Here is a 53,408-nt window from a genome sequence, read left to right as displayed (position 1 = left end):
GTGCGCAATTGCGCACTAGGCCGGGACGACACCCATTATTGTGTCGTCGTTCACATCCGCCTCAATTCCGAAACTGCTCCAGAAACATCCGCAAACTGTCATGCGGGCTCTCCACGTCCATGATCAGCCAACCCTCCGGACCGTTGACCAGGATGAAGTTCAGCGTCACTGGTCGGCCGTGATTGTCGAAATTCGCCGCGACATAGGTCTTGTCGTATTGCTTGCGGAGGACCGCGATCGCGACGGGGCCGAGCTTCCAGCTCGGGCTTTGCACCAGGAAATCATAGGGCTCGGTCCGCGGTGCGGACCACGCCTTGCGTAGGCTCGGGTCGAAGAATTGCCGGGCGGTGGCGTCGTCGCGCGGCAGGCCCTTGGACAGCTCCGGCGCGCCCTCGCCATAATGGGCATAGACGTTGCGAACGAGCGATTCCGGGGTGCGAAAGCCGGCCTCGGCCGCGGCCAGCCAAAGCCCGGCGAACAGGGCCGCAATGCCCGCAAGTTCCCTCATGCCCGCCGCTCGCTTTATCGGCCGCCGCTTTTACCTTAAAAGCCTAGCATTCAGCGACCGGGACCGAAAACTCACATGCGCGAATTGTTCGAAGAAGCTGCGGGGCAACCCCCGCCGGATCCGCGGGAATCGGCGCGCGCCTCCGCGCGGACTCCGCTGCGCAAACGCTTCTACAAGGAGGCCGGCGCGACCGAGGCCGAGGACGGCTTTGCGATCACGCTCGACGGCAAGCCGATCCGCACGCCGTCCGGCCGTCAGGTGGTGATCCCCGCGCGGGCGCTCGCGGATGCCGTCGCGGCGGAATGGGCCGCTCAGGGCGCGGCGATCGATCCCGTGACCATGCCGCTGACGCGGATCGCCAACAGTGTGGTCGAGGGCGTGGTCGACAGCGTCGAGCTCGTCACTGACGACCTCGCAAAATACCTCGAGACCGACCTGCTGTTCTATCGCGCCGGCCACCCCGAGGGGCTGGTCGCGCGCGAGGCCGCGCATTGGGATCCCGTGCTGTTCTGGGCCGCGGAGGCGCTGGGCGCGCATTTCATCCTGTCGGAGGGTATCATGCATGTGAAGCAGCCGGACGAGGCGCTCCGGGCCGCCCGCGCCGCCCTGCCGGAGGATGCCTGGTCGGTTGCCGCCCTCCATATGGTGACGACCCTGACCGGCTCGGCGCTGCTGGCGCTGGCGCTGGCCCATGGGGTGCGAGACGCCGGCCAGGTCTGGGCCGCCGCCCATGTCGACGAGGACTGGAACGCCGATCAATGGGGCGTGGACGAGGAGGCGGCCGCCCGCCGGGCCACCCGGTTGCGGGATTTCGAGGCCGCCGTGGCGGTATTGGCGTTCGTGAATCCGCCCGCGGCCAAAGGTCCTTAACGGGAGGTTTACGACGGGGCCTTAGGGTGGGACCAGCATTCCCCGGACCCTAATATGGCAACGCCGATAAGCTCGATCGTTCCCGTCAGTGCCGCCAGCCCCGTGGCTGATGCGGCGACGCCCGATCTCGTGCTCCAGGCCGGCAGCGTCGTCGATGCCAAGGTCATCAGGGTGCTCGCCGACAATCTGGTGCGGATCGCGATCGCCAATCTGTCGATGGACGTGATGTCCGAGGTGTCGCTGACGCCGGGGCAAAATCTCCAGCTCGCAGTGTCGCAGAACGACGGCACCATCCGGCTCGCCGTCGTCAACGGAGCAGGCGAGGCGAGCGCCGATCAGGTCGCGCTGACGCCGTCTGCGGCCTCGCTGGCCGACAGCCCGTCGCTTGCGCCGTCCGCGACCGCGGCCCGCAATCTCCTGACGCCGGCCGAACAGGTCGCCATCACTGTCGCCTCGGCCGAGGCGGTGACCAAGCAAGGCAGCCAGGCGCCGCTGTTCGCCAATCTGGCGTCGGTCGTGACCGGTAGCGACCTGCCGGCCGGCCTGAAGCAGGCGGTGCTCGACGTGCTCGCGCAACAGACGCCGCTCAACACCGCCCTCGATGGCGGCGATATCGAATCCGCCTTCCAGAAGTCGGGCCTGTTTCTCGAGGCCTCCCTTGCCGCGGGCACGACGCCACCGTCAGGCGCGGTGCCGGACCTGAAGGCGGCGCTGCTGGTGTTGCGCCAGACGTTGGTGGCGACATCAGATACAGTCGAGACCATCGCGCCACAGGCTGCGCAAAGCACAGTGCTTCCGTCCGGCGCTCTGGCCACTCAGCGGACCGCAGGGCCGGCGTTGCAGGTGGCGGGCGAGGCGGCACAGGGAGCGTTGCCATTACCCGAAGCGGGGATTGCCCAGCCTTTGCAATTGCCACGCGACGCCGCGCTTGCGGCCGCCGTACTCGCGGATATGGCTGGCGAAACGCCGCAGGCAGCGCTGCCGCGGACCATGTCCGCAGGTCTTGCGGCGAGCCTGCTGCAAGAGGTCACGCAAAATCTGCCGCGTATGACCGGCAATGTGCCGGGCTCGAACAAGGCCGTGCCCGACGGCCACGTTTTCGAGACGGCCGCGCGGACGAGCACGCCGCCGCCGTTTCGCGGCGCGCTGCCATCGCCGCAATCGGTCGCCTCGCCATCGCTCGCACCAAATGCCCCGCTCGCTGCGACCGTGCATCGCCTGCTCGACGACACCGATGCCGCGATCGCGCGGCAGACCCTGATGCAAGTCGCCTCGTTGCCCGATCGCGTTGACGCGAGCGGCCATCGCATCGACCCGACCGTGCCGCAGTGGAATTTCGAGATTCCGTTCACGACTCCGCAAGGCACCGCGATGGCGCAGTTCGAGATCTCGCGCGACGGCGGCAATGAGTCACCGGATCCCGCCAAGCGGGCCTGGCGCGCGCGCTTCTCGCTCAACGTCGAGCCGAGCGGCCCAGTGCACGCGCTGATCACCCTCAACGGCGACAAGACCTTCGTGCGGATGTGGGCCGAGCGGCCGGCGACCGCGCAGCAGCTCCGCGCTGGTATCGGTAAGCTCAATCAGGCGCTGACCAAAGCCGAGCTCAAGCCCGGCGACATCGTCGTGCGCGACGGTACCCCGCCGCAGGCGGCGCCGGCGCGCGCCGGACATTTCCTGGATCGTGCGACATGAGCGAGGAGTCCAAGCTCGCAATTGCGCTGCATTACGAGAAGGGCAGCGGCGCGCCTGTTGTCGTCGCCAAGGGCAACGGCACGATCGGCGCCAAGATCGTCGAGATCGCCAAGGCAAACGACATTCCGATCGAGGAGAACGAGGTGCTGGCTGGCGCGCTCTCCAAGGTCGAGCTCGGCGAGGAAATCCCGCCTGATCTCTACAAGGCCGTCGCCGAAGTGCTGGTGTTCGTGCTGCGGCTGTCGGGCCGCGTGCGCTAGCGTACAGCGCTGGCGCACCTCTCTCTCCGCGTCATTGTGAGCGACCCGAAGTGTTGCCTCAAACCTTGTCGGCCGTCTTCTTCACCGTCAGCGCCTGGTCGATCGCAAAGCCGCCGATTTCGCTCATCGCCTGCGAGATCACGTCGCCCTTGCCGGCAAAGCCGGCGGAGAGATAGTCGAACTGGGTTCGCGCCAGCCGAAGCACTTCGATCGGCACCGCTACCACGGTCTCGTGAAAGCTGTCGATAGAGGCGCGCAAGCTGTCGAGTTCGGTGGTGAGCGTGCCGATATGGCTTTCCGCGCTCTGCATCAGGCCGAGCAGCTTGCCGCGTTCGATATCGAACGCGGCAAGCTCGGCGGCCGCGGCTGCCGTCACCTCGGCGAGCTGCGCGCGCAACGCCTCGATCTGGCTGACCATGGCGTCGGAGGCAAGCTCGGCGGCCTCGCGCAGCTCGACGTGCCGCGTGCTCTCTTCCTGCTGCTGGTGATAGAGCCGCTCGGCCGTCATCGCCCGTTGCGTCAGCGCCTCGATCAGGCTTGCCGCGCGCAGCAGCATCTCGCCGTTCCGACCCGACACCATGCTGGCCATCCGCCGCAGGAAGCCGGTGGTCTCGGACGACGAGTTCGGAGGCAGGGGGACGACCGTGGCGGACATGAGGTGATGCTTGCAGCCGGACGTGATGACCGCCGCCGTACCGACTGAGCTCACGCAACCTTCGGCGCCTGATCGAAGAGGTGGAGCAAGCCTGAATCGGCTGGCCCGGTCAACCTGCGGGGATCGACAAAATGGCGGCAATCCCGCCGCCAGAGCGCGAGAGATCAGGCGTCCTTTTGTCGTCCGATCCGGCCGAGATGGGTGAAGCCGAAGCCGGCCGAATATTTCAGGCCATAGCCCAGCGCCCGGTCGATCCCGATATGGGCGAGCCAGATCAAGGCGATGGACAGTGTCAAAGGCGAGGCGAGGCCGAAGCCCAGCGTCATCAGCGTCACCGGTGCCAAATAGCTGTGAACGGCGTTGTAGACCAGGGCACCGAATTTGGCGTCCGACAAATAGGCCAGGAAGCTCAGGTCGGGGACGAAGAAGAGCAGGGCAAAGACCAGCCACGAGCCGCCCCAGGCCACATAGAGCATCACCATGCCTGTGAACAGGGTCAGGCCCTCCAGCCGCAGCAGGATGTTGACGCCGCCTGTCACAGAGCCGGTCTCGGCAGCTCGCTCGTCCATGGTCGCCTCCCAGGCAATACTTTGTAATTCCTTGCGCTTTGGCGCTGCGGCAAGGCAGCCCTGCGGCGCCGAAAGCGGCTTCCCGGTCCGCAAAATGCCGTGTTAGAACCCCCGGCAATCGCATTTAGGCTAAGAACTGGCGGGAGCAAATGAAGAATATCCTGGACGCCCTTGAAGATCGTCGTGCCGGCGCAAAGCTCGGCGGCGGGGAGAAGCGCATCGAGGCGCAGCACGCCCGCGGCAAGCTGACCGCGCGCGAGCGCGTCGAGCTCCTGCTCGACAAGGGATCGTTCGAGGAGTTCGACATGTTCGTCGAGCACCGCTCCATCGAGTTCGGCATGGAGAAGAACAAGATCCCCGGCGACGGCGTCGTCACCGGCTGGGGCACGGTGAATGGTCGCAAGACTTTTGTCTTTGCTAAAGATTTCACGGTGTTCGGCGGCTCGCTCTCGGAAACGCACGCGCTGAAAATTACAAAACTCCAGGACATGGCGATGAAGGCGCGGGCGCCCATCATCGGCCTCTATGACGCAGGTGGCGCCCGCATCCAGGAGGGCGTCGCGGCGCTCGCCGGCTATTCCTACGTGTTCCGCCGCAACGTGCTCGCCTCCGGCGTGATCCCGCAGATCTCCGTCATCATGGGCCCCTGCGCCGGCGGCGACGTCTATTCGCCGGCGATGACCGACTTCATCTTCATGGTGAAGAACACCAGCTACATGTTCGTCACCGGCCCGGACGTCGTGAAGACCGTCACCAACGAGGTCGTCACTGCCGAAGAGCTCGGCGGCGCCTCGGTGCACGCGACGCGCTCCTCGATCGCGGATGGCGCCTTCGAGAACGACGTCGAGACGCTGTTGCAGATGCGGCGCCTGATCGACTTCCTGCCGTCCAACAACACCGACGGCGTGCCGGAATGGCCGAGCTTCGACGACATCGGCCGCCTCGACATGTCGCTCGACACGCTGATCCCCGACAATCCGAACAAGCCTTACGACATGAAGGAATTGATTCTGAAGGTCGTGGACGAGGGCGACTTCTTCGAGATCGCAGACATGTTCGCCAAGAACATCGTCACCGGCTTCGGCCGTATCGCAGGCCGTACCGTCGGCTTCGTCGCCAACCAGCCGATGGTGCTCGCCGGCGTGCTCGACAGCGATGCGTCGCGCAAGGCCGCGCGCTTCGTCCGTTTCTGCGATGCCTTCAACATCCCGATCGTCACCTTCGTCGACGTGCCGGGCTTCTTACCCGGAACCGCGCAGGAATATGGCGGCCTGATCAAGCACGGCGCCAAGCTGCTGTTCGCCTATTCGCAGTGCACCGTGCCGCTGGTCACCATCATCACCCGCAAGGCCTATGGCGGCGCCTTCGACGTCATGGCCTCCAAGGAAATCGGCGCCGACATGAACTACGCCTGGCCGACCGCCCAGATCGCGGTGATGGGCGCCAAGGGCGCGGTCGAAATCATCTTCCGCAGTGACATCGGCGACCCCGACAAGATCACGGCGCGCACCAAGGAATACGAAGACCGCTTCCTGTCGCCGTTCATCGCCGCCGAGCGCGGCTACATCGACGACGTCATCATGCCGCACTCGACCCGCAAGCGGATCGCGCGGGCGCTGGCGATGCTGAAGGACAAGAAGGTGGAAACGCCAGCGAAGAAGCACGACAATTTGCCGTTGTGAGAGAGGCGTAGGGGGGTTAGGCGAAGCCGTAACCCACCGGCTGAACCGACCGTGCGCCAAGACCGAGGTGGGTTACGCTACGCTAACCCACCCTACGGGCTCGATCCTGCATCCCATGACCGAAGACGATCAGACCGACCAGATATCTGACATAGAAGCGCGGATCGAGGCGCTCGCCGAGATCGCCGAGCGCTGCCGGAAGTTCATCCTGGCGTCCAAGATCGCCATCGGTAGTGGCGCTGCATTGCTGCTGGTGACGATGCTCGGCGTGTTCGACCTCGGTCAAACGGCGGCGCTCGGGTCGATTGCTCTGGTGCTCGGCGGAATCGTTTCGCTCGGCTCGAACATCAGCACGTTGCGGCAGGCGGATGATTCCATTCGCGCCGCGGAGGCGCTTCGGGCTCAGCTGATCGGCAGAATCAACCTTCGCGTGGTTGAGGATACGCCGATGAAGCTGGTGTAACGTCCGCTTCACGCTGCAGCTCTTGGCGTCAGCAACTGCAATTCCGCGCGGCATTCGGCGGCGAACGCCTGAAGCCGCTCGGCGGTTTGCTGATCGAGGATCGCCTTCGCCAGACGCTCGGCGCGGGCAACCTGCTCCTTGAGATAATCGATGCGAGTCATGTGGCACCTCCCGCCGGAATAATTTGAAGCAAATTGCTTCGTTCCGGCGATGGTGAGGGTATGGCTAATGACGGGTTAATTGCGTGCGGTGGGTCACGCGCGCGAGCTGTGTAGGGCGGATTAGCGGAGCGTAATCCGCCATCCTTTGCGGCGAGGAAGATGGCGGATTACGGCTCTCGCCTAATCCGCCCTACGAGCCTTATCCGCCGCCGCAAAATGCGCCATCTGGTCGGCGAGGGCCTTTGCGAACGATGAACGGCCCGTTGCGCGTGCGACGTAGGCGCGGCAGGCCGGACTGTCCGCCAGCCCATCGAAGCGATCGACGAGCCGCAGCACGTCCGACATCAGGATGTCGGCGACCGAGAAGGACCCTGCCAGCCACTCGCGGCTAGCCAGCACCGGCTCGAGGTGCTTGAGCCGGTGGGTTTTGAGGAAGTCGTCGAAGAACTTCACGGCAGGCGAGGCATCGTCGTTGCCGGTGAACTTGAAAAGCGACCAGGGCAGGCCTGCCATCTCCACCGAATTGAGCGCCGCGAACAGCCATTCCTTTGCTTGGGCACGGCCGCGCAGATCGGTGGGCATCAGCTTCCCGCTGCGCTCGCCCAGATGCAGCAGGATGGCGCCGCTCTCGAAGATCGAGAGGTCGCCGTCGGTCAGCCATGGCACCTGGCCGAACGGCTGGTGCGCGAAATGTTCGGCATCTCGGTTGCCGAACGGCACGCTGGCGAGGCGATAGGGCAAGGCGGCTTCTTCGAGCGCCCAGCGTACGCGGAGGTCGCGCACGAAACCGCGCGGGGGCTCGGGAACCCAATCGAATGTGGTGAGGGTGAGGTCGGGCATGCGGTGTCTCCGTGCTGTCTCGAGCATAGGACGGATGGAGGCGGCGCGCTCCGACAGGGGGATGCGAATTTTTGCAGGGGGGCTACGGTGCCTAAAGCGGGTTAGGCGAAGCTGTAACCCGCCTCAGGCCTGCCGACTTACCGGCACGCGGGATAGCCGAAGCGCTTGATGATTTCGCTTCCTGAAATCGCATGAAAGGCGAAAGTGTCCATGAAATGGTTGTCGCTGACATACTTGCGCAGGGCGCCGTTATAGGTGCTGAGCATTTGTTGCGTGCTAGAGGGGCTGATGATTCCCTTTTGCATGTTGCCGCCGGCGTGAAACAACAACGTCGCGCCGGGCGTGACGCAGACGGTGCGGATCGAAAGGAACATGGTGCAGGCGGATTGACAGTGGCTATCGATGCGGAAGCGCTCACCGGACGCGTTATACTGCTGTATCACGTTCTGAAACCGCGCAAATGCGGATGCATCGCGAGCGCCGTAGCCCATGCCCAAGGACGATACGGAGCCATCGGCGTAGGCCGCTTGTCCCGCGAGGCTGCACAAAGCGTAAAGAAATCCAAACACGCCCAGCGTGCGTGCCAATCGCCGCGATCTATTCAAAGCGCCCTCCTAAATTGGTTGGTAGAAATTGGTTTCGGACGAGAGTGGTAATTTGCCGGGCTGACCAATTCAAGCAGCTTCGCCGCGAAGATCATTGGATATGCATGGCAATCACTGGCCAAGCTTCGCCAGCTTGCCTTGTTTCGCCGCGTCGACCGCACGCTCCGCATCCTCAGGCAACAATATCCGCTCCGCGACCTGCCGCGCCGCTTCACGCCGAACCGCCGCCACATACGCCCCGTCATCGGCATATCGCTCAGCAATCGACAGCCTGGGATCGTGCACTTCCTTTCGTGCGGCTTCCGTTGGTGCAAACGGCACCACGGCGCCTTGCAGCGGATAGAGCGCCGTCGGGCCAAACCCTATCGCGCGCGGATTCCATGCCGTGTAGGTCGCGCGCGGCACGGCCAAAGCAAGCTGGCGGATTCCCGCGATGGCCATGCCGTCATCGTCCGCCTTCGGCACGAACACCGGATAACGCCCAATCTCCTTTGGCGGCAGCACGCTCTGATCGGAGAAAGCGGCCAGCGTGTGGATGCCGGCGTAGGGTAGGCCGGGGATATCGGTCGGCACCGCGCCTTGCGCCGGCACGAGCGTGCCGTGGGCGCGCATGGGGACGCGGCTTGCAGGCGGCTTGGTGCCGTCGCCGATCCAGGCGTTGAGGTCGGTGAGCAGTGCGCGCATCGGCATACCCGCATGCATCGGGTTTTGCGGCAGCGACATCGCCGGCAAGCCCTTCTTCATCACATCGGCCGCTTCCGCGAAATGCGGCGAGCCCGCGATCATGTAGGCGCGGACATTGTCGGGGAGGTCGAGATGGTTGCCGGCGAGATCCGTCACCAGCAGCGAGGCGTGCGAGGCCCACCATTCGTGCTCGCTGTCGGTCTGCATCACTTTTGGACAAGTGACCGAAAGCGAACAGCGCCGCAGGATTCCATCGGTCTTGCCGGAGTAGGGATCGCTGAGGCTTGCATAGGTGAAGGGAAAGAGATCGGCCTGCCACGCCGGATCCTGCGGATGGCGCGGGTTGCGGCCGGGATGGCCGAACTGCACATTGGTCGCCATCCGTCGGGTGCCCGCGACATGCGGCATCAGGCCGTCGAACACCACGCGGCCCGCAAGGTCTTCATTGAAGCCGAGATAGAGGTAGTCGCGCAGGAAACGGCCGGATTGCGAGACGCCGAAACCGATGGCGCGGGTGACCGACGGATGCAGCCCGTCGAGCAGCGGGTTCGCCGGCGTTTCGTCGCGGCGCAGGAAGCTGACGACATCGCGCACGGCGGCATAGCCCATGCCGAGCGGTACCGGATCGCGCGCGGTGTAGGTGATCTCGTAGAGCGCGCCGGCGTCAAAGCCGTCGGGCCGGGTGATCTCCACCGTCTTGGGATCGACCAGCTTTGCCGAAAAGCCGGGCGGCATCTGTCGCGGATCAGCCCAGGCGGCGCGCACGGTGACGTTGAGGTTGGCGGCCTCAGTCGCGGGCCAGGTCAGCGTCGCGCGGGCGGGATTGGTGGTATTGTCGAAGATCACTTCGTCGCGCGCGGGGCCGGTGACGCCTTTCAGCACCGGCGCGATCATCGCGAGCTGTCCCGGCTTGGAGGGGATGTCGCCATGCCAGCCGACCCAGACCATCGTGTAACCTTGGCGGTGCAGGAAACCGATGCCGGCGTCGTTGACCTTGTCCGCATTGTTGGCGCCGGGCTGCGCGGAATCATCGAACAATTGCGGCGCGAGTTTTCTGCCGCGATTGGGGACTTCGAGCAGCAGCGTGCCGTTGCTGTGGGTGGGATCGCCGGGCTTGAGGATCACGACGTCGGCGGTGGCCTCGACCCTGCCGTCGGCGTTGCGCGGCGCCAGCGCGAGATCAGTGATGACGGCATTGCGATCATCGGCCGGGTTCAGCGCAAAGGTCGCGCGCGCGGTGATGCGCTCATAGGTGCCGACAGCGCCGAAGCTGCGCCCAGCAAACGCGGGCACACGTTCCGTGATGTCGAAACGCACGACCTCGGCGCGCGCGGCGAGGGAAAAGACGCAGGTGATCACGATGATCCCCGTGATGATCCTGCGCATGGCGGTCCTTCCCTGCTGTCGCGCGATCATGTTCCGTCGCGCGGGTTTTTTGTTGCCGCCACTATAACCAGCTATGCTGCGACCAAACAACAGGAGGAAATCCGATGCCCGCCGCCTACTTCGTCATCCGCGCCATCGTCACCGATGCCAGCAAGCGCGCCGCCTTCGTCGCCGATTTCAACCGCGTCTGGCCCGAGGTGAAACGCTCGCGCGAGAGGCTGGTGCTGGCGCAGGAGTTTGTCGCCTAGGCACGGTCCTGTAGCCCGGATGGAGCGCAGCGTAATCCGGGGCCTTGTCTCTCGGAAGACTTTCCCGGATTGCGCTTCGCTCCATCCGGGCTACGAAGCTGTCACCTTTGCAATGAACCTGAACGCGCGATTCAGCCGCAGTTCATGTCGCGAACCCGACACTTCCCTCCGCATCATGCAACGTTGCTCGAGAGGAAGACGTCATGGAACGCCGCAATTTGCTCAAACTCGCCCTCGGCGCCGCGGTCGGTGCGGCTGCATTCACAACTGTCGCACAGGCCGCGCCGCTGGCGCCACAGCCGCTCAATGGTCCGGCCGCCGCGCCTGGCGCGAACGCCGATATCCGGCCGGCGGTCACCAGCAGCGAGGAGATCGCCCAGATCAAGCCGGAGCAGGTGCGCTGGCATGGCGGCTGGCATCACCGTCACTGGGGCTGGCGCCACCGTCATTGGCATCGTCGCTGGCACCGCCGCCACTGGCGTCGCTGGTAACGCCTTCCTGGAATGAAAAAGGGGATCGCGATTGCGATCCCCTTTTTTGTTGCGTCGGGCCTCTCAACGAAAATGGCCGCGCAGGCTGATGCCGCGCGGCCATCTTGCAACTGCAGAGATCAGAACGGACGGCAGCGGCCGGCGTACCAGCGGAAGCCATAGGGGCACACGCGCGGACGCACCACCACGACCGGCGCGGGGCGGGGCGCCACGACGACGACCGGAGGGCGCCCGCCCATCGGACGGCAGCCACCATAGGGGCCGCGAAACCAGCCGGGGCCGCAACCACCGGCGGCGCTGGCCGCCTCGCTGAAGCCAACGACCGCGCTGGCGAGCATCACGGCGGCGAACAGATATTTCATGTGGTCTTCCTTCTCGTCCTTGGGCAGGTTCTTTGGGGGCAGGGCGCTTGCGGCGCACAATGAATCAAAAGACATGATTCGACACGTTAATTCCGGGCTCGTGCCGACCACGTCGCAATCCAAATCTGCCAATCATGATCTGAATACGACATGAATGCCGCGGCAACGTCGCATGCTGCTTGAGACGACAGCGAACGGCGCTAGTGTCCAAGGAAATCGAGCACCAGCTCCTTGTACTTGTCGGGCGCCTCCAGGAAGACGAGATGGCCAGTGTCGGGGATCACCTCCGCCCGCGCATTCGGCATCTTCGCGGCAAACGCCTTCGCCAGTTCGGCGTTCTGCCCCATTTTTCCGCGTAACGCCTCCGGCGCATTCGGCCGCCCCGGCGCGTTATGGTCGTCGGCGCCCATGATGAACAGCGTCGGCTCGGTGATCAGCGCGACCTCGTGCGCCACCGGCTCGCGATAGATCATCTGGCCGGAGCTCACGAAGGCGTGCAGCCAGCGCGGATAATCCGGGCTGCCCTTGATGTTGAAGCGGGCATCGATGAACGGCGTGATCGCCTCGGGCGGCAGCTTGATCGAATAGTTGGTCACAAGCTGCTTGCGGTAGCCGTCGGCCGTGAGCTTGTCCTCGCTCTCGATGATCTTCTCGGTCGGCGTCGGCGGCACGTAGAGGCGATAATCTTCCAGCCCGATCGGTGCGGTCAGCACCAGATGGGCGACGCGATCCGGATAGGCGCGCGCGATGCGCACGCCGAGCATGCCGCCGAGCGAATGCGCGATGATCTCGACTTTGTCGATTTTGAGATGATCGAGCAGCGCGATGGTGTTGCGCGCCAGCGTGTCGAAATGCAGTTCGCCTGATGGCTTGGAGGATTTCCCAAAACCAATCTGGTCCGGCACCACGACGCGAAAGCCGGCCTCACTCAGCATTTTGATGACAGGCGCCCAATAGCTCGACGGGAAATTGCGCCCGTGCAGCAGCACCACGGTGCGGCCGTTCGGCTGCGCAGGTGCCACGTCCATATAGGCCATGCTGAGCGGCTCGCCGTCATTGACCACCGGCAGCAGATGCACGGGATAGGGATAGGCAAAACCTTCGAGCGCGATGCCATAGGGCTCGCGGGGCGCGTCGGCCGCGCGTGCGGAGGTGAGTGGGGCGGCGAGGAGAGCGGCGGCGAGGGTGGCCGGGAGGATGCGGATCATGGGGGTCTCCGTCATGCCCGGGCTTGTCCCGGGCATCCACGTGGCCGCCGCAATAAAGGCGTGGATGGCCGGGTCAAGCCCGGCCATGACGAGAGCCCTTATTGACACGCAAACGTGTGATCAGTCCTTGCCGTTCACGAACAGCGCCGCGAACTGCTTCTCGCCGGTCCGGGTAAAGTTCACCACGCGGCTGCCGGGGGTGGCGTCGCGCGCGGCCCATTTCAGCTCGGCAAACCGCTGCATCATCGCGGCGCCCAGCGTGCCGGCGAGATGGTGGCGCCGCTCGCTCCAGTCGAGGCAGGCCTTGCAGACCGGCCGGCGCGGATGGCTCAGCATGTCCGGCGAGATTTGCAAATGCCTGGCGAGGAAGCGCTCGCCTTCCGCCGTCAGCTCGATCTCCTGCTTCTTCTGCCTGACCAGGTTTCGCGAACGCAAGCTATCGAGCATCTGCACGCCGAGATCGCCGGCGAGGTGGTCGTAGCAAATGCGCGCGCGCCGCAGCGCCGGATCCTTCGGCCCGGTGCGCACGCGCATGTGGCCGGTGCGCGCGGCAAGCCCCGCGAGCCCCTCAAGCACGCCGGCGACGTCGTCGTCGGTGAGGCGGTAATAGCGGTGGCGGCCCTGCTTCTCCGGCTCGACCAATCCACCGCCCTCGAGCTTGGCCAGATGGGAGCTCGCGGTCTGCGGCGTGATGCCGGCCTCCTGCGCCAGCTCGCTCGCGGTCAGCGCGCGGCCGTTCATCAGCGCCGTGAGCATGTTGGCGCGGGCGGGGTCGCCGACCAGCGAGGCGACCATGGCGATGTCGGGTCCTGATTTCATACTTCGATGATAACCGAACCATTGTGGTTGGGCAAGGGCGTAGCCTCTCTCCGCCAACACGTCGTCGCGAGCGAAGCGAAGCAATCGAGACTGCTTCAGCGGCGACGGCGTTGCTCGCGCTTTTTGCAATGACGATGTGCAAACTTCAGGAGCCCAACATGTCCGTCACCGTCTTCATCCGCTATCAGCTCGATCCCTTCAGGCGCGCGCAGTTCGAGGAGTATTCGAAGCGCTGGCTCACCATCATTCCGAAATGCGGTGGCGACCTGATCGGCTATTTCATGCCGCATGAGGGCACCAACAACATCGCGTTCGCCCTGATCACTTTCGACAGCCTCGCTGCCTATGAGGCCTATCGCGCGCGGCTGCGGCAGGATGGCGAAGGCATGGCGAACTTCCATTTTGCCGAGGACAACAAATTCATCCTTGCGGAAGAGCGCAGTTTTCTGCGCAAGGTGGTAGTGTAGGGCACCAATTACAGGAGATGCCCATGATCGCCGTGATCTTCGAGGTCTGGCCCAAGCCCGAATATAGCCAGGATTATTTCGATCTCGCGGCTGATCTGAAGCCGATCCTGCAAACCATCGACGGCTTCATCTCGGTCGAGCGCTTCGAGAGCCTGACCGAGAAGGGCAAGATCCTGTCGCTGTCGTTCTGGCGGGATGAGGCCGCCGTCGCAGCCTGGCGCAATACGATGGAGCACCGCCGTACGCAGGCCAAGGGCAGAGCAAAGATATTTGCCGACTATCATCTGCGTATCGCCAGTGTGCTCCGCGACTACGGCATGAATGACCGCGAGCAGGCGCCGAAGGACAGCCGCGCGGTGCACGACGCGCACTAGCGCGATCGAAAACGCGTGCCTATCTCTGCGCGGCCAACAAGGGAGAGAAACATGCATGTGACAACCGCTGACAAGCGCACGGCGTTCAGGAAGATGCACGAGAGCGGCTGCTTCATCCTGCCCAATCCCGTCGATGTCGGCAGCGCCAAAGCGTTGCAGCATCTGGGTTTCAAGGCGCTGGCGTCATCCAGCGCGGGCTTTGCCTGGACCATCGGCAAAGCCGACAACCGCGTCACCGTCGACGATGTCTGTCGGCATCTGGCAGCATTGAGCTCGTCCGTGGACATTCCCGTCAACGCGGATTTCGAAGGCGGCTTCGCGGTCGAGCCCGATCAGGTCGCTGACAATGTCGAGCGCGGTGTGCGCACGGGCGTCGCGGGCCTCTCGATCGAGGATTCCACCGGTGACAAGGACAAGCCGCTCTACGACCATGCCCTCGCGGTCGAGCGCATCAAGGCCTCGCGCAAGGCGATCGGCGACAGCGGCACGCTGCTGGTCGGCCGCTGCGAGGCCTATCTCTGGGGCGTGACCGACCTCAAGCTCGTCATCGACCGGCTCACCGCTTATGCGGATGCCGGTGCCGACTGCCTCTATGCGCCGGGCCTGAAGACGCGCGAGGACATCGTCGCTGTGGTGAAGGCTGTCGCACCAAAGCCGTTCAACCTCCTGGTCGGCGGCTCCGGGCTGTCATTAAAGGAAGCCGAGGATCTCGGCGTGCGCCGCATCAGCGTCGGCGGCTCGCTTGCGCGTGCTGCCTGGGGCGGGTTCATGCGCGCCGCGAAGGAGATGGCGGAGAAGGGGACGTTTGCCGAGCTTGCCAGCGGCTATCCCGGCGGCGAGCTCAACAAGATGTTTAGCTAAGCGAAAGCGGCGGGACTCATGGTCCCGCCGCTGTCGCACATTGTTGTAAATCGTTACTTCGCACCGTCGGACGGAGTCTGCGTGTCCGGGGCCGGTTTGCTCGGCGCCGCACCCGTGGTCACGCCCGGCGCGGTGTTGTTGCGCGGCGTCACGTCTCGCATGCCGGGAGGCGCTGCCGGATTGGTCGACGGCGCCTGTTGCGCAGTCTGCGTCGCCGGCGCGTTGCTCGCCTGGTTACTTGTGCTGGTATTGTTCAGCCCATAGAACACCGCGCCGAGCACCAGGGCGATGGCTACCGCAAACAGCGCGATTTTGCCGCTGGAGGCGGGGCCTTCGCCGAGCTCGGGATCGGCCTGAAGGTCGGCATCCCGGCGCGCCGCGCGAAGGTACTCATCGTCGGTGAAGTTTGGGCGATACGGATCGTTCGGAAAACGGTCGTCAGCCATCGATTGGGTCTCCTCGTTTATTGCCGCGGGACAACCCGTGGATGCGAGATTCTGTTCCGCGCTCCTTATGCTTTCGTCGCATGTTGCCCTCACGCCAGGAATCGGGAACCTGTTCATGCGGGAACTCTCTGCGCAAGTTCCATGGCAGTGGAAGGGAACAATCGATGTGGAGCCTGCCGCCGAGCGATAGTGTGCTGCATTTCCTGTCGCTCGCCGCCGTCGCCGCGCAGGGCATGACCGCCGCGCTCGCTGCCGGCCGCCGCAGCATGGACTGGCTGGGGGTCTGCTTTCTCGGCTGCATCACGGCGCTCGGCGGCGGCACGTTGCGCGATCTCTTCCTTGGACACTATCCGCTGGCCTGGGTGCAAAACCCGATCTATCTCGCGCTCGCCGGCGGCGCGGCCTTCCTCACCATCCTGTTCGCGCGCCTCGTGCACCGGCTGAAGGTCGCCTTCATCGTGCTCGATGCGATCGGCCTCGTGGTCTTCACCATGACCGGCTGCGACGTCGCCTGGCAGATGGACGCCACGCTGCCGATCGTCATCGTCTCCGGCATGGTGACGGGCTGCGCCGGCGGCGTGTTGCGCGATGTGCTCTGCAACGACGTGCCGCTGCTGTTTCGTTCCGAGCTCTATGCCACGGTCTCGGTGGTGACCGGTTTGTTCTATGCCACGGCATTCGGATTGAACATCAACGCCGAGATCTGGACTATCCTGACCTTCGTGCTCGGCATCAGCCTCCGCCTGCTCGCGGTGCGCTACAAGTGGGAGATGCCGAAATTCGTCTTCACCGGGGACGAGGAGCGAGGGCCGTAGCTACGACTCTTGCCCGCGCGCCTTCGCGACCTGCGCGGGTGTCACCAGCGGCGCCGCGTTGCCCCAGGAATTGCGGATGTAGTTCACGACCGCCGCGATCTCTTCGTCGGACAATTGCCTGGCATAGCCCGGCATCTCTCCGGTGTTCGGTGCCCGGGGCGTCGTCACGGTGCGCGCGCCGTCGAGGATCACGCGTAAGGTCGAGGACGGGTTGATCGATTGCAGCAGCGCATTGGCCGGCAATGGCGGATAGATGCGCGGGCTGCCTGAGCCATCGCCCTCATGGCAGGCGATGCAGAGCTTGGCGTAGACCGCCTGACCGGCTTTCATCTCGGCATCGTCCGGCGGCGTCACGATGGTCTCGCGGCGCGCCGGCGGCAGGCTCTTCAGGTACACCGCCATCGCACGCACATCGGCGTCGCTCATCTTCGAGGTCGAATTGACGATTACGTCGGCCATCGGCCCGCCGGCATGGCTTTTGGCGTTGCGGCCGCTTTGCAGATATTCCACGATGTCCTGCGCGCTCCAATTCTGCAATCCGGTCCGCGCGGCGCCATCGAGGCGCGGCGCGTACCAGCCGCCGAGCTCGCTGCCGGTCAGCGCCTGCGTAGTCTTGTCCGCGCCAAAATAGTTCTTCGGCGTGTGGCAGGCGCCACAATGGCCGAGTCCGGTGACGAGATAGCCGCCCCTGTTCCACGCCGCGCCCTTGCTCTGGTCCGGCTCGAACAGGCCGGGCTTGAAGAACAGAAAGTTCCAGGCCCGCATCAGGCCGCGATAGCCGAGCGGCCAGCGCAGCTCCGGCGGCTTGTTGCGGCTGACGACGGGCGCCAGCGTGCCGAGATAGGCGCGGATCGCGAGCGTGTCGTCCTTAGTCATATGGGTGAAGTAGGGGTAGGGGAAGGCCGGGTAATAGAGCGAGCCATCCGGCGCGGTGCCGGTGCGCACGGCACGCGTGAAATCGTCGTCGCTCCAGGCGCCGATCCCGGTGTCGCGGTCCGGCGTCAGGTTGGGCGCGTAGATCGCGCCGAAGGGCGTGTCGATGCGCTTGCCCCCGGCGAAGGGCTTTGCGGGATCGGCGGTGTGGCAGCCCGCACAGTCGCCGGCCTCGACCAGGGACTGGCCATAGGCGATCAACTCGGGCGACGGCTCGGCGGCGAAAGCCGGGCTCGCAATCGCACTGCACAAGGCCAAACCTGCCAGAGCCAGGCCAACCAGAATCGTCCGCATCCTCGACCCTTCATCCCGCGACCCAAAGCCCAACCGCATTATAGCGACGTCACGTCGTTTCGCGACGCCGGGGTATGGTGACACAAACTGAAAATAGCCGGTGCCTTTGCAGCCACGAAATTGCGATTATTGCCGGAGATCGAACCGGAGCCAGATTTGTGATGCGGACCATGAAATATCCGACATAGAGTGGCGAAAGTGGTCGACGCGCCCTAGCTAAAAATAACGGGTAGGCAACGGCTTAAGCAGCCAAACGCTCAAAAAGGGCGAAAGAGGAAGACATGGGCATCAACCAGGGTCCGATCAGTCTCGATCAAAAGTACACCCAGGACACCGGCCATATCTTCACGACGGGCATCCAGGCGCTGGTCCGCCTGCCCATGGCCCAGATTCGTCGCGACCGCGCCGCCGGGCTGAACACCGCAGGCTTCATCTCCGGCTATCGCGGCTCGCCGCTCGGCGGCTACGACCAGCAGCTGTTTGCCGCGCGAAAGCATCTCGAGCAGTACAACATCAAATTCCAGCCCGGCGTGAACGAGGATCTGGCGGCGACCGCGGTCTGGGGCTCGCAGCAGCTCAACCTTTCCCCCGGTGCCAAACACGACGGCGTGGTTGGCATCTGGTACGGCAAGGGCCCCGGCGTCGACCGCTGCGGCGACGTCTTCCGCCACGGCAATGCCGCCGGCTCCGCCAAGAACGGCGGCGTGCTGTGCCTGGCCGGTGACGACCACGGCGCTAAATCCTCAACCGTCCCGCATCAATCCGACCACGCCTTCATCTCGGCGCTGATGCCGTATCTCTACCCGTCGAGCATCCACGAGATGATCGAGATGGGCCTGCTCGGCATCGCGATGTCGCGCTATTCGGGCTGCTGGGTCGGCATGAAAGTGATCACCGAGACGGTGGAGACCACCGCCGAGATCGATCTCACCGACGAGATGACGCCGTTCGTGATCCCTACCGATTTTGAGATGCCCGAGGGTGGCCTCAATCTGCGCTGGCCCGACGACCGCTTTGCCCAGGACCGCCGTCTGCAGGACTACAAGGGCTTTGCCGCGATCGCTTTTGCGCGCGCCAACAAGGTGAACCGCATCACCATGGATTCGCCGAACGCCCGCTACGGCATCATGGCCTCGGGCAAGAGCTACGAGGACATCCGGCAGGCGCTGCGCGAGCTCGGTATCACACCCGAGGTCGCCGCCAAGATCGGACTTCGGTTGTACAAGATCGGCATGCCCTGGCCGCTGGAGCCGGAAGGCGTCAGGCAATTCGCTGTAGGCCTCGAGGAAATCTTCATTATCGAAGAGCGCCGCGAGATCGTCGAAAACCAGGTCAAGCAGGAGCTGTTTAACTGGCGTGACGACGTCCGCCCCCGCATCATCGGCAAGATGGACGATCACGACAAGCGCTTCCTCCCCTTTGCCGAAGAGCTCAGCGTCGCCTCACTGGCCAGTTCGCTCACCGAGCGCCTGCTTCGACTTGATCTCAATCCCGAAATTGCAAGCATGCTCCGCGCCAAGGCCGACTGGTTCAACGGCCGCCAGGCCACCCAGATGCAGGCCGTGGCACCCGTCTCCCGTACGCCATACTTCTGCTCCGGCTGTCCCCACAATACCTCGACCAAGGTGCCCGAAGGCAGCCGCGCCTTTGCCGGCATCGGTTGCCACTTCATGGCGCTGTGGATGGATCGCTCCACCGAGACCTTCACCCATATGGGCGGCGAGGGCGTGCCGTGGGTCGGCGTTGCCCCCTTTACCAAGGAAGAGCATGTGTTCGCCAATCTCGGCGATGGCACCTATTTCCACTCCGGCAGCCTCGCGATCCGCCAGGCGGTCGCCTCCGGCGCCAACATCACCTACAAGATCCTCTATAACGATGCGACCGCAATGACCGGCGGCCAGCATGTCGACGGCGAATTGTCGCCGCAGCAGATTACCTTCCAGCTCCATAGCGAAGGTATCCGCGAGATCTACCTCGTTTCGGAGAATCCTGACGCCTATCCGGCCAACGAGATCGCGCCCGGCGTCAAGACCGCGCATCGGGACGAACTCGACGCGGTTCAGAAAACGCTGCGCCAGGTGAAGGGCGCATCCGCGATCGTCTTTGTGCAGACCTGCGCGGCGGAGAAGCGCCGCCGCCGCAAGCGCGGCACGCTGGAGGATCCGGCGCGCCGTGTGCTCATCAATCCCGCGGTATGTGAAGGCTGCGGCGATTGCTCGGTGCAGTCGAACTGCATCTCGGTCGAGCCGCTGGAGACCGAGTTCGGCCGCAAGCGCGCCATCAACCAGTCGTCCTGCAATAAGGACTATTCCTGCGTAAAGGGCTTCTGCCCGTCCTTCGTCACGATCGACGGCGGCAAGCCGCGCCATCGCGCGCCGGCCGAACTCGCTGACATCGGGACGTTGCCCGAGCCGGCGTCGCGTCCCTCGCTGGACAAACCCTACAACATCGCCGTCGGCGGTGTTGGCGGCACCGGCGTGCTGACCATCGGCGCGCTGCTCGGCATGGCCGCACATATCGAGGGCAAGGCCTCGATGATTCTCGACATGTCCGGTCTCGCGCAGAAGGGCGGCGCGGTGCTGAGCCACGTCCGCCTGTCTGATCATCCGGCCGAGGTGACCTGTTCGCGCATCGTCACCGGCACGGCCGACGTCGTGCTTGCCGCCGACGAGGTGGTCGCCGTCGCCAAGGACACGATTTCGCTCTGCGACTCCAGTCGGACCCACGGCATCATCAACAGCCACGTCATTCCGACCGCGGACTTCGTCCTCAATCGCGACTTCAACTTCCAGACTCGCAAGCTGAACGGATTGTTGGAAACGGCGCTGCACAAGGATTCCGTCTTCTTCGATTTCACCAAGCCGGCCGAGCAGCTGCTCGGCGACAGCATCGCCACCAACATGATGATGATGGGCTACGCCTACCAGAAGGGGCTATTCCCGCTGTCGGCGGAATCGATCGAGCAGGCGATCGAGGTCAACGGCGTCGCGATCAAGATGAACAAGGAAGCCTTCCGCCTCGGCCGCCTCGCGGTTGCCGATCCGGCGCGCCTCGCCGACATGCTGAAGGGCACGGACGAGGTCGTCGCGCCCAAGACGCTGGATGCCATGACGCTGGACGAAGTCATCGAACACCGTGCCAAGCATCTCACGGCCTACCAGAACGGCCGTCTCGCCAGGCGCTATCGCAAGCTGGTCGACCAGGTCCGTGACGCCGCGAAGCAGGGCGGTTATGACGATGCGCTGCCGCGTGCGGTTGCGATCAACTACGCAAAACTGCTCGCCTACAAGGACGAGTACGAGGTCGCGCGGCTCTTCACCGACGGCGCCTTCGCCCAGCAGCTCCGCGACCAGTTCGAGGGCGATTTCAAGTTCAGCTTCAACCTGGCGCCGCCGATTTTGGCGTCCGGCGTCGATGCGCTCGGCCGTCCGAAGAAGCGCGCCTTCGGCCCGTGGATGCTGAAAATGTTCGGTGTGCTGGCAAAGTTCAAATTCCTGCGCGGCACGCCGCTCGATATTTTCGGCCGCAGCGCCGATCGCAAGCTCGAACGCGATTTGATCGTGGGCTACGAGAAGGATGTCGCCACCGTGCTCGGCTTGTTGTCGCCGCTCACGATCGACACGTCGGTCGAGTTGCTGTCACTGCCCGACCGCATCCGCGGCTACGGCCCGGTGAAGGAGAAGGCGGTCGCCGACGCCAAGGGCCGCTACGCCCAGCTCGCCGCCGACCTCGCCAGCCCGCCGCCCGCGCCAAGGCAGATCGCAGCGGAGTAACTTGGTAGGGTGGGTTAGCCCTGCGGCTGCGCGAAGCGCAGTCCGCAGGCGTAACCCACCCCTTCTCTGACGAAGTGTAAACCGGAGAGGTGGGTTACGCCTTCGGCTAACCCGCCCTACGATTTCCCGTTTGAAATCAACCACCGTTCTACTGTGCATGGGGTTGTTTTCGACCAATATGATAGTTTCCGATAAAACGAAAAAATCGCTTGTGCCGTCGGGCAAAACACCTTTAGGATTTTGGCTGTGGTGTCCGTCATTGCGCTCGCGATGACGATGTTGAGGAGCAGTGATCTCCGCGCCCGTTGCCACCCCATTTGCGCCGAGCCGCCGTCCTCTCGCCCGACGGAATATTTCCGCGCTTGCCAAGCAGGCCAGTGCGGTTCAGAAAAAAGAGCCAAGAAGAAACGCGAGCGGAGACCTCTGTTTTGACCATCAAGGGCAAAGCCTACATTGCCGGGATCTACGAGCACCCGACCCGGCATGCGCCGGATAAATCCACCGCCCAGCTCCACGCCGAGGTCGCCAAGGGCGCGATCGAGGATGCCGGGCTCTCCAAGGACGATGTCGACGGCTATTTCTGCGCGGGCGACGCGCCCGGCGGCGCCTGGCCGATGGTCGATTATCTCGGCCTGAACACCAGAAAGCTCCGTCACGTCGATTCCACCGAGACCGGCGGCTGTTCCTACATCATCCATCTCGGCCATGCCGCCGAAGCGATCGCGGCGGGCAAGTGCTCGATCGCGCTGATCACGCTCGCCGGCAAGCCGCGCACAGGCGCAATGCCGCCGCGCGCGGCCGGCGCGGAAGTCGATTTCGAGTCCGCTTATGGCGCGACCACGCACAATGCCTATGGCATGTGTGCCATGCGCCACATGCACGACTATGGCACCACCAGCGAGCAGCTCGCCTGGATCAAGGTCGCAGCCTCCCATCACGCGCAATACAATCCGCATGCGATGCTGAAGGACGTCGTCACCGTCGAGGACGTGCTGAACTCGCCGATGATCTCCGATCCCCTGCATCGTATGGATTGCTGCGTCGTCTCCGACGGCGGCGGCGCGCTGATCGTGACGACGCCGGAGATCGCCAGGAGCCTGAAGAAGCCGCTGGTCAAGCTGATCGGCCATGGCGAGGCGATGAAGGGCCCGCGCGGCGGCAAGGATCTCGACCTTACGTATTCCGCCGGCATCTGGTCCGGCCCGCGCGCGTTCGAGGAAGCCGGCATCACGCCGCAGGACATCAAATACGCTTCGATCTATGACAGCTTCACCATCACCGTCTTGATGCAGCTCGAAGACCTCGGCTTCTGTAGGAAGGGCGAGGGCGGCAAGTTCGTCGCCGACGGCAATTTGATCTCGGGCGTCGGCAAGCTGCCGTTCAACACCGATGGCGGCGGCCTGTGCAGCAACCATCCCGTCAACCGTGGCGGCATGACCAAGATCCTCGAAGCCGTCAGGCAGTTGCGCGGTGAGGCGCATCCGAAGGTGCAGGTGAAAAACTGCGATCTCGCCATCGCCCACGGCACCGGCGGATTGTTGGGCGTTCGCCATGCCGCCTCGACCGCCATTCTGGAGCGCGTGTGATGAGCGAAGCCAAGAAATATCCGGCTCCCGTAACGAACCCCGAGACCGCCGCGTTCTGGGACGCGGCCAAGCAGGGCAAGTTCATGATCAAGCGCTGCGCCGCCTGCGGCGAGGCGCATTACTTCCCGCGCTCGATCTGCCCGTTCTGCTATTCCGACAAGACGGTGTGGGAGGAATCTTCGGGCGAGGGCACGATCTACACTTATAGCCTGATGCGGAAATCGCCGACCGGTCCTTACGCGATCGGCTATGTCACGCTGAAGGAGGGGCCTTCGCTGCAGACCAATTTCGTCGACTGCGATCTGACGACGCTGAAGATCGGCCAGAAGGTGAAGGTGGTGTTCAAGCCGACCGACGGCGCACCGCTGCCGTTCTTCACGCCGGCCTGATGCTTTCTTCCTTCCCCCCCTTATGGGGAAGGTGGCGCGAAGCGCCGGATGAGGGGTATCGCTCCGCAGAGAGACTCGCAATGCGGAGCCAACCCCTCACCCAAACGAGTTTGCTGCACGGCTCTCGCAGCCCTCTCCCACAAGGGAAGAGGGCACTTCGACTGGCAGCGGCGCACAAGAATCCGGGGAGGAAACGAACAAAATGTCCGCCAGATACGAAGAACTCAAAGGCCTGAAAAACATCGGCCAGAAATACGCCTACAGCGATCGCGAGGTGATGCTCTACGCCTGTGGCATCGGTCTCGGCGCTGATCCCATGGACGAGAACGAGCTCGCTTTCGTCAACGAGGGCACGCTGACGCCGCGGCCGCTCAAGGTGGTGCCGACCTTTGCCTCCGTCGCCGCGTGGGGCGCGGGCCCCGGCGAGATGAACCTCAACCGCGTCATGGTGGTCGATGGCGAGCGCGACATCACCTTCCACCAACCGCTGCCGGTCGCGGCCCACATCACCGCCGATTCCTCCGTGGTCGAGGTCTTCGACAAGGGCAAGGACAAGGGCGTCGTCATCAGCCACCAGACCGTGCTCAAGAACGAGAAAGGCGAAAAGCTTGCAACTCTCGTCGCCTCGCGCTTCGCCCGCGGCGATGGCGGTTTCGGCGGGCCGAACCTGACGCAGCCCGATCCGCACAAGATCCCGTCGCGTTCGCCCGACCGGTCCATCGACATCGTCACGCGTCCCGACCAGGCGTTGGTGTACCGTCTCTGTGGCGATCGCAACCCGCTGCACTCTGATCCCGAGTTCGCCAGGAAGGCGGGCTTCCCGCGCCCGATCCTGCACGGCATGTGTACCTACGGCATCACCTGCCGCGGCGTGCTCCAGACCTATGCCGACTACGATGCAAGCGCGTTCCGCCAGCACGTCGCGCGGTTCTCTTCGCCGGTCTATCCCGGCGAGACCGTGACCATGGACCTCTGGAAGGACGGCAACGTGATCTCGTTCGAAGCGAGGGTGAAGTCGCGCGGCGTCACCGTGATCAAGAACGGCAAGACGGTGCTGGGTTAGGGACGCACGGGCCGTTCACTCCCTCGCCCCGCTCTTGCGGGGGAGAGGTGAAGAAAGAAAAACAAACAGGGAGAAGCCACCATGGGACTACTCGACGGCAAGGTTGCGCTGATCACCGGCGCGGGTGGGGGGCTTGGTGAGGCCTACGCAAAACTGTTCGCACGGGAGGGGGCGTCCGTCGTCGTCAACGACCTTGGCGGCCCCCGTGACGGCTCGGGCGCCGACAAGTCGATGGCTCAGCTTGTGGTCGACGCGATCAAGGCCGACGGCGGCAAGGCGGTCGCCAACGGCGCAGACATCTCCACCATGGAGGGCGGCCAATCGGTGTTCGACGACGCCATCAAGCATTTCGGCCGCGCCGACATCCTGGTCAACAACGCGGGCATTCTGCGCGACCAGACCTTCGCAAAAGCCACCGAATCCGACTGGGACAAGGTCATCAAGGTGCATCTGAAGGGCACCTTTTGCTGCACCATGCCGGTGTTTCGCTGGATGCGGGAAAACGGCGGTGGCGTCATCGTCAACACCTCCTCGACCTCCGGCCTGATCGGCAATTTCGGCCAGACCAATTACGGTGCGGCCAAGGGCGGCATCTGGGGCCTGTCCAACGTGCTGGCGATCGAGGGTCGGAAGTACAACATCCGGATCTGGACGCTGGCCCCGGGCGCCCTGACCCGCATGACCGCAGACCTGCCCCGCTATAAGGAGAACCCCGGCGCGGCGCTGGGGCCGGACGGCATCGCGCCGGCCGTGCTATACATGGTCAGCGACTTGTCGGGCGACCAGACCGGCAAGGTGCTGGGCGTGTCCGGGCCCCGCGGCGTGCGCGAAATGCGGATGATGGAAATGGAAGGCTGGAAACCGCCGCACACGGGCTGGAACGCCCGGGACATCGCCGATCATGCCAAGGAGATCTTCTTCTCCGAGGAGCAGATCAAGATGGGCGCGCGGCGGTTTTGAGCCATGGTCGTTCCGGGGCGCGCAATGCGCGAACCCGGGACCTCGAAAGGATAAAGCACTGATGAAACTCACCGCCGACGCCAAGGGCACCTTCGCAATCGCGCCGACACCGTTCCACGATGACGGCCGGATCGACGAGCGCTCGATCGACCGCCTGACCGATTTCTACGAGGAGGTCGGCTGCGACGGCGTCACGGTGCTCGGTATCCTCGGTGAGGCGCCGAAGCTCGACGCCGTCGAGGCCGAGCACGTCGCGGTACGCTTCGTCAAGCGCGCCAAGACAATGCAGGTGATCGTCGGCGTCTCCGCGCCGGGTTTTGCCACCATGCGCTCGCTGGCGAGGGCCTCGATGGACGCGGGCGCGGCCGGCGTCATGATTGCGCCGCCGCCGTCGCTGCGCACCGACGACCAGATCGTCGGCTATTTCAAGCAGGCGGCCGAGGCGATCGGCCCTGACGTGCCCTGGGTGCTCCAGGACTATCCGCTGACGCTGTCGGTGGTGTTCACGCCGGCCGTGATCCGCAAGATCGTCATGGACAATTCGAATTGCGTGATGCTCAAGCACGAGGACTGGCCGGGTCTCGAGAAGATCTCGACGCTGCGCGGTTTTCAGAAGGACGGCTCGCTGCGGCCGCTCTCGATCCTCTGCGGCAATGGCGGCACGTTCCTCGACTTCGAGATGGAGCGCGGCGCCGACGGTGCCATGACCGGCTACGCCTTCCCCGAGCTTCTGATCGACGTCGTGAACCTGTCCAAGGCCGGCAAGCGCGACGCTGCGCACGATCTGTTCGACGCGCATCTGCCGCTGATCCGCTACGAACAGCAACCGGGTGCGGGCCTTGCCGTGCGTAAATACGTGCTCCAGAAGCGCGGCATCATCGCCTCCAGCGCCCAGCGCAAGCCCGGCGCGACAATCACGGCGGCGGCGAAGGCCGAGGTCGATTATCTCCTGTCGCGCGTGGCGAAGGTCGACAAGCGCGCCAATCTCGGACCCCAATCGAGCGCCGCAGGCTAGTTGCATGCCCGAGACATCAGCATCACGCCCGGCCTCGACCATCCTCCTGCTCCGTAATGGTGCGAAGGAGGTTGAGGTCTTCATGATGGTTCGCCATCATCAGATCGAGTTCAACTCGGGCGCGCTGGTGTTTCCGGGCGGCAGCGTCGATGCCGGCGATCAGGAGATCGTCAAGCGGTCCGACCTGTATTCGGGCGGCGAGGGCCTGAGTGAATCGGATCGCGGCTTTCGTATTGCTGCGATCCGCGAAACTTTTGAGGAGAGCGGCATTTTGCTGGCCCGGTCGAAGGATTCGGGCACGCCAGTCGATGCCAAGCGTGCCGGCGAGATCGCGGACAAGCATCGCGTCGCCCTCAACGAGCACAAGATCAGCTTCCTGAGCATCTTGGCCGACAATGGTCTCCAGCTCGCGCTTGATACGCTCGTGCCTTACGCGCACTGGATCACGCCGGAAGGCATGCCAAAACGCTTCGACACTTGGTTCTTTCTCGCCGCTGCGCCGCCGGACCAGCTCGGCGCTCATGATGGCCGGGAGTCCACCGACTCGATCTGGGTCTCTCCGCGCGAGGCGGTGGCGGGCGGCGAGAGCGGCCGCTTCAAGCTGCCGTTCCCGACCACGCGCAATCTGATCCGGCTTGCGGAGCAGCCGACGGTGAAGTCTGCGCTCGAGCATGCAAGCAGCATGTCGATCGTGACGGTGATGCCTGTCATGACCAAGACCGAGAGCGGTCGTCAGCTTCGCATCCCCCGTGAGGCCGGTTATGACGGCGAGGTGTTCGAAGTCGGCGCGATCGGCTAGGACACTTCGATGCGCGACGAACTATTGCGCCCAAGGTCGCGCTATGGTCCGCCCACTGAAAACGGGACGGATCGGGCGCCATGGACAACCGGCAGGACACCAATATCGCCGTCGAGCTGGCGCTGCTGCTCGCGCTCGCGGCGCTGTGGGGCGGCTCCTACACCTTCATCAAGCTCGGCGTCGCCACCATTCCGCCGATCACGCTAATCGCCGCGCGCACGGCGATCGCCGGCCTGCTGCTGCTCGTCGTGATGCGGGCGCGTGGCGTCAGGATGCCAACGGATGGGCCGACCTGGCAGCGCTTCGCCTTCCAGGCGGTGCTCAACAGCGTGATCCCCTGGACCCTGATCGCCTGGGGCGAGCGCCATGTCGATGCATCCCTCGCCACCATCCTCAATTCGGCCGGACCCATCTTCACCTTCTTGCTGACCGCGGTCGTCACCCGCCACGAGGCGACGAGCCCGCGAAAACTGTTCGGCGTGGTCGCCGGCATGGTCGGCATCCTGCTCATCGTCGGCGTCGATGCGTTCTATGATATCGGCAGCGGCCTCGTCGCGGAGGCGGCCATCGTCGCCGCCACCATCTGCTACGCCTGCGCCGCGATTTTCGGGCGGAGCTTCAAAGGCCTCGATCCGATGGCGCCCGCCGCCGGCTCGCTGCTCGCCGGGGCTGCGGTCCTGATCCCGGCCTCGCTGGTGTTCGAGCAGCCCTGGACGCTGTCGCCCGCGCTGAGCTCCGTGCTGGCGCTGCTCGCGCTCGCGGTGTTCTCGACCGCGGCGGCGTTCGCGATCTATTTCCGCCTGATCCAGACGCTCGGCTCGGTCGGCACCACCGCCCAGGCCTATCTCCGCGTCCCGATCGGGGTCGCCATCAGCGTCGCCATTCTCGGTGAGACCCTGAGCCAGACCGCCTGGATTGGGCTCGCCTGCGTCGTCCTCGGCGTTGCCGCCATGACGATCCTCGGCCGGACCAATGCCGTCGCTAAACCATCATGAAAAACAGCCCCTTCCGGTCGGTGGAGGCATGTTCCCCCGGAGGGGCGATACAGCGTATATTGGCAGGGTATGGAGTCCGGTACCGTCCCAATGCCTGTCGAAACGCCACCGAATCCGCCGCTGAAGCGATCGTTTTCGCTGTCGATCGGCCAGATGACGTTCGGCAGCTTCATCCTGGTGCTGGCGGTGATTATCGTCACCTCGACCGCCAGCGTGATCGCAATCCGGCATATCGACGCCACCTTCGCCGAACTTCAGCGGCTGCAAAGCGTCGGCGACCTCGCGGAAGATATCGACCGCCGCATGAACGACCTGCGGCTCGCTGCGCGTGACTTCGTCACCGATCCCGGGGCCGGCATCCAGTTCAAGCAAGTCGGCGAGGCCGCCTCGACCCTGAGCGACATCCTCAAGAAGACCCGTATCGATCTTGCCCCCGAGCAGCAGGACATGATCGATGGCGTCTCCGAGCGACTTGCGACTTACCGCAGCGGGCTGGAGCGGATCTCGACCCTGATCGATCGCCGCGCGCAATTGCTCGCCGGGCTGCCGCCGCTGCGGGACCAGTTCGACGCGGCAGTCTCCGAAAGCGGGGATCGCGATCTCGCCGCGCGCCTGTCGGAGGCCCAGAGCCGGATCGCGCTTGGATTGCTCGCGCGCAACCCGTCCGCTGCGGAGCAGGCCGCGCAGAGCATGCGGACGATGGAGATCGCAGATAGCCGGTTGAAGTCGGCTGTGAACAATTACGCCGATGCCATCGTGGCAGTCGCGGTCCGCGAACGGCAGATCGCCGATATCGATCGCGAGGTGCTGGGAACCGAGGGCAGGCTGATCGGCCGCGTCACAGAATTGCTCCGTGACGTCAGCGACCGCCGAGGCCATGTGCTGTCGCGCGACTTCGCCCGGACGCTCGCGGAGGCGCGATGGCAGAGTATCGTGCTCGGCAGCATCGGCGTGCTGATCGGTATCCTCGCCGCCGGGTTCGTGGTGCGACGGACGGTGCGCCCACTGGCCCAGATCGCGCGCTCCATTCGTGCCCTTGCGGCGGGCGAGAAGAATACGTCGATCCCGTCGGCCGAACTCGACAACGAGATCGGCGACATTGCGCGCGCCGCAGAGGTGTTCCGCCGCGCGCTGGAGGAGGCCGACACGGCGCGCGAGGCGGCCGTGCGCGCGCTCACGGAGCAGCGGCTGGCCGAAGAGAGCTATCGCAAGCTGTTCGAGGGTTCTGTCGACGGCATCTACGTGACGACGCCGTCCGGCGATCTCCTCAACGCCAATCCGGCGCTGGCGCGGATGATGGGCTATGACAGCCCGCAGCATTTGATCGACAGCATCAACGACATCGCCCACACCATCTACGTCCATCCCGAGGCGCGTGAGGAGTACCAGCGGCTGATGCACCGCGACGGCATGGTACGCGAGTTCGAGTATCAGGTGCGCCAGCGCAGCGGCGACGTCCTCTGGCTCTCCGACAGCGCGACCGGCGTGCGGGACGAGCAGGGCAGGATCGTCCGCTACGAGGGCACGTTGCGCGACATCACCGACCAGAAGCGGGCGGAAGACGCGATTGCCGAAGGCCGGCGCCTGCTCCAGCAGGTCATCGACACCGTGCCGGCGGTGATCAACGTCAAGAATCGCGACCTGCGCTATGTGCTGATGAACCGCTACATGGCTGGCATTTTCGGGATCGAGCCCGGCGACGCGCTCGGCCGCACCACCGCCGACCTGATGTCGCGCTACGGCGCAGCCAAGACCGATGAGCACGACAAGCGCGTGGTGGCGTTGCGCAAGGGGCTCGGCTTCTACGAGGAGGAGTACAAGGATGCCGCTGGCAACATGCGGCAATGGCTCGTCAACAAGCTGCCGCTGCTCGATGCCGAGGGCGAGATCGAGCGGATCGTCACCGTGGCGCTTGACATCGGCGAGCGCAAGCGCGGCGAGCAGGAGATGCGGAAAGCCAAGGACGCCGCCGAGACGGCGCTGCGCAATCTGCGCGAGACCCAGGCCTCGCTGATCGAGGCGGAGAAGCTCGCCGCACTCGGACGCCTGGTCGCCGGTGTCGCGCACGAGGTCAACAATCCTGTCGGCATCAGCCTCACGGTCGCATCCGCGCTGGAGCGCAAGACGGCGATATTCAGCGCCGAGGTTGAGCGCGGCGAGCTTCGCCGCTCGACTCTCAACGACTACCTCAACACCAGCCGCGACGCGTCCTCGCAGCTTGTCTCGAACCTCAATCGCGCCGCCGAGCTGATCCAGTCGTTCAAGCAGGTCGCGGCCGACCGCAACTATTCGGACCAGCGCAGCTTCGACCTCGCCGATCTCACCGAGCAGGTGGTGATGAGCCTGCGCCCCGGCTTGCGCAAGCAGAACCTGACGCTCAACGTCGAGTGCCAACCTAATCTCACCATGAACAGTTACCCCGGCCCGTACGGCCAGGTGCTGACGAACCTCTTCCTCAACGCGGTGGCGCACGCCTTCCCGGACGGACGTCCGGGGACCATCGACATCCAGGTGCGCGAGTCCGGCAAGGACAATGTCGAGATCATCGTCGCCGACAATGGCTGCGGCATGAGCCTTGACGTGCGCCGCCGCGCGTTTGATCCGTTCTTCACGACTCGGCGCGACCAGGGCGGCACTGGCCTCGGGCTGCACATCGTCTACAGCATCGTCACCAACCGGCTCGGCGGGCGGCTCGACCTCGATTCCGAGCCGGGCGAGGGGACGCGCATCCAGATGATCCTGCCGCGCACCGCGCCGCTGGAGCAGGCTGCCGAATAGATCTGTCGCTAATCCGCCTCGGCGAGCTTGTGCAGGGTGGCGCCGAAGATCAAGCTGGCCTTACCGACCAGCGCCGTTCCCGTCATCTCCGCGCGAGTGTCGGTATAGGTCCCGCTGACGCCGATGCCGACCGGGGCAGGGCCGCCGAACAGCGGATTGTCATCGCCCCGCGGCGAAGTGTGCCGTTGCACCAGCACCTCGCCCTTGAAGGTGTGGTCGTCCTTCACCACGTAGCTGCCGGTGTAATAGAGGTAGGCGTCGCCGCCAAGAATCTTGCCATCGCGGAAAAGAATCACGCCGCTGCCCTTGCCGGCTCGACCATCGAGCAGGCTCACGTGAATCGAATAGAGGCCGTTCTTCATAACGTCCCGTCGGCCGGCCGCCATCGCCCAATGGCGTAACCGGTGAAGCTTTTATGCCAAAGCGCAACCTCTCGCGCAACGCGGCAGTTTTGCAAGCCGGGATGCCCTGTGCCGGCGCACGAACCGTAATTGTCCCGGCTTGTCTGTGACGCCGATATGACGGTCTCATCATGCAGCGAGGCCAGTCGTTGCGAATCAGAGTTGGCCCGCGAAATGCATAACCATTGTTGCACTGGCCGCGGGGTGCTGGAGCAAGACAAATGTGAGCAACTGGATCGATTCCGGCGGCGATGAGCCGCATCTGTACAGTGCGCGTCCCACGAATTGCAAAAACCAACAGCGGAGGACTGGAAGCACGACACGCTGGCGAAGCGTGGCGAGCCTCGCTTGCGCGCTGGCTCTGATCGCGCTGGTTGCGCCCGTCGGGTACGCCCGCGACCGCGGCCAGTTCGTCAACACGAGTGCCGAATTGAAGGCCTGGTTTGACGGCTTGCGCAGCGGCAAGGGGCCATGCTGTTCCGATGCCGACGGTTCGGCGATCTCGGACTCCGATTGGGATAGCAAGGACGGGCACTATCGTGTCCGCGTCCCGCGCCTTGGCTATATGATCGAGGGCCAACAGCAGGAGCTCGTCTGGGTCGACGTACCCGAGGAGGCCGTGATCTCGGAGCCCAACCGGGTTGGACGCACCATGGTGTGGCCGATCTACGGCTACATGGGCGTCACCATCCGCTGCTTTATGCCCGGTAGCATGACCTAGCCGGGTAAGGGCACGCCTGCCAAATCAGGTATATTTTTTGTCGCGCTCGAGCAGTTCGATGGAGATGCCCTCTGGACCGCGGATGAAGCAGATGCGGACGCCGGGCCGGATGGTGGTCGGCTCGCGCGTGAACGTCACGCCCTTGGCCTTGATCTCGGCTGCGACGGCGTCGATGTCCTTCACCGTGAGCCCGAAATGATCGAGGCCCTGATGGGGATGCGGCGGCGGCGGGCCGACGGCGCTGTCGCCCTCCAGCGGCGCGATGAAGATTCTTGCGCCGCCGAGATTCACGTCGATCCGCCCCGGTGCGTGCACGATCTCGCCACCGAGGATATCCCGCAGCCAGGCCGCGGTCGTTTCCGGATCGGGGCTGCGGAGATGGATGTGATCCCAGCTGACGACGACTGGCATTTCAATTCCTCCCGATCGGGTCCTTGCGATGTTGCAGCGCATGTTAGCGACCCCGATCGACGATCGCCACAGTGGCTCCTATCCGAGATTCGCGCGGTTGCGGGAACCTTAGTTCGTCTCGCGGATTGAAGAAGGAGGCGAGTGACGCACTCATGAACGCAGGGTTTGGCCGGATCGGACTGGGAAGATTCGCTGGGAGTGGCGAGGACCCGCCACGGTCCGGACCGGCGACAAGCGTCTGGCTCAAGCGAGGCCTCTTGTGGCTGCTGGCCGCGAGCATCGTCGGCAGTGCCGTCTGGCTGCTGATGCCACCATCCGAAGGCAATGTCGCGCAAACCGAGCCGGTGAAGTTGGCGCTCGCAAGCGTCGATCCGGCTCCCCCTGCAATGGCCTCAGCGACGTCGGCGGCGGAGGCCGCCGGGCTCGACCGGCTCAAAATCTCGTCGCAGACTTGGCGCCGTGGTGGGCTTGGCTCGAAGGCGCTGGTCACCTTCACCTTACGAAATGACAACGACTATGCCGTAAAGGATGTCGAGATCATCTGCGCCTTTGCGCGGCGCGACGGCAGCCATTTGACCGACCGCAGTCGCCTGCTGGCCGACACCGTCGGCATGAAGAGCCGCAAGACGTTTGCGCGCGTTCCCGTCGGCTTCGTCAATGTGAATGCCGATCAGGCGAAGTGTTCGCTGGTGACGGCGCAGCGCGCGTAAAGGGCAGCACATTCCGCTAGCGGAAAAGTTACCGTCCTTAGCCCTTGGGCAAAAATCTCGGCGTTGCCATTTGAACCGTGAGGCTGGGCGCAGGAACCAATTAGAGGATCGCCGGTTGAGGCGAAGAGCCCGCGCGGGGATGCGGGGGCGGAGCGCGGCCAATGCCCATCTTTCGGTATTTCATGTTCGTCGGTGGAGCGCTGCTCGCCCTGTTGTTTGCGGCTGATTTCGTTTGGCCACCGTCGCCGGCTGCCCAGGCTGTCGCGACCGCAGGCTACGACCAGCCGCTGATCCGGATCCGGTCCGACCGCCATCTGCCGGATCGTGTCGTGCTTGACACCAGCCAGCCGACCATCGCCGCGCCGGTGGTGACGACCGTTGCTGTTGCGGCGCCCCAACCGTCCGCGCCGACTGACATCCTGAGCGAGATGTCGGCAAAGGCGCGAGTGCGCGAGACCTTCGCCCAGTTTACGCCGAAGACCGATGCGGCCACGGCCAGGAAAGCTGACGGCAAGCCCCAAGCTCTCGCCCAGACAGCCGAGAACCAAGCTCCGAAGGTCCAGGCTCCGGCTCAGCCCAAGCGTAAAATGGCGAAGGCGCATTGGGCGCCGCACCGCGGCCAGCCGATGATGCTGGTGGCACAGCAGCCGCATTTCGGCCTGTTCAACACCACCTGGTGAGAGCGCCTCTGACCCGCCTTGAAACGAGGCGGGGAGGGCTTTTTATTGTCTGGTCTCTCTGCTAATTCGAACCCAGCCGAACGTCGCCCGGTGCTGCCTGCCAGCATATGACGGCGACGCTGCGGTTGGTGGCCCATACCTGGGGTCAAGGCGCTCGTAGCTCAGCTGGATAGAGCATCGGATTTCGATTCCGAGGGTCGGAGGTTCGAATCCTTCCGAGCGCGCCATTTGTCAGCCTGTCCGGCCCGGACACATAGGTAACAGAATGTACCTGAGACATGAGTGACAACCTCGTGCCGAACGGGTTGTCTGGGGTTTCAGGGTCGTTCGCTCCAAGGATGCAGTTTGGGGCCAATCGGATGCGACGTGCTGGGGTTCCAGCGTGACGCATCGGTGGCATGGTTGATTCTGCTCGGCTCGCGCTGTCGCGGTCAACCCCGCGCGTGCCGCGCCCCTTCGGGCTTCGGGAGTTGACCGCGACAGCGGAGCCAAGCAAGCGGCTGTCATGCCAAGAATGCGCGAGAGCGCGTCTGGCTCAGAGCTTTGCGGTCGTAGTCGAGACATCGGTGACGGGCTTGGGGCCGAAGGGGTTGTCGAGCGGTTGCAACGTCTTCTGCTCGAGATCGAAGTAGCCGAGATCATACTGCATGAAGCTGACGAGCCAGATGCCTTCATCAACCTCCTTGATGCCGAGCTTCTGGCCGGCCAGGACGGTTGAGATGTTGATCTTCTTGCGATGCAGGCAGAGGCGGCCGCAGGTGGTGACGACGACGTCGCGGTCGTGGAAGGGATAGCTGAGGTCCGGCAGGCCGGCATAGCTGCGTGCCGAGGCGGTGTAGAGTTCGGCAGGGATCTTCATGCTGAGCGCTTCGTGGGGCCGCTCGGTGTTGAACTCGTGCACGAAGACATCGAAGCGCTCCTGCTGCTGCAGGCTGTTGAAGCCCGGCGGCCGGGTGGCTTCCTTCTTGAGAGTGAGGTGCATGCGCTCGTGGCGCCCGTTCTGCTGCGGCCGGCCGGGCCTGATGCGCTCGATGGCAATGCCGAGCCTCAGCCACCAGACCGACAGCTTCGACAGATTGAACAGGGCATTGGGACTGGCAAAGGGCACGCCATTGTCGGAGCGGATGGCAAGCGGCAGCCCGCGCTCGCGGAACAGGCGCTCGAAGGCGGCAATGGCCGGCTCCTCCCAGGTGGAATCGAGCGCCTCGCACAGCAGCAGGAAGCGCGAGGCATGATCGCTGACGGTCAACGGGAAGCAGTATCGCTCATTGCCGAGCTTGAACTCGCCCTTGAAGTCGGCGCACCAGAGATCATTCGGCGCCGCGCCTTGCGATAGCGGCGTGCCGTGGGCGCGATGGCGCGGACCGCGGCCCCGCCTGACCAGGCCGTGGCGGTCGAGGACGGCATGGATGGTGCTCTTGGCAGGGATTCTGATATCGCCATCCAGCCGCCTGACCAGGAGCTCGCGGATCTTGCGCGCCCCCCAATGTGGCTTCTCGGTCTTGAACTGGACAATCAGGGTCTCGATCTGGGCCGGCAACTGATTGGCGTAGCGCACCGGCCGCCTGGAGCGATCGCTCAGGGCCACAAGGCCGTGCTCCTTGTAGCGATCGAAAATCTTGTAGCCGGTCTTGCGGGATATCCCGAACTCCCGGCACACCTCGGTCATGGCTTCTCCGTCCAGAAGCCGGGCGACAAAGCGTAGGCGCTCGTCCATTACCGAACTCGCTTTCCACGGCATCTACACCTCCCGCAGAACAAAAGCGGAAAATGTAACCCATGTGTCCGGTACGTTCTGTCACCTATGTCTCGGGTCGCTCAGCCCAAAGCCGGCGGGGCCGGCCATCGCAATCCCGTACGCCCACGCGCGCAAGCCCGGCAGGCGACGTGCAGCGCGGTGCTGGTATCAGTTGGCTGGAAGCCGGGTTTGCCGGGCCCGCGTCAGCGTGTCCGATGGCGCTTCGTGGAAGGTCGCGCGGTAAGCTGCGGCAAACTCGCCGAGGTGATGAAAGCCCTGGGCGCGCGCGCATGAGGCGACCGACGCGCCGCCGCTCCTGAGGAGCTGAGTGCGTGTGGCCCATAGCCGCTTCAGGCGGATATATTGATGCAGGCTCATGCCGCGCACCTTGGCCACTGCGCCGCCGAGGGTCCGGATCGAGACTCCGAATTCATCGGCGAGATCGGCCGTATAGATCGGAGCGGTCGGATAGGCTGTGACGTAATCGTCGATCCGCTGCACGAGCCTGGCGGATCGCGCGCCGGCATTGGAGGCGTTGCGCTCAGACAGCGGGTTCGTTCGAAACAGGTCGTCGAAGGCGAGCAGCAGGCCTTCCTGGAGATGGCCGGCGGCCTCCGTCGTTTCGAACATCTGTGGTGCGACCGACGCGGTCCTGAGAATGTCGAGCACAAGCTGTCGCGCGTAGAGATGAGCGGTGGGCTCCGCGATGCGGACCCACAATGCGTCGGCGCGATCAAACCAGCCGCGATCCCTGAGCGTAGGTGAGAACATGATCAGCGCATGGTGATTGATCTGAGGCTCGACGAAATGACAATCATGGTTGCCGCGCAAGGCTATGAAGAAGCGCGAGTCGAGATCCATTCCGCTCGAGCTGGCGCGCAGATCGTTGGTCATCGGCAGGACCACCATGCCGCCCGGCGCGCGGTAGGCGGTGTCCAGGATGCGCGCAAACGACCTGGTAACGATGATCCGGCACGCCGGCAGGTTCACGACCGCTCGCGCGGCTGCAAAATTGGCGATGTCGAGCGGTATGCTCCGGGCATCTTCCAACGACTCGGCCGGTCGAAATGCATCGACATCGGTAAACCGGGTCAACTGGAGCGCGGAGGAAGGGGCGAGAGCGTCGAAGAACATGCGTCTGGCCGGCTGCTGAAATCTGACGATGAAATGAACGTCGGTACATCGCCATCAATGACGAAACATGCCGATTCAGTAAACCGGATTCCGGGCCGTAAGATTGCGGACATCATGCCACGGGGACGGTGGAATCGGTGCCACCGTCAACGGTCTCGGCTCTTCGGCTGACCAGTCGTGAGATCAATGAAATGGAGCCTTGTACAGGCAGGGCAGGTGAAGGACTCGAAGCTTTGTCCTTCGCGTCCTTGCCGCTTCTCAAGATGGGTTTGCACATTCATGCCCGTCTGCGGGCACCGGAAAACAATCAAATCGGCCATCGGTACAGAATGACGGCACGACAGATTTCATCTTTGATCTAGATCAATTTTGGAATTGCTCCAGGCCCACGGCAGCGAGGATCGACAAGAGCGACTGGCTCGTCGTGTGCGACGGGCGCAAGGCGCTCATCCTGGAAAATCTCGGTGATGAGATGTTTCCGAACCTTCACACCAGGGAGGCTCGTGAGCAGGCCAATCCGTCGACGGCCGCGCAAGGGACCGATGCGTCCGGCAGGCTCCATGCCTCGGTCGGCGGTGCCCGCAGCTCGGCGGAGCAGACCGATTGGCACGATGAGGCCGAACGGACATTCCTGCGCAGCCTCGCCGAACGGCTCGATACCGCGCTCAGCGCGGGGGAGACCTCTGCCCTGACCATGGTGGCCTCACCGCGCGCGCTGGGCATGATCCGTACGGATTATTCGGATGCGGTGCGCAGGGCGCTGCGGGGCGAGGTCGGCAAGGACCTCGTCAAGCTGCCGGTCTACGAGATCGAGAAGCAATTGCTGCTGTCTGGGGCCCTCACTTAGGGCGGACCCAACGGGAGGACGCTGCGGCGCCCGTCAGTAGCAGGGGTGCCGCCGGCCGTCCTGACCGACATAGGCGGCCGCGCTTTGGTAGCAGTGATTTGTCGACGGGCCGTCATAGAAGGCGAAGGTGCCGGGGGTGATACCCGGGCCGTAATTGTGCAAATAGCTGACCGGGTAGGGCAGCGGGTTGGCGTAGTAGCGGTGATAGCGGTGATGCACCCGCGCCTCCGCAAGGCCAGGGGCTAGGATTGCCGCCGACAGGGCAGCAACCGCGGCTACAAGCTTCAACTTGCTCATCTCGATTCTCCGGAACCCGCGCTTAGAGGTCAGTTCCTTATAGCCATTTTGGGCGGGGCGGACACCCGTCCGGCGGCCCGAATTCGGGGCTATTCCCGCAGATTCCCGGGCGGTGTGACCGAAATGCCGGGCCGCGCCTTATGGCCTGCCCATTTTTGGCCTTTTCGGGATGCTTAACGAATTCCCCACACAAGTATGGCCAAAGAGAATTCGGTCAAAGATTCCGCCCGCCGGCCCCTTGGGGTTTTCGTTGGGGTGCTCTTCGAGGCCGGTACGTTCCTGCAAGGTTTTCGCCGTCAAGCCGCCATGCGCATCACGCTCCTCAGCCTGCTGTTGCTCTTTGTCGCTGCCGCCGCGCCAGCGCGGGCCGAGCTGCACATCACCCGCGACCATGGCGGCTATGTCGAGGAGTACAAGGCCAGGTACAAGCGCGTCCGCGATAAGGGCGAGCGGGTCATCATCGACGGCATCTGCAATTCCGCCTGCACCTTGGTGCTCGGCATCGTGCCGATGAACAAGATCTGCGTGACACCAAAGGCGAGCCTCGGTTTCCACCAGGCCTACTACGACAAAGCCTTCACCTTCGGTATCAAGGTCACCAGCGCCGCGGGGACATCCGACCTGATGTCCTATTATCCGGATACGGTGAAGGACTGGATCCGCCGCAACGGTGGACTCACCACCGACATGAAGAAGATCAAGAACGGGGTGGAGCTCTGGAAGATCATCGATCCCTGTCCGGAAGAATGGTGAGCGGCTGATCTGAGCGCCGCGCCCGTCGCAGCGCAGCATCGCCCGGGTGGAAATTCGCATTGCCGCATGGGCCCCCATCGGGCAATGAGGGCGGCAATGAACCATAATCAAGAATCCTTTCCCGCCCGCGCTGCGCCGATCCTGTTCGTCCTGCTCTGGAGCACCGGATTCATCGGCACCAAATACGTCATCAACAACGCCGATCCCTTGACCTATCTCGCCATCCGCATGGCGGTGGTGGTCGGTTTGATGGCGATCATCGCAGCCATCGCCCGTCCGAAATGGCCTGATCGCACCGGCATCGCGCACAGCGCAGTTGCCGGCATTCTCGTCCACGGCTTCTATCTCGGGGGCACCGCGATTGCGATCGCGCATTCGATTCCGGCCGGACTCTCCGCGCTCATTCCGGGCCTGCAGCCGATCCTGACCTCGACCATCGCGAACCGCTGGCTCGGGGAGAAGGTGACGCCGGTGCAATGGGGCGGTTTGCTGTTCGGTCTCTGTGGCGTGGCGCTGATCCTGCACAATCGCCCGATGACCGGCGAGGCCGGGCTCGGCTGGCTCGCCTCGGTGGTCTCCCTGCTCAGCATCACGCTCGGCACGCTCTATCAGCGCCGCTACTGCAACCACATCGACTGGCGGGCCGGCAATTTCGTGCAATATGTGGTCGTCACGATCTTCTTCACGATCGGTGCTTTCCTGTTCGAAGACCGCGTGGTGCACTGGACGAGGGAGTTCGTCTTCGCGCTCGCCTGGCTTGCCGTGGCACTCTCGATCGGATCGATCGGGCTGCTGTACTGGCTGATCCGCCATGCCGCGGCGACCTCGGTCGCGAGCCTGTTCTATCTGGTGCCCGCGGTGACGGCGCTGATGGCCTATCTGCTGTTCGGGGAAAAGCTCGATGCGCTGGCGATCGCCGGAATGGCGATGTGCGCGGCTGCGGTGTTCGTGGTCAACCGGCGGTTCGGCTCGTAGGCTCGGGCTGGCGGAATGCATCCCTGACGTGTGGAGAGCTTCGTGTTAGGCTGACCGCATTTCAATTGCCCTTTCAAGCGGTGATTTCCATGAAAAAGGCGAGACGCGCACTGCTCGGCAGGTCCATGAATCCGGTTCGGATTGCCTGCATCAACTACGCCGAGAAGACGATCGACGACCGAATGATGAGCAAACTCACCGCGGCGCTGCAGAAATGCTACGACAAGCATTTCCTGCCGGTGTGGGGCTATCCGGTCGATCTCTACGTCGCGCGCAAGCCCAAGGCCACCGACTGGCAACTCGTCTATTTCGACGACGCCTCCCACAAGAACATGCTCGGACGCCACGAGCTGACGCACCGCCGCCAGCCGATCTCAAAAATCTTCGTCAAGGCGCTGGGCGACGAGCCGGTCAGCGTGGCGGCCTCGCATGAGCTGTTCGAGATGGTGCTCGATCCCATGGCCAATTTGTGGGCCGACAAGAACCGGAATACCCAATACGCCTATGAGGTCTGTGACGCCGTGGAGGAGGACTGCTTCGTCGTCAGCGGTTTTCCGATGTCGAACTTCGTCTATCCGTCCTGGTTCGAGCCGTTCAAACATCCCCGCGGCACCAAGTTTGATCACAAGGGAACGCTGAAAGAACCGTTCTCGATGACGGAAGGCGGCTACGTCATCAAGAAGGTCAACGGCCGGAAGGTGATCAGGGCGTTTGGTTCGCCTGCGAAGCGGCGGCGCTTCGCGAAGGAGGACCGGCGCGGTCATCGCAGCGAGTTTCGTGATCCGCAGGGCGTTCATCACCCGCGCCGGCGCAAGTCCAGGCGGCAAGGGTAGGGCATATTGGGGAGAGATTTCCGGGCGCGTCCGCGCCCGGAAATTTGCTCTGGAGCAGCGATCAGCGCTTGGCCTTCTTGGCTTTTTTCTTCTTGGCGGCCTTCTTGGAAGCCTTTTTCACGGTCTTCTTGGCTGCCTTCTTCGCCGACTTCTTGGCAGCCTTCTTCGCGGTTTTCTTCGCAGCCTTCTTGGCCTTCTTCTTGGCTGCCTTCTTCGGCGCTACTTTCTTCGCGACCTTGGTTGCTTTCTTCACCTTCTTGACGGCGGTGACTGCGGCGTCCTTGGTCGCTTCGACGGCGGTGGTGATCGTCTCCATCGCCTGCTCGGTGATCGGCTTATCGTCGTCCATATCGTGTCCCCCACGGTTTGCATGGAGCGATGACGATAGCGGGTTTCATAATTGTGTCAAAGCAGCGCTCAATTTTTGCGGATCTTTGCGTAAGCGGCGAGCGCGCGCTCGCGCCCTTTGATATGATCGATGATCGATTGCGGATAGGTCTTGCCGAGCGTGACGCCCGCGCTCGCAAGCTCGATCGGAGTCGCCTGCCAGGGTTGCTGGATCAGCTTCGCCGGGATGTCTTTCAGCCTCCGGCACCCAGCGCCGGACATAGGTTCCGTCAGAATCGAACTTCTCGCCCTGGAGCACCGGGTTGAACACGCGGAAGTAGGTGCGGCGTCGGCGCCGCAGCCGGCGACCCATTGCCAGTTGGCGGGATTGCTGCCGGCATCCGCCTCTCACCGGCGCGCCGGATTTGGCAGCGGCATGGAGGGCAGGTTGATCGGACAGGCGGAGATCGTCGCGGAACCAGACGACAATTTGGCGGCGCGCTTGGCGTGGTCAGAGGCGTCCTCGTTTGCGATTTGGAAAGCATGCCAGTTGCGGAGGCGTGAACCACCGTTAATGGAGCCGAAAGCCGATTGCACGAATATGCAAGAATTCCGGGGATGGTTCCATTCATGTCCAACTCATTAACGGCGAAGTTCGTGCCGCAGTTCAAGCTAGGTACCAAGGCCGTCCTATGTGCGGTCCTGCTTATTGCGATGAACACCGCATTGGTGGTCGGGGCCGGCTATTGGTCGCTCACCTCCGCCTTCAATGAGCGTGCGCTGCGCGACATCGAGGTCAGTCTGCGCACGCTGGCGCTGGCCTTCGCCGAGATCGTTCCTGACGCCAGGATCACGATGCGGGATGGTGCGGTGGCGCGCGCCGAGATCGCCAAGATGCCGGATCTCAAAGATCACGCCATCGTCGATCGTGCGGTATCCTATGTCGGCGGTAATGCGACCCTGTTCGTGTTTGACGATGCGAGCGGGCAGTTCGTCCGCCGCTCGACCAATGTGAAAAAGGAGAATGGCGACCGCGCCGTCGGCACGCAGCTTGCTGCCGACCATCCGGCGCAAGCCGTCCTGCGCCGTGGCGAAGCTTATAAGGGGCCGGCGACCCTGTTCGGCAAGTCCTTCATGACGGCTTATTTTCCGATCGCGGATGCAGCCGGCAAGGTCGTCGGCGTTCTCTATGTCGGCATCCCGATGGCGCAGTACGAGCGCATGCTGGCCCAGGCGATCGAGAGCATGGCGATCGCAGCCGGCATCGCCGCGCTGCTCGTCCTGATCCTCACCATGCTGGTCGTCCGCCGTATCACCCGGCCGCTCACCTCGGTTACGCGCTCGCTGACGGCGCTTGCCAATGGCGAGAGCGACGTCGCGATCGAATGCGAGGATCGCGCTGACGAGATCGGCGAGATCGCGCGCACGGTTGCGGTGTTCAAGAGCAATTCGCTGGAGCGGGCGCGGCTGCGCAGCGAGCAGGCCGCAGCTTCGGCTGCAGCCGTCGAGCAGCGCAAATCCGAGCTGCGTAACTTCGTCGATGAGTTCCGCGGCAGCGTCGGCGGCATCCTCGACAAGGTGCTGCAATCCTCCGGCGAGTTCGAACGCGTGGCCCGGCAATTGACCGACACCGCGCGTTCCACCGCCGAGCTGTCGGCGCAATCGGCCGGGGCTTCGGAGCAAGCCTCCGACCATGTCCGTTCGGCGGCGTCAGCCTCCGACGAGCTGTCGCAGTCGATTTCCGACATCACCCGAAGGGTGCAGGAATCCAACGCGATCTCCGCCGAGGCGGTGCAGCAGGCCGAGGCCACCGACCAGCGCATCGCGCAGCTCTCCGAGGCGGGCTCCCGAATCGGCGACGTCGTCAAGCTGATCACTTCCATCGCCGAGCAGACCAATCTGCTGGCGCTGAACGCCACCATCGAGGCCGCGCGCGCGGGCGATGCCGGCCGCGGTTTCGCGGTGGTGGCTCAGGAGGTCAAGACGCTCGCTGGCCAGACCGCCAAGGCGACCGACGAGATCTCGACCCAGATCGCGAGCATGCAGCTTGCAACCGAGGAGTCGGTTGTCGCGATCAAGGCGATCACAGAGACCATCGAGCGCATCAGCGGCATCGCCAGCTCGATCTCGGCTGCGGTCGAGCAGCAGCGGGGCGCCACTCAGAACATCGCGTCCAGCGTTCGCGCTGCGGCCTCCGGTACGGCCGACGTCGCCATCAACGTCCGTCAAGCAGCCGAGGGCGCCAGTGAGACCGGCGAAACGTCGAGCCGGATGTTTGCCTCCGCCCAGGCGCTGTCAGGCGACAGCCTGCATCTCAAGGCCGAGGTCGATAGCTTCCTCGATCGCGTGCGAGCGGCTTGATCTCTCCTTGATCTTCCCCTTGGCCGGCCGAAACCATCGGCCGGCCGTGATGCAACTGACGGGCAGGGAGGCCGCCGAGCGTGCAACCGGATAACGGCCCCTTATTTGGGCTGCGGCACGATCCGGATGTAAGGCTTCGGCTCTTTCCAGCCCTGCGGGTAGATCGTCTTGGCCTCGTCGTTGGAAACCGAGCCCGAGATGATGACGTCCTCGCCCTGCTGCCAGTCGGCCGGCGTCGCGACGCGATGCTTGGCTGTGAGCTGAAGCGAGTCGATCACACGCAGGATTTCCTGGAAGTTTCGGCCCGTGGTCATCGGATAGACCAGCACCAGCTTGATCTTCTTGTCCGGCCCGATGATGAAGACGTTGCGGACGGTCTGGTTGTCGGCAGGCGTCCGGGTGAGGGGATCGCCCGAGGTCGAGGCCGGCAGCATGCCGTAGAGCTTCGAGACGTTGAAATCGGTGTCGCCGATCATCGGATAGTTCGGAGCGGCGCCTTGCGTCTCCTTGATGTCCTCCGACCATTTCGAGTGGCGGTCGACCGGGTCGACCGAGAGGCCCATCAGCTTGACGCCGCGCTTGTCGAATTCCGGCTTCAACTTGGCGAGAGCGCCGAGCTCGGTCGTACAAACCGGCGTGAAGTCCTTCGGGTGCGAGAACAGCAGCGCCCAGCTGTTGCCGATCCAGTCGTGGAACTTGATCTTCCCTTCGGTGGTCTCGGCTTCGAAATCGGGGGCGGTGGCGCCGATCGGAAGTGTCATGGTTCTACCTCATCACATTGAATTTGCTTGTGAATTACTGTCGTCGCTATTAGTATAAGGTCTCGGCGAGACCAAGTGAACCGCTTCAAGTCAAATGTGAACTCCTTCCCTGAGAGGCCGATTTCCTAGCACCTTTCTGTTAGAGGGGCGCCTGCGGCGAAACATCTTCACCAGAGCGACACGGTCCCGATTGCCCCGATAAAGCCTTTTATGACCCGCATCACGCTCGCCCGACGTTTGATGGAACCAAAACCGTCCTGATAGCGACCAATTGGCAACCATCATGAAAAGTCGCGATCCCCGTATCGAATCGTTAACCACCCCTTTACGCCCGCATGAAAATGCTGGTCGATCAGAAGAAATCTGGAAGTGAACTATGTCCGCCGCTGCGCCTAAATCCGTTGAATCGCCGTCCCTCGAACCGTCCTGCCGCGATACAGCGGCCCATGCACTCTCGATTGTGCGCGACGGCGTGATCACGGGCGAAGGCCCGACCACCAAGGGCCGGGTGCACTTTTCTCGCTCGCTCGATACCGATGATACCGCCTGGTGCGCTCGCATCCTGACCGCCACCGCGGTTAACGACCAGCCGGTCAGCCGTGCCGAAGCCGAAGCACTGTTCGAGATCAACGAGGCCGCGACCGAGCGCACCGATGGCGGCCGGTTCGAGGATTTGCTGACCAAGGCCGTCGCCCACTACGCCGCAAGTGCCTCCGGTTTGAAGGTGCCGCCGCGCAACGTTGCGCTGACGCAGGACATCGAGAGCTGGGCGCCGTCCTATGCCTCGAAGGTCAACAGCGAGATGCTGGAATGGATCGCCGGCCAGATGCGCGGCAAGCGCCACAACAACCGTCGTCTGATGGCGATGGTGGCGACCTTCCTGGGCGCCACCGCGCTGCCTTTGGCGGGCCAATTGCCGAACGTGTTCGACATTGGAATGTAAAAATCCGGGCATGTGACCGAGAGATTTTCGCGCCCTCATTGAGGGCGCAAATGAAGCGGCGGGGTTATTTCCCCGCCGTTTTTTGTTTGCCGGCCTCCGGCTCCAGGCCAAGCGTCCGGCCGACGAAGCCGGCAGCGTCGAAATAGCGCTGGCTGCCGACGCGCTGGACGTTGAGCACGGTCTCGAGACCGTTCTCGGACTTCTTCTTCGACTTCTCCACGGCCTTGAACGCCTTCGGGATGATGCCGTTGGGCAGGGCCTCGGACATCACCCGGCCGACCAGGCCGCCATTCTCCGAACCACGCAGGCCCAGGAGCTGGGCCGCGGTCATGCCAACGTCAGCATTGCTGACCGGGAGCTCGTCGACGAAGCCGGCCTTGAAGTCCGGACCGATCGCAGCCATGAAGTTGTAGGTGTCGCCGCGGCTGAAGCTGCCGTGCATGCCCTGGCCCTGGCGCAGCACGGTGTCGGCGACCTGCACCGAGCAATTGGTCGGCGCCTCGCCGCACTCGCTGGCGTAGGAGCGGAAGTTGACGACGATCGCAGGGGTCGGCGTCGCCGCCTTGCCGCGCAGATTGATGCTCGACAGCGGCAGCGTGCCGGGGAAGCGACCGAGGGAGTCGTCGACGAACAGGCCGGAGACGTAGTCCTGCTCCATCAGAGCCTTGACGGTCCTGGCTGCGAGCTTCTTGTCCTTGTTCGGCAGGTAGACGAGATCCGAGCCGCCATTGGTGGCGACGACAACATCGGGCTTGGTCGGATCCTTGCCGAGCACGCCATTGCCGGCCTTCGGATGGGCGTTGCCGGTGACGGCCGCGTTCTTGTCGTTGGGGTCGAACAGCGGCAGGTCGAGCGCCTTGGCAAGGTCCAATGCCACGAAGCCCATCGGCAAGAAGTCCTTCGGCGTGTCGTCATAGCTGACCTTGGCCGAGGGACTGGTCTTGCTCTCCTTGGAGATGGTCGAGAAGCCGTGGTCGGCCTGGATCATGATGTTGGTGTTGGCGGCAAGCCCGAGCTCGTCCAGCGCCTTGCGGATCTGGGCGAGGTTGTTGTCGACATTCTTGATGCTCGCTATCGTGCTCGGGCCGTTGATGCCCGGCAGGATCTGGTTGAGGCTGTCACCCTGATTATGCTGGGTGCCATCAGGATCGCGCGACCAGAACACCAGCACGAACGGCTTGTTGCGCGCCTTGAACATCGGCAGCACCACTTTGGTGGCGACGTCGGCGAAATAGGCCTGTTGCACGATGTTGGCCGTCGTGGTGCCGGGCGTCCTGGCATCGCCGGCCTTGCCGTTGTCGCCGCGGCCGGGGGCGGCGAGGGCGAGACCGGCCTTGGTGAGGGCGTCCTTCATTTCGTCCGAGAGCGCCACGCCGGCCTTGCCGCCGGTGGCATCGTCGATGACGATCGAGTGCTTGCCCGGCTTGTCCGGATGATCGGTGTGGTCCCACTGGTAGGTCGGGCCGACCTTGCCGATCGCCGCCGTGCTCAGCCCCTTGTCGCGGGCCATCTTCAAAACGGTGTCTTCGTTGAGATAGTCGCCCTTGAAATGCTCGTCGATATCGCCGAGCACGGCGTCGTTCTCGATGAAGGGGACTACGGTGTCGCCGGCGGGCGTCGAGGTATAGTTGGTCCAGATCGTGTTGGAGAACACGCCGGTGTCGCCGAGATAATGGCCGGTCGACATCGCCGAGCCGTTGGCCATGGTGAAGGTCGGGAACAGCGAATGCGAGTTCTTGAAGTTGACGCCCTTGTCGCGGACCTCGGCCATCGCCGGCGCCGTCTCGGGGGTGACCTTCAGCGCGCGCAACCCGTCGGGAATGAACAGGATCAGGTTGCGGGGCGTGTTATTCTCTGCGGAGGCAAATCCGGTGGACAGGACTGTCAGCCCGGCTGACAGCAACACCAGTGAACGGCGCATCAAATCTCCTAACGGTGAGGCAGCTTGGCCGCCGAACCGCGGCCCCCGGGTATCGTTTAGTTTTGCTGCATGACAGTTTTGTTACAAGAGCGAATGGGCATGCAGAAGTGACAGGGAAGGGGCCAGGCGTCCACGGATTCGTCATTGCGGGGATGAAGGGGCAGGGCCCTCATGTCCCGGACGCGCTGCGACGCGTCTTCGCGTTGCTGCGCAGAGTCGGGACCCAGAGAGGCCGCGCGGTTCGCTGCAACATGGGCCCCGGCTCTGCAGCGCACTGCTGCGCGCTGCACTGCGTCCGGGGAACGAGACCGTCTTTGAAACATCAACATGAGTTCGCATCCTCGCGGCTTGTTCGCCCGAGCTTTGCTTGGTCGCCTCCCCCTCAATTGAAAGAAGGCGCAGGGAAGACCGGGTGCCGGCTGGCACCCGCGGTCCACTGTGCGAAGGTTGCGCTACAAGAGGCTGCACAGCGGCATACAGGTGTAGCCAAAACATCCGGCCTTCCCTGCGCAGTGGTTTGACGGCTTATGTCGTGATCTCCCCGGGGAGCGATGCACTATTGCCCCCGTCGCCTTGCAGATGGCTGATGTGTGCACCCGGTTGGGCGACACCCATCACCGCAAGACTTGGCGCACAGGCTCCGGGCACCAGGACCACACGATTTTGCCGTACGCCGATCACACCGGTCGTGCGCGCGACGGCCTCGCTCACGGTTGCCCGCCCTGCAAAACCCTTCGCGCCGATGTGATCCACGCCCACCGCCATCCGGCCCGCGTTCGTGACGATCGCGATCGCCCCTCTTCCTTGGGCCGGAGTAAATAATGTCTAACAAAAATCCGAATTCTAATAAAGAGAAATATTTTGTCGATGTTCTCTTGACCCCGACTTGGGTGTTTTGCCCGACGCCACGCGCAAGGTGTTGTGGCCAGGGTAGTCAATCAGGCGCGGTCGGAACCCTTGGATTTTGCGCAAGCGCCTGTGCGGGCTTGACGGCCGCCGGGTTGGCGCCGCTCTTGGTCAGATCGCGCCGTAGCGAGAGCGGGGCCGCCTTCAGTGCATAGACGATCGCGATCTGGGTCCGGTTATGGAGGCGGTATTTGCGCATGATGTTGCCGATATGCGCCCGCACCGTGTTCTCCGAGATCTTGAGCTCGTAGGCGATGTTCTTGTTCTGCATCCCGCGCGCGATGAGCATCATCAATTCGCGCTCACGCGGCGTCGGCGTAATCAAGTCTTTCGGATCCGGGCTCATGACTAGCTCCTCCCTGGCCTCTGGTTTGATGTCGTGGCCAACCCAGCATGTTCTCACTCCGTCTTGAGCGCCTCGATTGGACTGAGCTTGGACGCCTTGTGTGCAGGATAGAAACCAAAGATGAGGCCGGTCGCGATTGAAAAGGCGAGGGCCAGGGCAATTGCTTCGCCGTCGATCGAGGTGACCCAGCCGGCCATGCGTGCGACCGTCATCGACAGCGTGACGCCGCCGAGCACGCCGATGGCGCCGCCGAGCAGGCAGAGTACGAGCGCTTCACAGAGAAACTGCAGACGGATGTCCCGCATCCGCCCGCCGAGCGCGCGACGGATGCCGATTTCGCGGGTGCGCTCGGTCACCGACACGATCATGACGTTCATGATGCTGATGCCGCCGACCAGCAACGAGACCGAGGCAATGGCGACGAGCAGAAGCGCCACGGTGCGGATCGCGCCCTGCTGCGCTTCCATGGCGGCAGCCGGATCCTGGACCTTGAAGTCGTCCTCCTGGCCAGCCGCGATCCGGTGCCGCTGCCGCAGCAGGCTTTCGATTTCAGATCGTGCTCCGGTCATCTGACCGTCGGCGGCCACCTTCGCAATGATGTAGGCGACCGAATCCCGGTTGATGTTGCTCGCGCTGCCGAGGAAGCGCAGCTTGGCCGTGGTGAGAGGGACGAAGGCGACGTCGTCCTGCGCGGGTCCCTTGTGATCGAGCACGCCTATCACTTCGAGCGGCACCTTCATGATCCTGATCTGTGCGCCGATAGGATCGTCGTCCGGTGAGAACAGCTCGCGCGCGACCGTGCTGCCGAGGATCACGACTTTTCCGGCGGCGGCCTCCTCGGTGCTCGAAAAGTAGCGCCCGGACGCGAGCTGCCAGTCGCGCACCATGAAGTGCCCGGCCGTCGTGCCATTGATCGTCGTGTTCCAGTTCTTGCTCTCGTGGATGACTTGCGCCGTTCCGGCGATCGAACCGGCCGCGGCCTGGATTTCAGGAATCTGCTCGAGGATCGCCTGCACGTCGCTTTCGGTCATCGTCAGCTTGGTGCCCTCCTTGAGGCGGACGCCGCCTTGGTAGACCGCGCCGGGCGTGATCATCAGGACGTTGGCGCCGATCGAGCGGATCTGCTCCTGCAGGCGAAGCTGCGCGCCGGAGCCGATCGCAAAGACCGTCACGATGGAGGCGACGCCGATCACGATCCCGAGCATCGTGAGGAAACTGCGCAGCGGGTTGAGCCGCAAGGCGTGCAGAGCGATCTGAAAGCCCTGAAGCATCGTCATGACGCAACGCTCCGTTTCGGCAGCAGAGGCGCTAGCGTCTCGTCACCGACGAGCTCGCCGTCATGCAGGCGGATGGTGCGCCGGCACTGGGTTGCGATGCCGGGATCGTGTGTGATCATCACGACGGTCTGGCCGGTCTGGTTGAGCGCGGCGAACAATGCCAGGATCTCGGCGCCGGTGCGGCTGTCGAGTGCGCCGGTCGGTTCGTCCGCGAGGACGATCAGCGGGGACGCAATCAGCGCGCGTGCGATGGCGACACGCTGCTGCTCGCCGCCCGACAGCTGCCGGGGAAAGTGATGCGCCCGATGCAGCATGCCGACGGCTTCCAGGCTCCGCTCCGCGCGCACGAGGCGCTCCTTGTGGCCGACGCCGCAATAGACCAGCGGCAGGGCGACGTTCTCGATCGCGTTGTGGCGCGCCAGCAGATTATAGGATTGGAACACGAAGCCGATGCTGCGGGCGCGCAAGGTCGACCTGCGGTCTTCAGAGAGGTCGGCGACATTGGCGCCCTCGAGATAGATTGCGCCCTCGCTCGGCAGATCGAGCAGGCCGATCATGTTCATCAGGGTGGACTTGCCAGACCCGGACGGTCCCATGACGGCGAGGATCTCGCCCTGGTCGATATCGAAGCTGACATTGCGGACCGCGGGGACCGCGATCCCGTCCATGCGGTAGGTCCGGCCGACGGATCGCAGGCTGATGAGGGGCAGGGTGCCTGTCATGATCCGAACCTGATGCCGAGAAATTCCATGCCGGCCGGCCGGATCGCCTGCCCGACGGCGACCTGGCTGCCCTCGACGAGCTCTCCGCTCTTGAGCGCCACCTGTTCGGTGCCCGCCGCGCCGACGGTCACAGGGATGCGCTGAAGTGCGCCATTGGCGGTGCGCACCCAGACGCCGCTGCGCCCGGCGGCCGTGTCTGCCCGCGCACCGGAGGGCTGGAAGCGGAGCGCCGCCAGCGGCACTTTCAGCACGTTGTCCTGCTGCTCGATCACGATCTTGACCAGGGCGGTCATTCCCGGCAGCAGCGCGCCATCGAGATTGGAGGTCGATAGCACGACCGTATAGGTAACCACGTGCTGCTGGTTCTGTGGCGCCTTGCGCACCTGCCGCACGGCCGCCTCGAATCGGCGGTCGGGATAGGCATCCACCGTGAAGTGAGCCCGCTGGCCGGCGGCGATGTGTCCGATGTCGGCTTCGTCGACCTGCGCGTGGATTTCCATGTCCTCGAGACGATGGGCGACCACGAAGGTGGTGCGGGACTCCAGGCCGACCGCGAGTGTCTGCCCTTCGTTGACGAACCTGCCCACCACGACGCCGTCGATCGGCGAGCGGATCACCGTGCGGTCGAGATCGGCTTGCGCCGCCGCAAGGACGGCGGCTTTCTCCGGAACCGCCATTCTGGCCTGGTCCAGCTCGGCTTCGATCCGACGGACGTCGGCCAGCGCGCCGTCCACCGAGAAGGTATTGAGGGACATCATGACCTCGGCCTCGCGCTCCTGGGCCACGCGCGCCGTGAACTCCGTCTGCGCATCGTCGACCGTCGACGTCGCCACGACGTTCTGCGACTGGAGTGCCAGCTTGCGTTGCAGGGTCTTCTGCGCCGATGCCTTCACCGCCTGCGCACTGTCGAGCTTGGCGGCGAGCACGTCGCGGCTGCCCTTGGCATTTTGCAGGTCGATCCTGGCGCGATCGAGCTTGGCCCGCTCGATGTCGACCAGGGAATCGGAGACCGCCAGCGCCGCCCTGGCTTCGTCGACCTTGGCCGCGAAGCTGCGGGGATCAATCAGGGCAAGCGGCTGGTCCTTGCTGACGGTGTCGTTGAAGTCGACATAGACGCGGGCGAGCTGCCCGGACAGTTGCGAGCCGACCTCGATCGTCTTGACGGGCTGCAGGGCCCCCGTGACGGTGACGGTCTGCTCGATGCTCCCGCGCTGAATTGCGGCGTAGCGGAACACGGGTGCGTCCGACCCGAAGGTCGGGGTCTCAGCGCCGCCGGGTTTGAGGAACTGCCTCGTCGACTGATAGGCCCGGCTCACGCCGTCCGCGGCGCTCCCCGCAGCGCCCGCAACGACGTCCGGTGCCGCGCCATAGATGGTGGCGAGGCCGCACGCAGTCCCAAACAGGACAATGACTGGCACAAATCGCATATCAAAAACCCGCCTTCTTAAATGACTTCGTTGGCGGAAGCCGCGTAGATCGCGCAATGGTTGTATTTCGTCCGTTTAATATCGGTGGCTTGGCAGTGTGTCGCCGTTCTTAGGGCGACGGTCGGGTGCGCTCCATGATCCAGAAGTAAAGTCGGCGGGGTGCGACCTTTCGTGATTTGCAGGGAGCGCATACCGGGCGTATTCAAAAAGATGCGCGCGGTATCGAAACTCGACAGCTGACTGAACGTCCCGTCTGTTTTGCGGGTCATTGGCGTTCAATTCGGCGCATGGGTGGCGAAGCCATGACGCAGTTGGCGATATCACGGCTGCAACGCCGGACTGTCACATCCTCGACATGGTATCTCGCCGTGATGCCGCCTGTGGCGGTACCTGGTCCTTACAATCATGAAACCCGATATGTGAACGCCTTCACTCGTCTTGACGGGCTGTTGGCCCTAAGACGTGAGACTTGCGGGCCGACGAGAATCGCTCGGTCGTCGCGCATGCATTCAAGCACCTTGTTATCGCTTGCAAGAACAATGGATGGCTCGTTGCTGGATCAGCGAGCGCCAAGTCCCGGAGCGTATTGCAATGAGTTCAAATCAAGCCACAGTTTATGTCGTTGACGACGAAATCCAGATACGAAGTGCAATTGGCAGCCTCTGCGAGGAGACAGGACATCAAGTGAAGCTGTTTGCCTCGACGGACGAGTTCCTCGAGGAGGAGTTGTCCGTCGGACCATCCTGCCTGGTGCTCGACGTCCGCTTCCCCGGCACGTCACCGACCGGGCTCGAGCTCCAGCGCAGGTTGGCTAAATCGGGCGTGCCGATTCCGATCGTCTTCATCAGCGGCCACTCGGACGTGCGTGTCTCCGTCGAAGCCATGAAGCTCGGCGCTGTCGAGTTTCTGCCAAAGCCGTTTCGCGAGCAGGAGATCCTGGACGCCATCAGGCATGGCATCGAGCGCGATCGACGGCGGCTGGAGCGGGAAGACACGGTGCGCGAGGCCCGGCAGCGCGTCGAGACGCTGACGGCGCGGGAGCGCGAGATCATGTTGCTGATGGCGGAAGGACTTGTCGCCAAGCAGATTGCAGCGAAGCTCCAGCTCAGCGAAGTGACGGTCAAGGTGCATCGCGCCAGGATGATGCGAAAGCTCGAATTGCGATCGCCAATCGAGGTCGCGAGATTGATCGACAGCATGCGGCAGGAGACGGCGCCGAGCGGCGCGGGACAGTCGCAAGCCTAGTCTCGCGAGCGACGACTTGCCGTGCATCGTCTAGTCCGTAGCGACTAGCATGAACTGCAGTCTGTCGCATCGAGCGCAATCGGTTCAGAGTCATCCCTACGATGTCGGCCTCCTCCAAGACGGCATCTGCAACCTGCTTAGACAACTTGGCAAGAAAGGGATACTCCATGCGTAAATTGCTCCTCGCTTCCGTCGCCGTGTTCGCTCTGTCGTCCGCGGCTCAGGCAGCCAATACTTCGACCACGGTTCAGCTCGGCGTCGTGAACTCGTCCAGCGTCACGCAGAACGGCCTCACCAATGACAGCTCGTCGACGACCCAGGTCGGCATCCTGAACGGTGCATCCACCATGCAGGGTACGAGCGCCGCCTCGCTCAACAACGCCAGCTCCGTGAATCAGATCGGCGTGCAGAACTCGGCGACCACCGGCCAGGTGGCGTTCGGCAACAACGGCAGCGGGATCACCCAGAATTCGTTCGGGCCCGCCGCACTCCAGAACAACTCCGCCGGCGTCGGTCAGCTGAGCGCGTTCGGCGTCAACACCAGCGGCGTCTCGCAGACGGCGCACTGAACCAGCCCCGTTTGGCCGGGCGCGTCACAGCGCGACGCGTCCGGGCCATTCT

56 protein-coding genes, 1 tRNA gene and 1 pseudogene are annotated in these 53,408 nt (G+C 64.0%); 32 read left to right on the top strand and 26 right to left on the bottom strand.

Annotated elements, in window-relative coordinates; all coding sequences use genetic code 11:
• Positions 1-61: 61 nt before the first annotated feature.
• Positions 62-508 (bottom strand): hypothetical protein, encoded by a 447-nt coding sequence (locus tag JJE66_RS36110; protein ID WP_200520556.1) that lies wholly within the window; start codon positions 506-508, stop codon positions 62-64.
• Positions 509-583: 75 nt separating this feature from the next.
• On the opposite strand from JJE66_RS36110, the gene JJE66_RS36105 reads away from it, so the two are divergent.
• The 3 genes from JJE66_RS36105 to JJE66_RS36095 are packed head-to-tail and all read left to right on the top strand — an operon-like array spanning position 584 to position 3,330.
• Positions 584-1,378, top strand: a complete 795-nt coding sequence (locus tag JJE66_RS36105; RefSeq protein ID WP_200520555.1) for an ATP12 family chaperone protein — start codon at positions 584-586, stop codon at positions 1,376-1,378.
• A 54-nt stretch (positions 1,379-1,432) separates the two neighbouring features.
• Positions 1,433-3,070 (top strand): flagellar hook-length control protein FliK, encoded by a 1,638-nt coding sequence (locus JJE66_RS36100; protein WP_200520554.1) that lies wholly within the window; start codon positions 1,433-1,435, stop codon positions 3,068-3,070.
• A complete protein-coding gene (locus JJE66_RS36095) occupies positions 3,067-3,330 on the top strand; it encodes an EscU/YscU/HrcU family type III secretion system export apparatus switch protein (protein WP_200520553.1) in 264 nt (87 codons plus the stop codon). The genes JJE66_RS36100 and JJE66_RS36095 overlap by 4 nt, the downstream gene beginning before the upstream one ends.
• 58 nt (positions 3,331-3,388) lie before the next feature.
• Here JJE66_RS36095 and JJE66_RS36090 read toward each other — a convergent pair whose 3' ends face one another.
• Positions 3,389-3,985 carry a hypothetical protein gene (locus JJE66_RS36090; RefSeq protein ID WP_200520564.1) on the bottom strand — a complete coding sequence of 199 codons (597 nt, stop codon included), beginning with the start codon at positions 3,983-3,985 and terminating at the stop codon, positions 3,389-3,391.
• Positions 3,986-4,149: 164 nt separating this feature from the next.
• The gene (locus JJE66_RS36085; RefSeq protein WP_200520552.1) at positions 4,150-4,554 is read right to left on the bottom strand and encodes a DUF4260 domain-containing protein; all 405 of its coding nucleotides are present in this window, start codon (positions 4,552-4,554) and stop codon (positions 4,150-4,152) included.
• 149 nt (positions 4,555-4,703) lie between these two features.
• Between JJE66_RS36085 and JJE66_RS36080 the strand changes: the two genes are divergently transcribed.
• On the top strand, positions 4,704-6,236 hold the full coding sequence (locus tag JJE66_RS36080) for an acyl-CoA carboxylase subunit beta (RefSeq protein WP_200520551.1): 1,533 nt from the start codon (positions 4,704-4,706) through the stop codon (positions 6,234-6,236).
• Between the two features lie 115 nt (positions 6,237-6,351).
• A complete protein-coding gene (locus JJE66_RS36075) occupies positions 6,352-6,699 on the top strand; it encodes a hypothetical protein (protein WP_200520550.1) in 348 nt (115 codons plus the stop codon).
• An 8-nt stretch (positions 6,700-6,707) separates the two neighbouring features.
• Here the strand turns inward: JJE66_RS36075 and JJE66_RS36070 are convergent, their stop codons facing one another.
• The 4 genes from JJE66_RS36070 to JJE66_RS36055 all read right to left on the bottom strand — a co-directional run bounded on the left by JJE66_RS36070 (position 6,708) and on the right by JJE66_RS36055 (position 10,375).
• Positions 6,708-6,860 (bottom strand): hypothetical protein, encoded by a 153-nt coding sequence (locus JJE66_RS36070; protein ID WP_200520549.1) that lies wholly within the window; start codon positions 6,858-6,860, stop codon positions 6,708-6,710.
• Positions 6,861-7,040: 180 nt separating this feature from the next.
• A complete protein-coding gene (locus JJE66_RS36065; RefSeq protein ID WP_200520548.1) occupies positions 7,041-7,700 on the bottom strand; it encodes a glutathione S-transferase family protein in 660 nt (219 codons plus the stop codon).
• A gap of 137 nt (positions 7,701-7,837) precedes the next feature.
• The gene (locus tag JJE66_RS36060) at positions 7,838-8,287 is read right to left on the bottom strand and encodes a hypothetical protein (RefSeq protein ID WP_200520547.1); all 450 of its coding nucleotides are present in this window, start codon (positions 8,285-8,287) and stop codon (positions 7,838-7,840) included.
• 129 nt (positions 8,288-8,416) lie between these two features.
• A complete protein-coding gene (locus JJE66_RS36055) occupies positions 8,417-10,375 on the bottom strand; it encodes an alpha/beta hydrolase domain-containing protein (protein WP_200520546.1) in 1,959 nt (652 codons plus the stop codon).
• Between the two features lie 104 nt (positions 10,376-10,479).
• Between JJE66_RS36055 and JJE66_RS36050 the strand changes: the two genes are divergently transcribed.
• Entirely contained in the window at positions 10,480-10,623 is a 144-nt protein-coding gene (locus JJE66_RS36050; RefSeq protein WP_200520545.1) for a hypothetical protein, read from the top strand.
• Between the two features lie 203 nt (positions 10,624-10,826).
• On the top strand, positions 10,827-11,114 hold the full coding sequence (locus tag JJE66_RS36045; protein ID WP_200520544.1) for a twin-arginine translocation (Tat): 288 nt from the start codon (positions 10,827-10,829) through the stop codon (positions 11,112-11,114).
• Between the two features lie 119 nt (positions 11,115-11,233).
• Here JJE66_RS36045 and JJE66_RS36040 read toward each other — a convergent pair whose 3' ends face one another.
• The 3 genes from JJE66_RS36040 to JJE66_RS36030 all read right to left on the bottom strand — a co-directional run bounded on the left by JJE66_RS36040 (position 11,234) and on the right by JJE66_RS36030 (position 13,503).
• Positions 11,234-11,476 (bottom strand): GCG_CRPN prefix-to-repeats domain-containing protein, encoded by a 243-nt coding sequence (locus tag JJE66_RS36040; RefSeq protein WP_200520563.1) that lies wholly within the window; start codon positions 11,474-11,476, stop codon positions 11,234-11,236.
• Positions 11,477-11,676: 200 nt separating this feature from the next.
• Positions 11,677-12,684 (bottom strand): alpha/beta fold hydrolase, encoded by a 1,008-nt coding sequence (locus JJE66_RS36035; RefSeq protein ID WP_200520543.1) that lies wholly within the window; start codon positions 12,682-12,684, stop codon positions 11,677-11,679.
• Positions 12,685-12,804: 120 nt separating this feature from the next.
• Positions 12,805-13,503 carry a winged helix-turn-helix domain-containing protein gene (locus tag JJE66_RS36030; protein ID WP_200520542.1) on the bottom strand — a complete coding sequence of 233 codons (699 nt, stop codon included), beginning with the start codon at positions 13,501-13,503 and terminating at the stop codon, positions 12,805-12,807.
• Positions 13,504-13,661: 158 nt separating this feature from the next.
• On the opposite strand from JJE66_RS36030, the gene JJE66_RS36025 reads away from it, so the two are divergent.
• From JJE66_RS36025 to JJE66_RS36015, 3 genes are read left to right on the top strand one after another with little or no spacing between them, the layout of a single operon-like run.
• On the top strand, positions 13,662-13,970 hold the full coding sequence (locus tag JJE66_RS36025; protein ID WP_200520541.1) for an NIPSNAP family protein: 309 nt from the start codon (positions 13,662-13,664) through the stop codon (positions 13,968-13,970).
• Between the two features lie 23 nt (positions 13,971-13,993).
• Entirely contained in the window at positions 13,994-14,344 is a 351-nt protein-coding gene (locus JJE66_RS36020) for an antibiotic biosynthesis monooxygenase (protein ID WP_200520540.1), read from the top strand.
• 51 nt (positions 14,345-14,395) lie between these two features.
• Positions 14,396-15,205 carry an oxaloacetate decarboxylase gene (locus tag JJE66_RS36015; RefSeq protein ID WP_200520539.1) on the top strand — a complete coding sequence of 270 codons (810 nt, stop codon included), beginning with the start codon at positions 14,396-14,398 and terminating at the stop codon, positions 15,203-15,205.
• A gap of 53 nt (positions 15,206-15,258) precedes the next feature.
• Here JJE66_RS36015 and JJE66_RS36010 read toward each other — a convergent pair whose 3' ends face one another.
• Positions 15,259-15,651, bottom strand: a complete 393-nt coding sequence (locus JJE66_RS36010) for a hypothetical protein (protein WP_200520538.1) — start codon at positions 15,649-15,651, stop codon at positions 15,259-15,261.
• 164 nt (positions 15,652-15,815) lie between these two features.
• Between JJE66_RS36010 and JJE66_RS36005 the strand changes: the two genes are divergently transcribed.
• Positions 15,816-16,466, top strand: coding sequence for a trimeric intracellular cation channel family protein (locus tag JJE66_RS36005; protein ID WP_200520537.1), 651 nt, complete (start codon positions 15,816-15,818; stop codon positions 16,464-16,466).
• Here the strand turns inward: JJE66_RS36005 and JJE66_RS36000 are convergent, their stop codons facing one another.
• The gene (locus JJE66_RS36000; RefSeq protein WP_200520536.1) at positions 16,467-17,693 is read right to left on the bottom strand and encodes a cytochrome c; all 1,227 of its coding nucleotides are present in this window, start codon (positions 17,691-17,693) and stop codon (positions 16,467-16,469) included.
• Between the two features lie 281 nt (positions 17,694-17,974).
• Between JJE66_RS36000 and JJE66_RS35995 the strand changes: the two genes are divergently transcribed.
• The 9 genes from JJE66_RS35995 (at position 17,975) to JJE66_RS35955 (ending at position 31,051) form a co-directional block, all read left to right on the top strand.
• The gene (locus JJE66_RS35995) at positions 17,975-21,466 is read left to right on the top strand and encodes an indolepyruvate ferredoxin oxidoreductase family protein (RefSeq protein WP_200520535.1); all 3,492 of its coding nucleotides are present in this window, start codon (positions 17,975-17,977) and stop codon (positions 21,464-21,466) included.
• A 428-nt stretch (positions 21,467-21,894) separates the two neighbouring features.
• The gene (locus JJE66_RS35990; protein ID WP_200520534.1) at positions 21,895-23,052 is read left to right on the top strand and encodes a thiolase domain-containing protein; all 1,158 of its coding nucleotides are present in this window, start codon (positions 21,895-21,897) and stop codon (positions 23,050-23,052) included.
• Positions 23,052-23,441, top strand: coding sequence for a Zn-ribbon domain-containing OB-fold protein (locus JJE66_RS35985; protein WP_200520533.1), 390 nt, complete (start codon positions 23,052-23,054; stop codon positions 23,439-23,441). The genes JJE66_RS35990 and JJE66_RS35985 overlap by 1 nt, the downstream gene beginning before the upstream one ends.
• A 202-nt stretch (positions 23,442-23,643) precedes the next feature.
• The gene (locus tag JJE66_RS35980) at positions 23,644-24,504 is read left to right on the top strand and encodes a MaoC family dehydratase (RefSeq protein ID WP_200520532.1); all 861 of its coding nucleotides are present in this window, start codon (positions 23,644-23,646) and stop codon (positions 24,502-24,504) included.
• 81 nt (positions 24,505-24,585) lie between these two features.
• On the top strand, positions 24,586-25,464 hold the full coding sequence (locus JJE66_RS35975) for an SDR family oxidoreductase (RefSeq protein ID WP_200520531.1): 879 nt from the start codon (positions 24,586-24,588) through the stop codon (positions 25,462-25,464).
• Positions 25,465-25,525: 61 nt separating this feature from the next.
• The gene (locus tag JJE66_RS35970) at positions 25,526-26,479 is read left to right on the top strand and encodes a dihydrodipicolinate synthase family protein (RefSeq protein ID WP_200520530.1); all 954 of its coding nucleotides are present in this window, start codon (positions 25,526-25,528) and stop codon (positions 26,477-26,479) included.
• Between the two features lie 4 nt (positions 26,480-26,483).
• Entirely contained in the window at positions 26,484-27,278 is a 795-nt protein-coding gene (locus JJE66_RS35965; RefSeq protein ID WP_200520529.1) for an NUDIX domain-containing protein, read from the top strand.
• Between the two features lie 80 nt (positions 27,279-27,358).
• Positions 27,359-28,273, top strand: a complete 915-nt coding sequence (locus JJE66_RS35960) for a DMT family transporter (protein ID WP_200520528.1) — start codon at positions 27,359-27,361, stop codon at positions 28,271-28,273.
• A 90-nt stretch (positions 28,274-28,363) separates the two neighbouring features.
• Positions 28,364-31,051 (top strand): PAS domain S-box protein, encoded by a 2,688-nt coding sequence (locus JJE66_RS35955; RefSeq protein WP_200520527.1) that lies wholly within the window; start codon positions 28,364-28,366, stop codon positions 31,049-31,051.
• Positions 31,052-31,059: 8 nt separating this feature from the next.
• Here JJE66_RS35955 and JJE66_RS35950 read toward each other — a convergent pair whose 3' ends face one another.
• Positions 31,060-31,413 (bottom strand): GrlR family regulatory protein, encoded by a 354-nt coding sequence (locus tag JJE66_RS35950; RefSeq protein ID WP_246756826.1) that lies wholly within the window; start codon positions 31,411-31,413, stop codon positions 31,060-31,062.
• 262 nt (positions 31,414-31,675) lie between these two features.
• On the opposite strand from JJE66_RS35950, the gene JJE66_RS35945 reads away from it, so the two are divergent.
• On the top strand, positions 31,676-32,173 hold the full coding sequence (locus JJE66_RS35945; protein ID WP_200520525.1) for a hypothetical protein: 498 nt from the start codon (positions 31,676-31,678) through the stop codon (positions 32,171-32,173).
• A 24-nt stretch (positions 32,174-32,197) separates the two neighbouring features.
• Here the strand turns inward: JJE66_RS35945 and JJE66_RS35940 are convergent, their stop codons facing one another.
• Entirely contained in the window at positions 32,198-32,584 is a 387-nt protein-coding gene (locus JJE66_RS35940) for a VOC family protein (protein ID WP_200520524.1), read from the bottom strand.
• 152 nt (positions 32,585-32,736) lie between these two features.
• Between JJE66_RS35940 and JJE66_RS35935 the strand changes: the two genes are divergently transcribed.
• The 3 genes from JJE66_RS35935 (at position 32,737) to JJE66_RS35925 (ending at position 34,201) form a co-directional block, all read left to right on the top strand.
• On the top strand, positions 32,737-33,294 hold the full coding sequence (locus JJE66_RS35935; RefSeq protein ID WP_200520523.1) for a hypothetical protein: 558 nt from the start codon (positions 32,737-32,739) through the stop codon (positions 33,292-33,294).
• 161 nt (positions 33,295-33,455) lie between these two features.
• Positions 33,456-33,974 (top strand): hypothetical protein, encoded by a 519-nt coding sequence (locus JJE66_RS35930; protein WP_200520522.1) that lies wholly within the window; start codon positions 33,456-33,458, stop codon positions 33,972-33,974.
• Between the two features lie 150 nt (positions 33,975-34,124).
• Positions 34,125-34,201, top strand: a tRNA-Arg gene (locus JJE66_RS35925).
• 308 nt (positions 34,202-34,509) lie between these two features.
• On the opposite strand, the gene JJE66_RS35920 is transcribed toward JJE66_RS35925, so the two are convergent.
• Together JJE66_RS35920 and JJE66_RS35915 are read right to left on the bottom strand one after the other, a co-directional pair.
• Positions 34,510-35,715 (bottom strand): integrase core domain-containing protein, encoded by a 1,206-nt coding sequence (locus JJE66_RS35920; RefSeq protein ID WP_200520521.1) that lies wholly within the window; start codon positions 35,713-35,715, stop codon positions 34,510-34,512.
• Between the two features lie 165 nt (positions 35,716-35,880).
• Positions 35,881-36,846: a helix-turn-helix domain-containing protein gene (locus tag JJE66_RS35915; protein ID WP_200520520.1), complete on the bottom strand. Its 966-nt coding sequence runs from the start codon at positions 36,844-36,846 to the stop codon at positions 35,881-35,883.
• A 400-nt stretch (positions 36,847-37,246) separates the two neighbouring features.
• On the opposite strand from JJE66_RS35915, the gene JJE66_RS35910 reads away from it, so the two are divergent.
• Entirely contained in the window at positions 37,247-37,693 is a 447-nt protein-coding gene (locus JJE66_RS35910) for a host attachment family protein (protein WP_311980261.1), read from the top strand.
• Positions 37,694-37,726: 33 nt separating this feature from the next.
• Here JJE66_RS35910 and JJE66_RS35905 read toward each other — a convergent pair whose 3' ends face one another.
• Positions 37,727-37,990, bottom strand: coding sequence for a hypothetical protein (locus tag JJE66_RS35905; protein ID WP_200520519.1), 264 nt, complete (start codon positions 37,988-37,990; stop codon positions 37,727-37,729).
• 306 nt (positions 37,991-38,296) lie between these two features.
• Here JJE66_RS35905 and JJE66_RS35900 point away from each other — a divergent pair, with 306 nt between their 5' ends.
• The 3 genes from JJE66_RS35900 (at position 38,297) to JJE66_RS35890 (ending at position 40,551) form a co-directional block, all read left to right on the top strand.
• Positions 38,297-38,743, top strand: a complete 447-nt coding sequence (locus tag JJE66_RS35900) for a hypothetical protein (RefSeq protein ID WP_200520518.1) — start codon at positions 38,297-38,299, stop codon at positions 38,741-38,743.
• Between the two features lie 96 nt (positions 38,744-38,839).
• Positions 38,840-39,718 carry a DMT family transporter gene (locus JJE66_RS35895; RefSeq protein ID WP_200520517.1) on the top strand — a complete coding sequence of 293 codons (879 nt, stop codon included), beginning with the start codon at positions 38,840-38,842 and terminating at the stop codon, positions 39,716-39,718.
• 89 nt (positions 39,719-39,807) lie between these two features.
• On the top strand, positions 39,808-40,551 hold the full coding sequence (locus JJE66_RS35890) for a hypothetical protein (protein ID WP_200520516.1): 744 nt from the start codon (positions 39,808-39,810) through the stop codon (positions 40,549-40,551).
• A gap of 61 nt (positions 40,552-40,612) precedes the next feature.
• Here JJE66_RS35890 and JJE66_RS35885 read toward each other — a convergent pair whose 3' ends face one another.
• Together JJE66_RS35885 and JJE66_RS35880 are read right to left on the bottom strand one after the other, a co-directional pair.
• Positions 40,613-40,900 (bottom strand): histone, encoded by a 288-nt coding sequence (locus JJE66_RS35885; protein WP_200520515.1) that lies wholly within the window; start codon positions 40,898-40,900, stop codon positions 40,613-40,615.
• A 68-nt stretch (positions 40,901-40,968) separates the two neighbouring features.
• A pseudogene (locus JJE66_RS35880) lies at positions 40,969-41,286 on the bottom strand (FAD-binding domain-containing protein); the annotation flags it as partial.
• 222 nt (positions 41,287-41,508) lie between these two features.
• Between JJE66_RS35880 and JJE66_RS35870 the strand changes: the two are divergent.
• Complete coding sequence (locus tag JJE66_RS35870; protein WP_200520514.1) at positions 41,509-43,239, top strand: methyl-accepting chemotaxis protein; 1,731 nt, start codon at positions 41,509-41,511, stop codon at positions 43,237-43,239.
• A gap of 101 nt (positions 43,240-43,340) precedes the next feature.
• On the opposite strand, the gene JJE66_RS35865 is transcribed toward JJE66_RS35870, so the two are convergent.
• The gene (locus JJE66_RS35865) at positions 43,341-44,000 is read right to left on the bottom strand and encodes a peroxiredoxin (protein WP_200520513.1); all 660 of its coding nucleotides are present in this window, start codon (positions 43,998-44,000) and stop codon (positions 43,341-43,343) included.
• 376 nt (positions 44,001-44,376) lie between these two features.
• Between JJE66_RS35865 and JJE66_RS35860 the strand changes: the two genes are divergently transcribed.
• A complete protein-coding gene (locus JJE66_RS35860; protein ID WP_200520512.1) occupies positions 44,377-44,943 on the top strand; it encodes a hypothetical protein in 567 nt (188 codons plus the stop codon).
• Positions 44,944-45,007: 64 nt separating this feature from the next.
• On the opposite strand, the gene JJE66_RS35855 is transcribed toward JJE66_RS35860, so the two are convergent.
• The 6 genes from JJE66_RS35855 to JJE66_RS35830 all read right to left on the bottom strand — a co-directional run bounded on the left by JJE66_RS35855 (position 45,008) and on the right by JJE66_RS35830 (position 51,811).
• Positions 45,008-46,864 (bottom strand): alkaline phosphatase family protein, encoded by a 1,857-nt coding sequence (locus JJE66_RS35855; protein ID WP_200520511.1) that lies wholly within the window; start codon positions 46,862-46,864, stop codon positions 45,008-45,010.
• A gap of 934 nt (positions 46,865-47,798) precedes the next feature.
• Positions 47,799-48,116 carry a response regulator transcription factor gene (locus tag JJE66_RS35850; RefSeq protein ID WP_200520510.1) on the bottom strand — a complete coding sequence of 106 codons (318 nt, stop codon included), beginning with the start codon at positions 48,114-48,116 and terminating at the stop codon, positions 47,799-47,801.
• Between the two features lie 53 nt (positions 48,117-48,169).
• Positions 48,170-49,393, bottom strand: coding sequence for an ABC transporter permease (locus tag JJE66_RS35845; protein WP_200520509.1), 1,224 nt, complete (start codon positions 49,391-49,393; stop codon positions 48,170-48,172).
• Positions 49,390-50,115, bottom strand: a complete 726-nt coding sequence (locus tag JJE66_RS35840; RefSeq protein WP_200520508.1) for an ABC transporter ATP-binding protein — start codon at positions 50,113-50,115, stop codon at positions 49,390-49,392. Before JJE66_RS35840 ends, JJE66_RS35845 begins: the two co-directional genes overlap by 4 nt.
• Complete coding sequence (locus JJE66_RS35835; RefSeq protein WP_200520507.1) at positions 50,112-51,542, bottom strand: efflux RND transporter periplasmic adaptor subunit; 1,431 nt, start codon at positions 51,540-51,542, stop codon at positions 50,112-50,114. The genes JJE66_RS35840 and JJE66_RS35835 overlap by 4 nt, the downstream gene beginning before the upstream one ends.
• Before the next feature lie 17 nt (positions 51,543-51,559).
• Positions 51,560-51,811 carry a hypothetical protein gene (locus JJE66_RS35830; RefSeq protein ID WP_200520506.1) on the bottom strand — a complete coding sequence of 84 codons (252 nt, stop codon included), beginning with the start codon at positions 51,809-51,811 and terminating at the stop codon, positions 51,560-51,562.
• 322 nt (positions 51,812-52,133) lie between these two features.
• On the opposite strand from JJE66_RS35830, the gene JJE66_RS35825 reads away from it, so the two are divergent.
• Positions 52,134-52,787 carry a response regulator transcription factor gene (locus tag JJE66_RS35825; RefSeq protein ID WP_200520505.1) on the top strand — a complete coding sequence of 218 codons (654 nt, stop codon included), beginning with the start codon at positions 52,134-52,136 and terminating at the stop codon, positions 52,785-52,787.
• A 167-nt stretch (positions 52,788-52,954) separates the two neighbouring features.
• The gene (locus tag JJE66_RS35820; RefSeq protein WP_200520504.1) at positions 52,955-53,356 is read left to right on the top strand and encodes a curlin subunit CsgB; all 402 of its coding nucleotides are present in this window, start codon (positions 52,955-52,957) and stop codon (positions 53,354-53,356) included.
• Positions 53,357-53,408: the final 52 nt, after the last annotated feature.

The sequence above is a fragment of the Bradyrhizobium diazoefficiens genome, from assembly GCF_016612535.1.
Lineage (GTDB): Bacteria > Pseudomonadota > Alphaproteobacteria > Rhizobiales > Xanthobacteraceae > Bradyrhizobium > Bradyrhizobium diazoefficiens_C.
The sequence above is the reverse complement of the archived record's forward strand: the minus strand, read 5'-3'. Positions and strand labels throughout refer to the sequence as shown.

Bases quoted from the DNA above. Each gene is read 5' to 3' on its own strand.
- JJE66_RS36110 (WP_200520556.1), bottom strand. From the start codon at position 508: ATGAGGGAACTTGCGGGCATTGCGGCCCTGTTCGCCGGGCTTTGGCTG.
- JJE66_RS36035 (WP_200520543.1), bottom strand. From the start codon at position 12,684: ATGATCCGCATCCTCCCGGCCACCCTCGCCGCCGCTCTCCTCGCCGCC.
- JJE66_RS36020 (WP_200520540.1), top strand. From the start codon at position 13,994: ATGATCGCCGTGATCTTCGAGGTCTGGCCCAAGCCCGAATATAGCCAG.
- JJE66_RS35820 (WP_200520504.1), top strand. From the start codon at position 52,955: ATGCGTAAATTGCTCCTCGCTTCCGTCGCCGTGTTCGCTCTGTCGTCC.
- JJE66_RS36105 (WP_200520555.1), top strand. From the start codon at position 584: ATGCGCGAATTGTTCGAAGAAGCTGCGGGGCAACCCCCGCCGGATCCG.
- JJE66_RS35950 (WP_246756826.1), bottom strand. From the start codon at position 31,413: ATGAAGAACGGCCTCTATTCGATTCACGTGAGCCTGCTCGATGGTCGA.
- JJE66_RS36100 (WP_200520554.1), top strand. From the start codon at position 1,433: ATGGCAACGCCGATAAGCTCGATCGTTCCCGTCAGTGCCGCCAGCCCC.
- JJE66_RS35855 (WP_200520511.1), bottom strand. From the start codon at position 46,864: ATGCGCCGTTCACTGGTGTTGCTGTCAGCCGGGCTGACAGTCCTGTCC.
- JJE66_RS36045 (WP_200520544.1), top strand. From the start codon at position 10,827: ATGGAACGCCGCAATTTGCTCAAACTCGCCCTCGGCGCCGCGGTCGGT.
- JJE66_RS36065 (WP_200520548.1), bottom strand. From the start codon at position 7,700: ATGCCCGACCTCACCCTCACCACATTCGATTGGGTTCCCGAGCCCCCG.
- JJE66_RS35840 (WP_200520508.1), bottom strand. From the start codon at position 50,115: ATGACAGGCACCCTGCCCCTCATCAGCCTGCGATCCGTCGGCCGGACC.
- JJE66_RS36010 (WP_200520538.1), bottom strand. From the start codon at position 15,651: ATGGCTGACGACCGTTTTCCGAACGATCCGTATCGCCCAAACTTCACC.
- JJE66_RS35960 (WP_200520528.1), top strand. From the start codon at position 27,359: ATGGACAACCGGCAGGACACCAATATCGCCGTCGAGCTGGCGCTGCTG.
- JJE66_RS35930 (WP_200520522.1), top strand. From the start codon at position 33,456: ATGCCCATCTTTCGGTATTTCATGTTCGTCGGTGGAGCGCTGCTCGCC.
- JJE66_RS36080 (WP_200520551.1), top strand. From the start codon at position 4,704: ATGAAGAATATCCTGGACGCCCTTGAAGATCGTCGTGCCGGCGCAAAG.
- JJE66_RS35965 (WP_200520529.1), top strand. From the start codon at position 26,484: ATGCCCGAGACATCAGCATCACGCCCGGCCTCGACCATCCTCCTGCTC.
- JJE66_RS35970 (WP_200520530.1), top strand. From the start codon at position 25,526: ATGAAACTCACCGCCGACGCCAAGGGCACCTTCGCAATCGCGCCGACA.
- JJE66_RS35865 (WP_200520513.1), bottom strand. From the start codon at position 44,000: ATGACACTTCCGATCGGCGCCACCGCCCCCGATTTCGAAGCCGAGACC.
- JJE66_RS36005 (WP_200520537.1), top strand. From the start codon at position 15,816: ATGTGGAGCCTGCCGCCGAGCGATAGTGTGCTGCATTTCCTGTCGCTC.
- JJE66_RS36090 (WP_200520564.1), bottom strand. From the start codon at position 3,985: ATGTCCGCCACGGTCGTCCCCCTGCCTCCGAACTCGTCGTCCGAGACC.
- JJE66_RS35825 (WP_200520505.1), top strand. From the start codon at position 52,134: ATGAGTTCAAATCAAGCCACAGTTTATGTCGTTGACGACGAAATCCAG.
- JJE66_RS35980 (WP_200520532.1), top strand. From the start codon at position 23,644: ATGTCCGCCAGATACGAAGAACTCAAAGGCCTGAAAAACATCGGCCAG.
- JJE66_RS35900 (WP_200520518.1), top strand. From the start codon at position 38,297: ATGCGCATCACGCTCCTCAGCCTGCTGTTGCTCTTTGTCGCTGCCGCC.
- JJE66_RS35890 (WP_200520516.1), top strand. From the start codon at position 39,808: ATGAAAAAGGCGAGACGCGCACTGCTCGGCAGGTCCATGAATCCGGTT.
- JJE66_RS35975 (WP_200520531.1), top strand. From the start codon at position 24,586: ATGGGACTACTCGACGGCAAGGTTGCGCTGATCACCGGCGCGGGTGGG.
- JJE66_RS35860 (WP_200520512.1), top strand. From the start codon at position 44,377: ATGTCCGCCGCTGCGCCTAAATCCGTTGAATCGCCGTCCCTCGAACCG.
- JJE66_RS36050 (WP_200520545.1), top strand. From the start codon at position 10,480: ATGCCCGCCGCCTACTTCGTCATCCGCGCCATCGTCACCGATGCCAGC.
- JJE66_RS35995 (WP_200520535.1), top strand. From the start codon at position 17,975: ATGGGCATCAACCAGGGTCCGATCAGTCTCGATCAAAAGTACACCCAG.
- JJE66_RS36030 (WP_200520542.1), bottom strand. From the start codon at position 13,503: ATGAAATCAGGACCCGACATCGCCATGGTCGCCTCGCTGGTCGGCGAC.
- JJE66_RS35940 (WP_200520524.1), bottom strand. From the start codon at position 32,584: ATGCCAGTCGTCGTCAGCTGGGATCACATCCATCTCCGCAGCCCCGAT.
- JJE66_RS36025 (WP_200520541.1), top strand. From the start codon at position 13,662: ATGTCCGTCACCGTCTTCATCCGCTATCAGCTCGATCCCTTCAGGCGC.
- JJE66_RS35845 (WP_200520509.1), bottom strand. From the start codon at position 49,393: ATGACGATGCTTCAGGGCTTTCAGATCGCTCTGCACGCCTTGCGGCTC.
- JJE66_RS35955 (WP_200520527.1), top strand. From the start codon at position 28,364: ATGCCTGTCGAAACGCCACCGAATCCGCCGCTGAAGCGATCGTTTTCG.
- JJE66_RS35935 (WP_200520523.1), top strand. From the start codon at position 32,737: ATGAACGCAGGGTTTGGCCGGATCGGACTGGGAAGATTCGCTGGGAGT.
- JJE66_RS35985 (WP_200520533.1), top strand. From the start codon at position 23,052: ATGAGCGAAGCCAAGAAATATCCGGCTCCCGTAACGAACCCCGAGACC.
- JJE66_RS36015 (WP_200520539.1), top strand. From the start codon at position 14,396: ATGCATGTGACAACCGCTGACAAGCGCACGGCGTTCAGGAAGATGCAC.
- JJE66_RS36075 (WP_200520550.1), top strand. From the start codon at position 6,352: ATGACCGAAGACGATCAGACCGACCAGATATCTGACATAGAAGCGCGG.
- JJE66_RS35915 (WP_200520520.1), bottom strand. From the start codon at position 36,846: ATGTTCTTCGACGCTCTCGCCCCTTCCTCCGCGCTCCAGTTGACCCGG.
- JJE66_RS36095 (WP_200520553.1), top strand. From the start codon at position 3,067: ATGAGCGAGGAGTCCAAGCTCGCAATTGCGCTGCATTACGAGAAGGGC.
- JJE66_RS35835 (WP_200520507.1), bottom strand. From the start codon at position 51,542: ATGCGATTTGTGCCAGTCATTGTCCTGTTTGGGACTGCGTGCGGCCTC.
- JJE66_RS36040 (WP_200520563.1), bottom strand. From the start codon at position 11,476: ATGAAATATCTGTTCGCCGCCGTGATGCTCGCCAGCGCGGTCGTTGGC.
- JJE66_RS36055 (WP_200520546.1), bottom strand. From the start codon at position 10,375: ATGCGCAGGATCATCACGGGGATCATCGTGATCACCTGCGTCTTTTCC.
- JJE66_RS36085 (WP_200520552.1), bottom strand. From the start codon at position 4,554: ATGGACGAGCGAGCTGCCGAGACCGGCTCTGTGACAGGCGGCGTCAAC.
- JJE66_RS35885 (WP_200520515.1), bottom strand. From the start codon at position 40,900: ATGGACGACGATAAGCCGATCACCGAGCAGGCGATGGAGACGATCACC.
- JJE66_RS35905 (WP_200520519.1), bottom strand. From the start codon at position 37,990: ATGAGCAAGTTGAAGCTTGTAGCCGCGGTTGCTGCCCTGTCGGCGGCA.
- JJE66_RS35850 (WP_200520510.1), bottom strand. From the start codon at position 48,116: ATGAGCCCGGATCCGAAAGACTTGATTACGCCGACGCCGCGTGAGCGC.
- JJE66_RS35895 (WP_200520517.1), top strand. From the start codon at position 38,840: ATGAACCATAATCAAGAATCCTTTCCCGCCCGCGCTGCGCCGATCCTG.
- JJE66_RS35920 (WP_200520521.1), bottom strand. From the start codon at position 35,715: ATGCCGTGGAAAGCGAGTTCGGTAATGGACGAGCGCCTACGCTTTGTC.
- JJE66_RS35870 (WP_200520514.1), top strand. From the start codon at position 41,509: ATGTCCAACTCATTAACGGCGAAGTTCGTGCCGCAGTTCAAGCTAGGT.
- JJE66_RS35830 (WP_200520506.1), bottom strand. From the start codon at position 51,811: ATGACCCGCAAAACAGACGGGACGTTCAGTCAGCTGTCGAGTTTCGAT.
- JJE66_RS36070 (WP_200520549.1), bottom strand. From the start codon at position 6,860: ATGACTCGCATCGATTATCTCAAGGAGCAGGTTGCCCGCGCCGAGCGT.
- JJE66_RS36000 (WP_200520536.1), bottom strand. From the start codon at position 17,693: ATGCGGACGATTCTGGTTGGCCTGGCTCTGGCAGGTTTGGCCTTGTGC.